This window comes from Bifidobacterium santillanense, from assembly GCF_018555385.1.
Lineage (GTDB): Bacteria > Actinomycetota > Actinomycetes > Actinomycetales > Bifidobacteriaceae > Bifidobacterium > Bifidobacterium santillanense.
The window spans coordinates 57,672-115,342 of sequence record NZ_JAFEJS010000009.1 but is presented as its reverse complement, the minus strand read 5'-3'; the positions used below and the strand labels follow the sequence as shown (position 1 = coordinate 115,342).

General features: G+C 67.0%; 43 protein-coding genes, 5 tRNA genes and 1 pseudogene (2 of these 49 cut by a window edge). 18 read left to right on the top strand and 31 right to left on the bottom strand.

Going from position 1 to position 57,671, the window contains the following annotated elements; genetic code table 11:
* Nucleotides 1-1,357, top strand: partial view of an AMP-dependent synthetase/ligase gene (locus JS528_RS08795; RefSeq protein ID WP_214358683.1) — the 3' portion only. It extends 704 nt beyond the left edge of the window; only the last 1,357 of its 2,061 coding nucleotides appear in the window; the start codon falls outside the window, past its left edge; the stop codon is at nucleotides 1,355-1,357.
* A gap of 114 nt (nucleotides 1,358-1,471) precedes the next feature.
* On the opposite strand, the gene JS528_RS08790 is transcribed toward JS528_RS08795, so the two are convergent.
* The 7 genes from JS528_RS08790 to JS528_RS08760 all read right to left on the bottom strand — a co-directional run bounded on the left by JS528_RS08790 (nucleotide 1,472) and on the right by JS528_RS08760 (nucleotide 4,749).
* A complete protein-coding gene (locus tag JS528_RS08790) occupies nucleotides 1,472-3,286 on the bottom strand; it encodes an AMP-dependent synthetase/ligase (protein ID WP_214358682.1) in 1,815 nt (604 codons plus the stop codon).
* A 53-nt stretch (nucleotides 3,287-3,339) separates the two neighbouring features.
* The gene (locus tag JS528_RS08785; RefSeq protein WP_240541424.1) at nucleotides 3,340-4,083 is read right to left on the bottom strand and encodes a M23 family metallopeptidase; all 744 of its coding nucleotides are present in this window, start codon (nucleotides 4,081-4,083) and stop codon (nucleotides 3,340-3,342) included.
* A gap of 147 nt (nucleotides 4,084-4,230) precedes the next feature.
* A tRNA-Gly gene (locus JS528_RS08780) sits at nucleotides 4,231-4,306 on the bottom strand.
* A 33-nt stretch (nucleotides 4,307-4,339) separates the two neighbouring features.
* Nucleotides 4,340-4,412 (bottom strand) — tRNA-Val (locus JS528_RS08775).
* A 48-nt stretch (nucleotides 4,413-4,460) separates the two neighbouring features.
* Nucleotides 4,461-4,532 (bottom strand) — tRNA-Val (locus tag JS528_RS08770).
* Nucleotides 4,533-4,576: 44 nt separating this feature from the next.
* Nucleotides 4,577-4,647 (bottom strand) — tRNA-Cys (locus JS528_RS08765).
* Nucleotides 4,648-4,676: 29 nt separating this feature from the next.
* Nucleotides 4,677-4,749, bottom strand: a tRNA-Gly gene (locus tag JS528_RS08760).
* Nucleotides 4,750-4,916: 167 nt separating this feature from the next.
* Here JS528_RS08760 and JS528_RS08755 point away from each other — a divergent pair.
* On the top strand, nucleotides 4,917-5,744 hold the full coding sequence (locus JS528_RS08755; RefSeq protein WP_240541423.1) for a PAC2 family protein: 828 nt from the start codon (nucleotides 4,917-4,919) through the stop codon (nucleotides 5,742-5,744).
* Nucleotide 5,745: 1 nt separating this feature from the next.
* Here JS528_RS08755 and JS528_RS08750 read toward each other — a convergent pair whose 3' ends face one another.
* Nucleotides 5,746-6,537: a fructosamine kinase family protein gene (locus tag JS528_RS08750; RefSeq protein WP_214358697.1), complete on the bottom strand. Its 792-nt coding sequence runs from the start codon at nucleotides 6,535-6,537 to the stop codon at nucleotides 5,746-5,748.
* A 205-nt stretch (nucleotides 6,538-6,742) separates the two neighbouring features.
* Here JS528_RS08750 and JS528_RS08745 point away from each other — a divergent pair, with 205 nt between their 5' ends.
* The gene (locus JS528_RS08745; RefSeq protein WP_214358681.1) at nucleotides 6,743-7,666 is read left to right on the top strand and encodes an undecaprenyl-diphosphate phosphatase; all 924 of its coding nucleotides are present in this window, start codon (nucleotides 6,743-6,745) and stop codon (nucleotides 7,664-7,666) included.
* A 132-nt stretch (nucleotides 7,667-7,798) separates the two neighbouring features.
* Here the strand turns inward: JS528_RS08745 and dnaJ are convergent, their stop codons facing one another.
* Nucleotides 7,799-8,950 (bottom strand): molecular chaperone DnaJ, encoded by a 1,152-nt coding sequence (gene dnaJ, locus JS528_RS08740; RefSeq protein WP_214358680.1) that lies wholly within the window; start codon nucleotides 8,948-8,950, stop codon nucleotides 7,799-7,801.
* A 177-nt stretch (nucleotides 8,951-9,127) separates the two neighbouring features.
* Nucleotides 9,128-10,213: pseudogene (gene hrcA, locus JS528_RS08735) on the bottom strand (heat-inducible transcriptional repressor HrcA); the annotation flags it as partial.
* 341 nt (nucleotides 10,214-10,554) lie between these two features.
* Between hrcA and tkt the strand changes: the two are divergent.
* The 3 genes from tkt to brnQ all read left to right on the top strand — a co-directional run bounded on the left by tkt (nucleotide 10,555) and on the right by brnQ (nucleotide 15,429).
* Entirely contained in the window at nucleotides 10,555-12,663 is a 2,109-nt protein-coding gene (gene tkt, locus JS528_RS08730) for a transketolase (protein WP_214358678.1), read from the top strand.
* Nucleotides 12,664-12,804: 141 nt separating this feature from the next.
* The gene (gene tal, locus JS528_RS08725) at nucleotides 12,805-13,908 is read left to right on the top strand and encodes a transaldolase (RefSeq protein ID WP_214358677.1); all 1,104 of its coding nucleotides are present in this window, start codon (nucleotides 12,805-12,807) and stop codon (nucleotides 13,906-13,908) included.
* A gap of 162 nt (nucleotides 13,909-14,070) precedes the next feature.
* The gene (brnQ, locus tag JS528_RS08720) at nucleotides 14,071-15,429 is read left to right on the top strand and encodes a branched-chain amino acid transport system II carrier protein (protein WP_214358676.1); all 1,359 of its coding nucleotides are present in this window, start codon (nucleotides 14,071-14,073) and stop codon (nucleotides 15,427-15,429) included.
* A gap of 17 nt (nucleotides 15,430-15,446) precedes the next feature.
* On the opposite strand, the gene JS528_RS08715 is transcribed toward brnQ, so the two are convergent.
* Nucleotides 15,447-16,205 (bottom strand): carboxymuconolactone decarboxylase family protein, encoded by a 759-nt coding sequence (locus JS528_RS08715; protein ID WP_214358675.1) that lies wholly within the window; start codon nucleotides 16,203-16,205, stop codon nucleotides 15,447-15,449.
* A 251-nt stretch (nucleotides 16,206-16,456) separates the two neighbouring features.
* Here JS528_RS08715 and JS528_RS08710 point away from each other — a divergent pair, with 251 nt between their 5' ends.
* Nucleotides 16,457-17,893, top strand: coding sequence for an MATE family efflux transporter (locus JS528_RS08710; RefSeq protein WP_214358674.1), 1,437 nt, complete (start codon nucleotides 16,457-16,459; stop codon nucleotides 17,891-17,893).
* 6 nt (nucleotides 17,894-17,899) lie between these two features.
* On the opposite strand, the gene JS528_RS08705 is transcribed toward JS528_RS08710, so the two are convergent.
* From JS528_RS08705 to uvrA, 13 genes are all read right to left on the bottom strand, one after another.
* Entirely contained in the window at nucleotides 17,900-19,555 is a 1,656-nt protein-coding gene (locus JS528_RS08705) for an aminotransferase class I/II-fold pyridoxal phosphate-dependent enzyme (protein ID WP_217626170.1), read from the bottom strand.
* Nucleotides 19,556-19,728: 173 nt separating this feature from the next.
* Complete coding sequence (locus tag JS528_RS08695) at nucleotides 19,729-20,136, bottom strand: GntR family transcriptional regulator (protein ID WP_240541422.1); 408 nt, start codon at nucleotides 20,134-20,136, stop codon at nucleotides 19,729-19,731.
* Nucleotides 20,133-21,191 (bottom strand): hypothetical protein, encoded by a 1,059-nt coding sequence (locus JS528_RS08690; protein ID WP_214358673.1) that lies wholly within the window; start codon nucleotides 21,189-21,191, stop codon nucleotides 20,133-20,135. The genes JS528_RS08695 and JS528_RS08690 overlap by 4 nt, the downstream gene beginning before the upstream one ends.
* A gap of 116 nt (nucleotides 21,192-21,307) precedes the next feature.
* A complete protein-coding gene (locus JS528_RS08685) occupies nucleotides 21,308-22,141 on the bottom strand; it encodes an HAD family hydrolase (RefSeq protein WP_214358672.1) in 834 nt (277 codons plus the stop codon).
* 70 nt (nucleotides 22,142-22,211) lie between these two features.
* A complete protein-coding gene (locus tag JS528_RS08680) occupies nucleotides 22,212-23,162 on the bottom strand; it encodes an L-lactate dehydrogenase (RefSeq protein ID WP_214358671.1) in 951 nt (316 codons plus the stop codon).
* 111 nt (nucleotides 23,163-23,273) lie between these two features.
* Complete coding sequence (gene secG / locus JS528_RS08675; RefSeq protein ID WP_214358670.1) at nucleotides 23,274-23,522, bottom strand: preprotein translocase subunit SecG; 249 nt, start codon at nucleotides 23,520-23,522, stop codon at nucleotides 23,274-23,276.
* A 95-nt stretch (nucleotides 23,523-23,617) separates the two neighbouring features.
* Nucleotides 23,618-24,412, bottom strand: coding sequence for a triose-phosphate isomerase (tpiA, locus tag JS528_RS08670; RefSeq protein ID WP_214358669.1), 795 nt, complete (start codon nucleotides 24,410-24,412; stop codon nucleotides 23,618-23,620).
* A 106-nt stretch (nucleotides 24,413-24,518) separates the two neighbouring features.
* On the bottom strand, nucleotides 24,519-25,724 hold the full coding sequence (locus JS528_RS08665) for a phosphoglycerate kinase (RefSeq protein WP_214358668.1): 1,206 nt from the start codon (nucleotides 25,722-25,724) through the stop codon (nucleotides 24,519-24,521).
* Between the two features lie 123 nt (nucleotides 25,725-25,847).
* Entirely contained in the window at nucleotides 25,848-26,795 is a 948-nt protein-coding gene (gene whiA / locus JS528_RS08660) for a DNA-binding protein WhiA (protein ID WP_214358667.1), read from the bottom strand.
* A 163-nt stretch (nucleotides 26,796-26,958) separates the two neighbouring features.
* A complete protein-coding gene (gene rapZ, locus JS528_RS08655) occupies nucleotides 26,959-27,882 on the bottom strand; it encodes an RNase adapter RapZ (protein WP_240541429.1) in 924 nt (307 codons plus the stop codon).
* Nucleotides 27,883-27,899: 17 nt separating this feature from the next.
* Nucleotides 27,900-28,871, bottom strand: a complete 972-nt coding sequence (locus JS528_RS08650; RefSeq protein ID WP_214358694.1) for a shikimate dehydrogenase family protein — start codon at nucleotides 28,869-28,871, stop codon at nucleotides 27,900-27,902.
* Nucleotides 28,872-28,936: 65 nt separating this feature from the next.
* Nucleotides 28,937-31,291, bottom strand: coding sequence for an excinuclease ABC subunit UvrC (gene uvrC, locus JS528_RS08645; protein WP_214358665.1), 2,355 nt, complete (start codon nucleotides 31,289-31,291; stop codon nucleotides 28,937-28,939).
* A gap of 148 nt (nucleotides 31,292-31,439) precedes the next feature.
* A complete protein-coding gene (uvrA, locus tag JS528_RS08640) occupies nucleotides 31,440-34,424 on the bottom strand; it encodes an excinuclease ABC subunit UvrA (protein ID WP_240541421.1) in 2,985 nt (994 codons plus the stop codon).
* Nucleotides 34,425-34,677: 253 nt separating this feature from the next.
* Here uvrA and JS528_RS08635 point away from each other — a divergent pair, with 253 nt between their 5' ends.
* The 5 genes from JS528_RS08635 (at nucleotide 34,678) to JS528_RS08615 (ending at nucleotide 40,030) form a co-directional block, all read left to right on the top strand.
* Nucleotides 34,678-35,310: an MptD family putative ECF transporter S component gene (locus JS528_RS08635; RefSeq protein ID WP_214358664.1), complete on the top strand. Its 633-nt coding sequence runs from the start codon at nucleotides 34,678-34,680 to the stop codon at nucleotides 35,308-35,310.
* Nucleotides 35,310-36,038 carry an energy-coupling factor transporter transmembrane component T gene (locus JS528_RS08630; protein WP_214358663.1) on the top strand — a complete coding sequence of 243 codons (729 nt, stop codon included), beginning with the start codon at nucleotides 35,310-35,312 and terminating at the stop codon, nucleotides 36,036-36,038. The genes JS528_RS08635 and JS528_RS08630 overlap by 1 nt, the downstream gene beginning before the upstream one ends.
* 3 nt (nucleotides 36,039-36,041) lie before the next feature.
* On the top strand, nucleotides 36,042-37,496 hold the full coding sequence (locus JS528_RS08625) for an ABC transporter ATP-binding protein (protein WP_214358662.1): 1,455 nt from the start codon (nucleotides 36,042-36,044) through the stop codon (nucleotides 37,494-37,496).
* A gap of 166 nt (nucleotides 37,497-37,662) precedes the next feature.
* Entirely contained in the window at nucleotides 37,663-38,715 is a 1,053-nt protein-coding gene (locus JS528_RS08620) for a hypothetical protein (protein WP_214358661.1), read from the top strand.
* A gap of 127 nt (nucleotides 38,716-38,842) precedes the next feature.
* Nucleotides 38,843-40,030: a pyridoxal phosphate-dependent aminotransferase gene (locus JS528_RS08615; protein ID WP_214358660.1), complete on the top strand. Its 1,188-nt coding sequence runs from the start codon at nucleotides 38,843-38,845 to the stop codon at nucleotides 40,028-40,030.
* A gap of 78 nt (nucleotides 40,031-40,108) precedes the next feature.
* On the opposite strand, the gene JS528_RS08610 is transcribed toward JS528_RS08615, so the two are convergent.
* Complete coding sequence (locus tag JS528_RS08610; RefSeq protein ID WP_214358659.1) at nucleotides 40,109-41,710, bottom strand: ABC-F family ATP-binding cassette domain-containing protein; 1,602 nt, start codon at nucleotides 41,708-41,710, stop codon at nucleotides 40,109-40,111.
* Nucleotides 41,711-41,885: 175 nt separating this feature from the next.
* Here JS528_RS08610 and JS528_RS08605 point away from each other — a divergent pair, with 175 nt between their 5' ends.
* Nucleotides 41,886-43,745 carry a bifunctional ADP-dependent NAD(P)H-hydrate dehydratase/NAD(P)H-hydrate epimerase gene (locus JS528_RS08605; protein ID WP_214358658.1) on the top strand — a complete coding sequence of 620 codons (1,860 nt, stop codon included), beginning with the start codon at nucleotides 41,886-41,888 and terminating at the stop codon, nucleotides 43,743-43,745.
* A 146-nt stretch (nucleotides 43,746-43,891) separates the two neighbouring features.
* On the top strand, nucleotides 43,892-44,521 hold the full coding sequence (locus JS528_RS08600) for an HAD family hydrolase (RefSeq protein WP_214358657.1): 630 nt from the start codon (nucleotides 43,892-43,894) through the stop codon (nucleotides 44,519-44,521).
* A 42-nt stretch (nucleotides 44,522-44,563) separates the two neighbouring features.
* Here JS528_RS08600 and JS528_RS08595 read toward each other — a convergent pair whose 3' ends face one another.
* A complete protein-coding gene (locus tag JS528_RS08595) occupies nucleotides 44,564-46,513 on the bottom strand; it encodes an ABC transporter ATP-binding protein (RefSeq protein ID WP_240541420.1) in 1,950 nt (649 codons plus the stop codon).
* Complete coding sequence (locus tag JS528_RS08590) at nucleotides 46,513-48,378, bottom strand: ABC transporter ATP-binding protein (RefSeq protein ID WP_214358656.1); 1,866 nt, start codon at nucleotides 48,376-48,378, stop codon at nucleotides 46,513-46,515. Before JS528_RS08590 ends, JS528_RS08595 begins: the two co-directional genes overlap by 1 nt.
* A gap of 196 nt (nucleotides 48,379-48,574) precedes the next feature.
* On the opposite strand from JS528_RS08590, the gene JS528_RS08585 reads away from it, so the two are divergent.
* On the top strand, nucleotides 48,575-49,498 hold the full coding sequence (locus JS528_RS08585; RefSeq protein ID WP_214358655.1) for a LysR family transcriptional regulator: 924 nt from the start codon (nucleotides 48,575-48,577) through the stop codon (nucleotides 49,496-49,498).
* Nucleotides 49,499-49,606: 108 nt separating this feature from the next.
* On the opposite strand, the gene JS528_RS08580 is transcribed toward JS528_RS08585, so the two are convergent.
* Together JS528_RS08580 and JS528_RS08575 are read right to left on the bottom strand one after the other, a co-directional pair.
* The gene (locus JS528_RS08580) at nucleotides 49,607-50,857 is read right to left on the bottom strand and encodes a DUF2974 domain-containing protein (protein ID WP_214358654.1); all 1,251 of its coding nucleotides are present in this window, start codon (nucleotides 50,855-50,857) and stop codon (nucleotides 49,607-49,609) included.
* Nucleotides 50,858-51,030: 173 nt separating this feature from the next.
* Nucleotides 51,031-51,219, bottom strand: coding sequence for a hypothetical protein (locus JS528_RS08575; protein WP_214358653.1), 189 nt, complete (start codon nucleotides 51,217-51,219; stop codon nucleotides 51,031-51,033).
* 199 nt (nucleotides 51,220-51,418) lie between these two features.
* Here JS528_RS08575 and JS528_RS08570 point away from each other — a divergent pair, with 199 nt between their 5' ends.
* The 3 genes from JS528_RS08570 (at nucleotide 51,419) to JS528_RS08560 (ending at nucleotide 54,520) form a co-directional block, all read left to right on the top strand.
* Nucleotides 51,419-52,237: a response regulator transcription factor gene (locus JS528_RS08570; RefSeq protein WP_214358652.1), complete on the top strand. Its 819-nt coding sequence runs from the start codon at nucleotides 51,419-51,421 to the stop codon at nucleotides 52,235-52,237.
* Nucleotides 52,238-52,299: 62 nt separating this feature from the next.
* Entirely contained in the window at nucleotides 52,300-53,610 is a 1,311-nt protein-coding gene (locus JS528_RS08565; RefSeq protein ID WP_214358651.1) for a sensor histidine kinase, read from the top strand.
* A 73-nt stretch (nucleotides 53,611-53,683) separates the two neighbouring features.
* Nucleotides 53,684-54,520 carry a PDDEXK family nuclease gene (locus JS528_RS08560; RefSeq protein ID WP_214358650.1) on the top strand — a complete coding sequence of 279 codons (837 nt, stop codon included), beginning with the start codon at nucleotides 53,684-53,686 and terminating at the stop codon, nucleotides 54,518-54,520.
* 294 nt (nucleotides 54,521-54,814) lie between these two features.
* Here the strand turns inward: JS528_RS08560 and JS528_RS08555 are convergent, their stop codons facing one another.
* Both JS528_RS08555 and JS528_RS08550 read right to left on the bottom strand, forming a co-directional pair.
* On the bottom strand, nucleotides 54,815-57,070 hold the full coding sequence (locus JS528_RS08555) for a YhgE/Pip domain-containing protein (RefSeq protein ID WP_214358649.1): 2,256 nt from the start codon (nucleotides 57,068-57,070) through the stop codon (nucleotides 54,815-54,817).
* Nucleotides 57,067-57,671 carry the 3' portion of a YhgE/Pip domain-containing protein gene (locus JS528_RS08550; RefSeq protein WP_214358648.1) on the bottom strand. The gene runs 1,972 nt beyond the window's last position, so only the last 605 of its 2,577 coding nucleotides appear in the window; its start codon lies off the right edge, out of view — the gene reads right to left on this strand; the stop codon is at nucleotides 57,067-57,069. The genes JS528_RS08555 and JS528_RS08550 overlap by 4 nt, the downstream gene beginning before the upstream one ends.

The following is a 57,671-nucleotide window of genomic DNA, read 5'->3' as shown; positions in this document are numbered from 1 at the left end:
CGCGTACGGCGATTCGGTGAGCGACGAGGAGCTCGACGCGCGCATCGCCTCCCTGCGCAAGACCGACATGTGCTCGATCATCTACACCTCCGGCTCCACCTCCGCCCCCAAGGGCGTCGAGATGACGCACGAGAACTACTGCACGGACGCGTTCAACCTGCGCGACTACATGCCGGGACTGCTCAAGGACGACAAGAACGGGTCGATCCTGCTGTTCCTGCCGCAGGCGCACACGTTCGCCCGCGCCATCAACTACATCTGCGTGGCCAGCAACATGCGCATCTACATCGCCACCGGCATCAAGACCCTGCTCGCCGATCTGCAGAAGGCCCGTCCGACCGTCATGATCGTGGTGCCGCGCGTGCTCGAGAAGGTGTACAACGCCGCCTCGCAGAAGGCCGGGCACGGCGCCAAGGGCATGCTGTTCGCGGCGGCCGTGACCTCCGCGCAGAAGTACATGAAGGAGGTGAGCTCCAACGGCAAGGCCGGCGTGCTCACCGCGATGCGCCGCTCCTCCTTCGACCCGATCGTCTACAAGTCCCTGCGTGAGGTGCTCGGCGGCCGCATGAGGTGGATCGTGGCCGGCGGCGCGCCGCTCGACCCGGAGCTGCTCGCCTTCTTCCGCGGCGCGAACGTGCCGGTGTACGAGGGCTACGGACTGACGGAGACGACCGCCCCGTGTGCGTTCAACCCGCTGGGCGTGCCGTTCCACGAGGGTTCGGTCGGCATCCCGTTCCCGAGCTTCAAGGTGCGCATCGCCGAGGATGACGAGATCCAGGTGGCCGGCCCGGTGGTGTTCCACCGCTACCACAAGAACGACGAGGCCACCGAGAACGCGTTCACCGAGGACGGATGGCACAGGACCGGCGATCTGGGTCGCCTCGACAACGACGGCTTCCTGTACATCACCGGACGCAAGAAGGACCTCATCATCACGGCCGGCGGCAAGAACGTGGCCCCCGGACCGATCGAGGAGGTCATCCAGCGGTGCGAGATCGTCTCGCAGGCGCTGGTCCTCGGCGACAAGCGCCCGTTCATCTCCGCGCTGATCACCCTCGACGAGGAGACGCTGCGCCCGTGGCTGGAGGCCAAGGGACTCGACCGGAACATGTCGTTGGAGGACGCGGCGCAGAACGCGGCCGTGCGCGCCGAGGTGCAGAAGTGGGTCGATCAGGCCAACGAGGGCGTCTCCCGGGCCGAGTCCGTGCGCAAGTTCATCATCCTGCCCGAGGAGTTCAGCCAGGAGAACGGCCTGATGACCGCGTCGATGAAGGTCATCCGTCCGAAGGTCATCAAGCGCTACGCCACGCTGCTCGCCACGCAGATGTACACGAAGAAGACCGCGCCGCGCCAGTGAGCCGACGCCACATACGTCGGGACGACGAAGGCCCTGCTCCGGATCGAATCGGAGCAGGGCCTTCGTCGCGGTAGTGCGCGACCTCCCCGGGCAGGAGGGCGGCCACGCGGCAAGTCACTTCTTGCCGGCGTAGATCACGTTGTCGATGAGGTCCCGGTACCGGGCGGTGATGGCCTCGCGACGCGCCTTCATCGAGGCGGTGACCAGTCCGTTGTCCTCGGTGAAGTCGTCGGGCACGATCTCGAACTTGCGGATCGACTCCGCGCGCGAGACGAGCTCATCGGCCTGATTGACGGCGCGTTCGACCTCCGCATGCACGATCGGGTTGCGCGCGGCCTCGGCGAGGGTCGCGCACGGGGAGGCTCCCTGCGACTCGAGCCACGTGTTCGTCTCGGCCAGATCGAGCGCGATGATCGCGGCGACGAACGGCTTGCGGTCGCCGACGACCACGCACTGGTTGACCACCGGCGAGGTCATCACCGACGCCTCGAGCTCGCCCGGCGAGACGTTCTTGCCGCCGGCCGTGATGATGAGGTCCTTCTTGCGGCCGGTCACGGTCACGAAGCCGTCGTCGTCAAGCGATCCCAGATCGCCGGTGTGCAGCCAGCCGTCCACGATCTGCGCCTTGGTGATCTCCGGATGATTGTGGTAGCCGACGCACACCGCAGGACTCTTGACGCACAGCTCGCCGTCCTCGGCGATGCCGACCGCCGTGCCCTGCATCGGCAGGCCGATGGTGCCGATCCGGTAGCCGACGGTCGGGTTGACCGCGGCGGGCGCGCAGGTCTCGGTCATGCCGTAGCCCTCGAGCAGCGGCAGGCCGATGCCGTTGAAGAAGTGCGCGATCGACCCGTCGAGCGGGGCGCCGCCGCACACCGCGTATTCGACGTGGCCGCCGAACACCTGCATGATCGACCTGTAGACGAGCCTCGAGTACAGCGCATGCCGCACGTTCAGCCAGAACGGGATCGGTCTGCCGGACTGCTGGGCAGCGCTCCATGCGCGCGCGGTCCCGGTCGCGCCCGCGAAGACGCGGCCCTTGAACCCGGCGCCGGCCTTCTGCGAGGCGGCGTTGTAGATCTTCTCGAAGATGCGCGGCACGGCGAGGATGAACGTCGGCTTGAACGCCGCGAAATCGGACAGGATCGTCCTGAGGTTCCCAGACAGGCCCAGCGTGACGTTGCCGGCGAAGCAGAAGAACTGCATATAGCGGGCGAACACGTGCGCGAGCGGCAGGAACAGCCACAGACGCGCGTACTCCGGCATCGCGATGTCCGGCATGGAGCGCACGCCGGAGTACGTGATGAACAGGAAGTTGCCGTGGCTCAGCTCGATGCCCTTCGGCGTGCCGGTGGAGCCGGACGTGTACACGATGGTGGCGAGGTCGTCGCCGCGCACCGCCCGCTCGCGTTCGCGGAACTCGGCGTCGGTGACGGTCCTGCCGTATTCCTCGATGGTGTCGAGCGCGCCGAAGTCGATGACGTACACGTCGCCCAGCTCGGGGCACCGGGCGCGCACGGACTCGATCTTGTCGCGCTGCATGTCGTTCTCCGCGAACGCCATCCGCACGTTCGAATCGTTGAAGATCGTGCTCACCTGGGTGGCCGAGTTCGTCTCGTACACCGGCACGGTGAGCGCGCCGATGGACATGATCGCCATGTCGAGCGCGGTCCACTCCCAGCGGGTCTTGGAGATCACCGAGACCGCGTCACCGGGCATGATGCCGCGGGCGATCAGGCCCTTGGCCAATGCGATGACCTTGTCGCGGAACTCGGTGGCGGTGAACGACCTCCACTCGCCGGTCTGCGGATCCTTGTACTCGACGAGGGACTTGTCCGGCGTGCGCGCGACGCGGTCGTCGAGGATGGAAAACAGGTTGCCGTCGGTATCGATCGGCTGCTCCAGCGGCCGCAGGTACTCCTTGATCATATGTTCCCCCTGAATGACGTATCCATACGCTGTACGCGATCGATTGTAGCCACTCACTCCACCGGCTTGAGTCCGATGCGGCGTTTGGCGGCCATCGCCTCCGGGTCGAGGTAGTCGCGTCTGCCGCGACGCACGCCCCAGTGGACGCAGTCGCCGAAGCAGTGGTCGGAGCCGGTCGACACCACGCCGAACGGGTCGTTCCGTCGCACCTCGGTACCGACCGGCAGATCGGTGACGGCCGGTTCGAACGTGAGGACCAGATCGTCGTCGGTGCGGATGCTGACCACCCGCTTGCCCGCCACCGAGCCCGCGAAGGCGATGACGCCGTCGGCCGGGGCGATCAGCTCGTCGCCCTCCCCCGCCAGCAGATCGACGCCGCGATGACCGGCGAGCCATGGTTCGTCGGGACCGTCGAACGGGTCGTCCACGACGGGCGCGTCCACCGGCCAAGACAGCGCCGCCCGGCACGCGCCGGTTCCCGTCGGCGCATCGTCCGAGGCCGCGCCAGACGTCGGCGACGCCAACGCGACGTCCCCGGCGGGGATCATCACCGTCATCACGCCCATCGCGCCCGTGGCCGCCAGCATCGCCGCCATCATGCGGATCCGTCCGTCCTCGCCGTTCGATCCCCGCCGCCGTCCGCCGCTGTGCGACCGTCCCGGCCCGCCCGATGCGCGCGGGACGTGCGGTTTGGACGACCGGTCGGACCGGGCCCGTCCGTCGTCCCCATTGTCGCCGTTGCTTCCGCCGCGCAGACGCGTCATGCATCTGCGGCGCAGTTCGTCGAGCAATCCCATATTCGGCTCCTTCGCCTGTGTCGTGGATGGTTTCGTGGTCCACGATGCATGGGAGCGGATGTCCGGATCCAGTCGATCGGGGTGATGTGGATGGAGCCCCCGAGAATCTTCACAAAACGAAAAACCCCGCTCGAAGCGGGGTTTCGGTGGAGCGGACAACGGGACTCGAACCCGCGGTCTCAACCTTGGCAAGGTTGCGCTTTACCAACTAAGCTATGTCCGCAAAGGATTCCCGCCGTGAGAAGCGGGATTCCAGTGGGCGATGTAGGAATCGAACCTACGACCCCTTCGGTGTGAACGAAGTGCGCTAGCCGCTGCGCCAATCGCCCGAAATCAATCGGTATTCAGTTATATCCGCCGGATTGCTCCGACTTGCGTGGGCGATACAAGATTCGAACTTGTGACCCCTTCCGTGTCAGGGAAGTGCGCTACCACTGCGCCAACCGCCCGGGCCTGCATTTTTCATTCGACCGGCTTTCGCCGACCGTCCGAGAGGTGGGTACGAGAGTCGAACTCGTCTATACGGCTTTGCAGGCCGCTGCCTAACCGCTTGGCTAACCCACCGTAAGGTTCGTCAACTCTTCGGACCTTAGAGCGGACAACGGGACTCGAACCCGCGGTCTCAACCTTGGCAAGGTTGCGCTTTACCAACTAAGCTATGTCCGCGTGTGTTTCTCAGCGGTTGTTCCCGCCGAAGCACGAGTAACTACTATAACGACATTCTCGCATTACGCAAATACGGCGTGTCGCGCTTGCGCGCCGCGGGAACGCCCATGGCGAAAACCGCATGAAACCGCGCCTTGCGGCCTCCATCACCAGTTACTGTAAGGGGTATGAGCGAAGAACGAGATGAACGTCAGTGCGTGATGATTGCGGCTTTCGAGGGGTGGAACGACGCCTGCCAGGCCGCGACGAACGTGATCCGCCATCTGGTGGACCGGTATGACGCCCGCGAGATCAGGCACATCAGCTGCGACGGCTACTACGACTACCAGGTGTCGCGGCCGATGCTGTGCCGTGCGCTCGGCACGCCCCGTATCATCTGGCCGCAGACCACGTTCTACGAGATCGCCCTCTCCCCCACCCGTCGCGTCTACGCGCAGATCGCCCCCGAGCCCAACTACCGGTGGCGCGAATACTGCCGGCAGAGCCTGCACATCGCCGACGAGTTCGACGTGGACCGCATCGTCACGCTCGGCTCGATGTTCGCGAACTGCCCGCACACCCGGCCGCTGCCCGTGGACGTCTCGCACGATCTGGAATGCGAGGATCCGTCCGAGGGATACACGGGGCCGGTGGGCATCCCCACCGTGCTCGACGACATGGCGCGAGAGCAGTCGTTCGACACCACCTCGATGTGGGCGTCAATCCCCCAGTACACCGGCAACGACGACTGCCCGAAGGCCACGCTGGCCCTGCTGAGGCGTCTCGGCGAGGAACTGGACTTCGATTTCGACGCCGGGGATCTGGAGGCGAGCGCCTCCGCATGGGAGGCCAAGGCGTCGATGATGCTGCGCTGCAGCGATCAGCTCGCCGACTACGTGCATCATCTGGAGCGAGACTGGGACGCCGCCGAGGAGGCGCGCCGGGCCACGCAGGGCGACCCGGAGCAGGCCGAACGCCTCGTGCGCGAGGCCGAGGACTTCCTCAAGAACCTGTGACTCAGCCCAGCAGAGAACGGCACATGGAGCGGTATTCGCTCACGTAGCCGCCGCCGAAGAAGACGCAGTGGCCGGCGATCGGGTACAGGCGCCACAGCGTCATGCGCTCCTCCCAGCCGGTCTTGAGCGGATGCACGGACTGGTAGCCGTCGAGGATGTCGCGCAGGTAGGTCATGCCGAACAGGCCGAGCATGGCGAGATCCTCCTCGCGGTGGCCGCCGTGGGCCGCCGGGTCGATGAGCACGGCCTCGCTGTAGCCGCGATCGGCGGTCCACATCACGTTGCCGCTCCACAGGTCGCCGTGCACGCGCGCGGGCTTGTCGGAGGCGGCGCGTCCCAGCAGATCGGGCAGGGCGTCGATGACGCGCTGCGTGAGCTCCATGTCGTGCCTGTCGAGCTCGCCGCGGCGCATGCCGAGTTCGACCATCGGCAGCAGGCGCCCCTCGGCGAAGTAGGTGGCGGGATCGTCCCACGTGCCGGTGTCCATCGGCACCGGGTCCTGCAGCGGACCGAAGTAGCAGGTGCCGTCGTAGCCGGCGGGCGCGGAGCCGAAGTGCGGCGCCCCGGCGTCGTGCATGCGGGCCAGGGCGGCGCCGAAGTCGTGGGCCGCCTTGACGGTGGGCATCGCGGAGTGGACGCGTTCGATGTCGAGATGGTCGTCCCCCCATCCGATCACCTGCACGACGCGGGGACCGCCCTGGGGCATGGCCTCGCCGAGCCATTGGAGGCCGCGGCCCTCGCATTCGAAGAATCCCTTCGGGGCGAACGCCCTGCTCTTGCGGTACTTGTCCATCATCGACTCCTTGTCTGCCGTGCCGTTCGCCGCGTCATCCGACGCGTTCCGCGCCGGCGTCGCGATCGTTGGCCTCATTGTGTGCATTGTGCAAGACATCCGTCCGCATACCCCCTTCACGAGCGTCGTCTTAGCCCCCACTGAGTACAGTGGACACGGCAATTGACGAAATTCCGTTCCATGAATCACAGAGGGAAGAGGGGTTATGAATTTCTTCCAGGCGATCTTCCTCGGTCTCGTGCAGGCGCTGACCGAGTATCTGCCGGTGTCCTCGAGCGCGCATATCCGCATCATCGGCGACCTCATGATCGGCTCCGATCCGGGAGCCGCATTCACCGCCATCATCCAGATCGGCACCGAGTTGGCCGTGATCCTGTACTACCGTCACGACATCATCCGCATCCTCGGCGCATGGTTCGGCTCGCTCTTCGGCAAGGAGGGCAAGGATTGGAAGTCACGTCTCGGGGCGAAGAACCCCGACACGCAGATGGGCTGGTTCATCATCATCGGCACGATGCCGATCCTCATCGCGGGTCTGCTGTTCAAGGACATGATCGAGACCACGCTGCGCAACCTGTGGATCACCGTCACCGTGCTCGCCGTATTCGGCGTGCTGCTGTGGATCTTCGACGCCCGCTCCAAGCAGGTCAAGACGATGAATCAGATGACGGCCAAGGACGCGCTCATCTTCGGCGTCGGCCAGATGCTCGCCCTGATTCCGGGCGTCTCCCGCTCCGGCGGCACGATCACCTTCGGCCGCGCGATGGGCTACACCCGTGAGGCCGCCGTGCGCACGAGCTTCCTGATGGCCATCCCGGCCGTGTTCGGCGCCGGCATCCTCGAGGCCGTCTCCGCGATCAAGGACGTGAGCGCGTGCTCCGCCACCAAGGCCGCCGACGCGTGTGCGGCCATCGGCGGCGCGGCCTGGCCGGGCTGGGGTCCGACGATCGCCGCCACGATCGTGGCGTTCCTCGTCGGATACATCGTGATCATCGGCTTCCTGAAGTTCGTGAGCATGTTCTCCTACAAGGCGTTCGCGATCTACCGCATCGGTCTGGCCGTCGTGGTGGCGATCCTGCTGCTGACCGGCGTCCTGCCGGCGATCGACCCGTCCGTGGCCGGCGCGTGACGAGCTGAGGGCATGAGCCGGCAAGCGAGACCGGCATGATACGCAACATATATGGCTAGGGCCGCACCCCGTTCCATGCGGGATGCGGCCCTAGCCGTCATTGCGGACGATCGCGGATCGTATGGCGGTACGTCAGCTCAGCGCGTCCTTCAATTTGCTGAAGAAGCCCTTCTTGCCGCCAGCGGCGCCGGAGGCGGGACGGGAGCTCTGCGCCACGTGAGTCGCACCCTCGTCGTGAGAGGCGGCGAAGCGCTCGATGAGGGCGCGCTCGTCGTCGGAGAGCTTGGTGGGGATCTCGACGGCGATGTGGGCGACGAGGTCGCCACGCTCGCCCTGCTCGCGCATGCGCGCGACGCCGAGGCCCTTGAGGGTGACGGTGTCCTCCGGCTGGCATCCGGCGGGCACGGAGACGGTCTGCATGCCATCGAAGGTCTCGATCTCGAGATCGTGGCCGAGCACGGCCCAGCTCATCGGCACGCGCACCCAGCAGTGCAGGTCGTCGCCGTCGCGGGTGAACTGCTCGTTCGGCTTGATGCGGATGTCGACGTACAGGTCGCCGGCCGCGCCGCCGCCCTCGCCGACCTCGCCCTGGTTGGCCAGACGGATGCGGGATTCGTCACGGATGCCGGCGGGCACCTTGACGCCCACGTTGCGCGTCACGCGCACGCGGCCGTGGCCCATGCAGGAGGGGCAGGGCTTGGAGATGATGTCGCCGTGGCCCTCGCAGCGCTCGCACGGCGCGGAGGTCATCATCTGGCCGAGCATCGTGCGCACGACCTTCTGGCGGAAGCCGCTGCCGTGGCAGTCGGGGCAGGTCGTCGGCTTGGCGCCGTCGGCCGAACCGGTGCCGGAGCAGTCGGGGCACAGGCCGAACGTGGTGATGCGCACCTGCTCGGTGCCGCCGAACACGGCGGTCCTGAGGTCGATGCTCATGCTCGCCAGGGCGTCGCGGCCGGGCTGGGTGCGCGGGGTCGGCCCCTGGGAGCCGCCGCCGAACGCGCCGCCGAAGAACGTGCTGAACACGTCGCCCATGTCGCCGAAGCCGCCCTGCCCGAAGCCGGCGGAGGCGTTGGGGTCGTTCGGATCGACGCCGGAATCGTACATGCGGCGCTTGTCGGGGTCGCGCAGCACCTCGTAGGCGTTGTTGACCTCCTTGAACTTGTCCTCGAACTCGGGTCCGGCGATATCGGGATGGTACTTGCGGCTCATCTTGCGATAGGCCTTCTTGATTTCCTCTTCGCTCGCGGTGCGTTCGACTCCCAGCACCTCGTAGTAATCTGCCACGGTTCGTTCGGTCCTTTATTCTGGTTGGTTGCTAGCGGGTTATTGTGTCACAAGGCTCGGTCAGGCGGGGCGGACGCCGGCGGACGGACGATCGTCGCCCGGCGCGCACGGTCCGCGCACCTCGCGGTCCGACGACGCACCGGACGCCTCCACATCGGCACCGTCGTCGCCGTCCGCGTCGGCGGGCTCCCCTCCGCCGAGGAAGGCGGTCAGGTACCGTGCGACGGCGCGCACGGCGGAGATGGTCGCCGCGTAGTCCATGTGGGTCGGGCCGATGGACCCGACGAACGCCACAGGATCGCCGGCCGCGTTGCGCACGGGGGCGGACGCGACGTCCGGGGCGCCCGGTTCGGCGTGGCCGTATCCGCTGGAGACGACGGCGGCGTGCATCAGGCCGGGCGTATGCGTCTCCGATCCGATCGCGACGCCGACGCCGTCGCCGCGCGGGCTCTCCTCGCTCAGCGCGCTCATCAGCTTCATCAGGACGACCTGCTCCTCGAGCGCGTCGAACAGCGGCGCGAGGTCGGCCACCGTGCGCTGGTGCGCAAGGCGGGATGCGCCGGACATGTACAGTTCGTTGGCCCGCTCGTCGTCGGACATCGACGTGAACGCGCGTGCCAGAGATTCGGCGAGGGGCGCAAGCTCGCGGAAGCGCATGTCCGCGGCCAGGGCGCGCACCCTGTGCGCGGCGGCGGACAGCGACGAACCGGCGCATCCGGCGTTGATGGCGTCGGTGAAGTCGTTCAGATCGCGGGTCGCAGGCATTTCGGCCACGGACAGCGTGTGCTGGGCGACGCGCCCGGTGTCGGTGATGACGACGGCGAGCAACGTGGACATCGCCACGGGGACGAGCTCGACGTGGCGCAGCGTGGCGCGCGACAGCGACGGCGCGGCGACGACGGCCACCTGACCGGTGATCTGCGCGAGCAGACGGGCGGCGCGCTGCAGCGTGTCCTGCAGGCTCGCCGAACCGGACAGGAAGCTGTCGATGCCCCGGCGCTGCGCCCGCGACAGCGGCACGACGGTGGCAAGCCGGTCCACGAAATAGCGGTACCCCTTCTCGGTCGGCACGCGCCCGGCCGAGGTGTGCGGCTGGATGAGGTAGCCCTCGTCCTCGAGCGCGGCCATGTCGTTGCGCACGGTGGCGGAGCTCACCCCCAGATCGTGCTGCTTGGTCAGCGCCCCGGATCCGACCGGCTCCTGCGAGCGGATGTAGTCCTCGACGACGGCGCGCAGGACCAGCATGCGCCTCGACTGAGGCATGCGCACCTCCTTGATCTTCGTCCGGCGGGCGGCCGACCCGCATCCACCGGACAGTTCACCAACAATTCATGCCAGTCGCACCATGACGGCGACACGCCGCCGAAATGGCCGATTCACACATGATCATTGTATTAGCACTCCCATATGTCGACTGCTAAAGCGTTCGTCCGCAGCGTAGAGACACATACTGTGAACGCTAACAGAACAGAAGTTACCAAAACACGCCAAAATCACACCACTACGTCGCGAAAGGACGGTAGCATGGGTATCGCAATGTGAGGGCGTCTTGCGCTCGGCACAAGCCGGATACGCGGCCCGACCAATTGGAAGGAAAGTAATCCATGACCGAATTCAAGGAGACCGAGCTGGACGAGCGCGCCATCAAGATGGCCAAGGTCCTGTCGGCCGACGCGGTTGAGAACGCTGGAAGCGGCCACCCCGGTTCCCCCGTCTCCCTGGCGCCCATCGCCTACACCCTGTACCAGCACTTCATCAAGCATGATCCGAACGATCCCAACTGGGAGGGCCGCGATCGCTTCATCCTTTCGGGCGGTCACGCTTCCCTCACCCAGTACGTTCAGCTGTACTTCTCCGGCTATGGCCTGACCCTGGACGACCTCAAGCACTTCCGCGGCGGCGCGGACACCCGTACCCCGGGCCACCCGGAGTACGGCCTGACCCCGGGCATCGAGATGACCACCGGCCCGCTGGGCCAGGGCTTCGCCTCCGCCATCGGCTTCGCCTACGGCGAGCGTTTCCAGCGCGGACTGCTCGATCCGGAGACCCCGAAGGAAGACTCCCCGTTCTACCACAAGATCTGGGCCATCTGCGGCGAGGGCGACATCGAGGAGGGCATCTCCGGTGAGGCCGCCTCCCTGGCCGCCAACCAGAAGCTCGGCAACATCACCGTGATCTTCGACGCCAACCGCATCCAGATCGAGGGCGACACCAACCTGGTGCTGGCCGAGGACGTGCTCAAGCGCTTCCAGGCCTACGGCTGGTACACCGACGAGTTCAGCTTCATCCAGCCCGACGGCTCCTACAAGGAGGACGTCGAGGGTCTGGCCGACGTCATCGCCAAGGCCGAGGCCGCCGCCCCGGACCAGCCGAAGCTGATCAAGGTCGACACCCTCATCGCCTGGCCGACCCCGGGCAAGACCAACGATCCGTCCTCCCACGGCTCCAAGCTGGGCGCCGAGGCCGTCGCCGGCCTCAAGAAGGTCCTCGGCTACGATCCGGAGGAGAACTTCCACGTCGACGAGGAGGCCCTCGCCCACGCCCGCAAGGTTGCCGAGCGCGGTCTCGAGGCCCACAAGGAGTGGGACGAGAAGTTCGACGCCTGGCGCAAGGCCAACCCGGACAAGGCCGCCCTGTACGACCGTCTGAAGGCCGGCGAGCTGCCGGAGGGCTTCGACAAGGCCATCGACGATCTCGAGGCCACCTTCGAGGTCGGCAAGAGCGTCGCCACCCGTGGCGCCTCGGGCTCCGTCCTCAACGCCATCGCGGCCGTCATGCCGGAACTGTGGGGCGGCTCCGCCGACCTCGGCGGCTCCAACAAGACCGACCTCAAGGGCGCCGCCACCTTCGCTCCGGCGGAGTGCGCCACCAAGCAGTGGCCGGTGTGCAACGAGTTCGGCCGTCAGCTGCACTTCGGCGTGCGCGAGTTCACCATGGGCTGCATCACCAACGGCATCCTGCTGGGCTCCCACACCCGTCCGTTCGGCGGCACCTTCTTCATGTTCTCCGACTACGAGCGCTCCGCCGTCCGTCTGGCCGCCCTCATGGAGATCCCGAACCTGTACATCTGGTCCCACGACTCCGTCGCCGTCGGCGAGGATGGCCCGACCCACCAGCCGATCGAGCACCTGGCCTCCTTCCGCGCCATCCCGCAGCTCGAGGTCATCCGCCCGGCCGACGCCTTCGAGACCGCCGAGGCCTACCGCTACTTCTTCGAGAAGAAGAACACGCTGCCGGGCGCCATGGTCCTGTCCCGTCAGGGCATCCCGGTGCTCGCCGAGACCGCCGCCAAGGCCAAGGACGGTGTCCGCAAGGGCGCCTACGTCCTGGTCGACACCGAGGGCACCCCGGACGTCATCATCATGGCCACCGGTTCCGAGGTCCAGTGGGCCGTCGCCGCCGCCAAGACCCTGGCCGGCGAGGGCATCAAGGCCCGCGTCGTGTCCGTGCCGTCCGTCGAGTGGTTCGAGGAGCAGGACGCCGAGTACAAGGAGGCCGTGCTTCCGGCCGCCGTCAAGGCCCGCGTCTCCGTCGAGGCCGGCGTGGCGATGCCGTGGTACAAGTACCTCGGCTCCTACGGCAAGCCCGTCTCCATCGAGCAGTTCGGCCTGCAGGGCAACGGCGCTCAGAACATGATCGATCTGGGCATCACCGCCGAGCACGTGGTGGAGGCCGCCAAGGCGTCCATCGCCGAGGTCGAAGCCGCCAAGTGATTCGCCGACGGGTTCCGTGCGCCATGCAGCATCGCATGACGGGCGGGATCCGTCCACTCCGTGCGGCGGACGCCGTATCGTGTCCGCCGCACGGCACCCACCCCAAGTTTTGATCCAATAAGGTATCAAGGAGAAAAATCAATGACTGAAGCAACTCAGCGTACGTCCGACAACGGCGTTTCCATCTGGCTGGACGACCTGTCCCGCTCCCGCATCGAGTCCGGCTCCCTGCAGGACCTCATCGCCAACAAGAACGTGGTCGGCGTCACCACCAACCCGTCCATCTTCCAGAAGGCCCTGAGCCAGGTCGGCCCGTACGACGCGCAGCTCAAGGAGCTGGGCAAGGTCGACGTCGAGACCGCCGTGCGCGAGCTCACCACCACCGACGTGCGCAACGCCACCGACATCTTCCGCGAGATCGCCGAGAAGACCGACTTCGTCGACGGCCGCGTGTCCATCGAGGTCGACCCGCGTCTGGCCCACGAGACCGAGGCCACCGAGAAGCAGGCCGTCGAGCTGTGGGAGAAGGTCAACCGCCCGAACGCGATGATCAAGATCCCGGCGACCCTCGAGGGTCTGCCGGCCATCACCGCCACCCTGGCCAAGGGCATCTCCGTCAACGTCACCCTGATCTTCTCGCTCGAGCGCTACGAGCAGGTCATCGACGCATACATCGAGGGCATCGCCCAGGCCGCCGCCAACGGCCACGACCTCAAGCACATCGGCTCCGTCGCCTCCTTCTTCGTCTCCCGCGTGGACACCGCGGTCGACAAGCTGCTGGAAGCCAACGGCTCCGACGAGGCCAAGGCCCTCGAGGGCAAGGCCGCCGTCGCCAACGCTCGCCTCGCCTACGAGCTCTTCGAGAAGAAGTTCGCCGAGGATCCGCGCTGGGCCGATCTGGCCGCCAAGGGCGCCAAGGTCCAGCGTCCGCTGTGGGCCTCCACCGGCACCAAGAACCCGGCCTACTCCGACTGCAAGTACGTCGACGAGCTCGTCGCCAAGCACATCGTCAACACGATGCCGGAGAAGACCCTGAACGCTCTGGCCGACCACGGCAACGGCGCTCCGTCCATCGAGGGCACCTACGAGGAGTCCCACGCCATCATCAACAAGCTGGCCGAGCTGGGCATCAACCTCAAGGACGTCACCGACAAGCTCGAGGCCGACGGCGTCGCCGCCTTCATCAAGTCCTGGGATTCGGTCCTGGCCGACGTTCAGTCCGGCATCGACCGCGTCAACGGCTGAGATGATCGCCTCGGACGTCCCACGGGCGTCCATATATCGGCTGCATAGCTGAAACCACAAGGCTCCCGACCGCAAGGCCGGGGGCCTTCGTGTTTATGGTGGGTGGTTGACGGCGTTCCGTCAGGAGCGCATCCGCCGAGGAGAGAGGAAGAGGAACCCTTCATGACACGACCGACGACACTGACCGCACGCCAACGTCTGGTGATGACGTTCACGTTCTTCTCGATGTTCTTCGGGGCGGGCAATCTGATCTTCCCGCCGTTCGTCGGCGCGCAGGCCGGTTCGGCGGCCGTGCCGGCGGCGGTCGGCTTCATCGTCTCCGCGGTCGGACTGCCGATCCTCGGCGTGCTCGCGGTCACGTTCTCCGGCGGTTTCGACGCGCTCGCGCGACGGGTCTCCCCCGGTTTCTCGCTGTTGCTGGGACTGGCGATCATCCTGACCATCGGACCGTGCTTCGCCATCCCGCGCACGGCGACGACATCGTTCGAGATGATGGTCGCGCCGTTCGTCACGGGCGGATCGGGCCCGCACTGGATCGCCCAGCTCGTCTACTCGCTGGTGTTCTTCGCGTTGTCGTTCCTGTTCGCCCAGCACCCGGAGAAGCTCTCCAAGGTGCTCGGCCGCTTCATGGGACCGCTGCTGCTCGTCCTCATCGCCGTGCTGTTCGTCGCCTGCCTCGTGCACGGCGTCGGCACGGCGGCCGAACCGATGGGAGACTATTCGTCGAACCAACTGGCACGCGGCTTCCTCGACGGCTACCAGACGATGGATCTGCTGGCCGCACTGTATTTCGGCATCGTGATCTCGGCGAACATCCGCGCCCAGCAGGTCGACGACGAGCGCCGGGTGCAGCTCGAGACCGCATACGCGGGACTCGGCACCGGGGCGCTGCTCGTCCTCATCTACGGCGCACTGAGCTATGTGGGCGTGGTCTCCGGCGCGATCAGGTCGATCGCCCCCTCCTCGGATACGGGCGCGACGGTCCTGACCAACCTCACCTCGTCGGTGTTCGGCACGGCCGGCACCGCGTTCCTCGGCGCCGTGTTCGTCATCGCGTGCCTGAACGTGTGCACCGGACTGATCTGCACGTGCGCGACGTACTTCCACGAGAAGTTTCCGACCGTCGGCGGACGCATGGTGAGCTACCGCGCCTGGCAGGTGCTGTTCACCGTGTTCAGCTTCGTCGTGTCGAACGCCGGACTGAGCCTGATCATCAAGGTGTCGGTGCCGGTGCTCTCCGCGCTCTACCCGATCGCGATCGTGCTGGTGCTGCTCGCGCTCACGCACCGCGCGATCGGTTCGCGTCTGCCGCGCGTGTACTTCTGGACCGTGCTGCTGGTGGGCGCCGTGGCGTTCGCCGGCTGCATCTCCTCGCTCGTCGCCGTGTTCGGCGGCTCGTTGCCGTGGCTGGACGCCGCGCTGGCGTTGCTGCCGCTGCAGGAGCAGCAGCTCGGCTGGATCGTGCCGGCCGCACTCGGCATCGTCTGCGGCGTCGTCGATTCGCTGGTGCGACGCCGCTGACGATCGGGGCCGCCGCGTCACTTGGCCGACGCGGCGGCCTCGTTGATGCAGCGGATCGCGTTGAGCGTGCGCGGGTAGCCGATGTAGGGCATCGATTGGGAGACGACGGCGATGAGGAACGCCTTCTCGTTGCCGACGCCGATGTTGGCCTTCGCGTGGGCGACGAGCTGCGGCTCGCATCCGCCCTGCGCCGCGAGGAAGCACAGCGTGATCATCTCGCGGTGTCGGGTGTCGAGGCCGCCGCGCGTGTAGTAGTCGCCGAAGCAGTTGTCGGCGAGCCACTTGTTGATGTGGCGGGTCTCCTCCGGACCGGATTGCGCGAAGCCGCGCATGCCCTCGCCGAAGATCTCGATCTGCGAGCGTTCCCCTGCCTCGGCGCGCGTCTCGGGCGTGGTGGTGGACTGTCCCTCGAGCGGGAGCGTCACGCCGCGTGCGACGAGCGTCTCGTTGACGATGTTGAGGAACGGCAGGACGCGTCCGAAGCCGAGATAGGCGACGGCCTGGTAGACGATCTCCTTGACCTGGACGGGGCTCACTCCCCCATCGAGCGCGACCGGCAGCATCGTCTCGAACGCGTCCGTGCCCTGGCAGCCGAGGAGCGTGGCGAGGATGGCCATCGAACGGGTGGCGTCGTCGAGGTCGGGATGGTTCGCCCCGGGTTCGTTGACGACCTCGTCGTAGGCGAATCGCGTGAACAGGTCGATGAACTCCGGATCGCACTGGCCGAGCGTGGGCTTGTTGTCGGCGAACAGGTTGCCCTTCTTACTGCCGAACATGATGTCTTCCTTCCGTTGGTTCCGTTGTCTGGCGCGGTTCCAACATATGGTCTTCGAGCGCTCGAGGTCAAATGCCCGTTCCGCTCCCGTGGATATGTCCGGCGGGTATGCCGGTACGCGGCGCATGCGTCTCGCGTGTCGTTGTCCTCACTGTCGCGGTTACAATGCCCACGGCCCATCACGAGACGGCCGGACGCAACGCCGGTACCGTATTCGGGGGAACGACGACGGAGGGAGACGGAGAGGAGATCATGGACAGCGAACTGTTCGAACGGGCGCCGATACCGAAGGCGTATTTCAGTCTTGCGATGCCGGTGGTGCTGAGCATGCTGGTCACGCTCGTGTACAACATGGTGGACACGTACTTCATCGCGCATACCGGGGACACGAGCATGGTGGCGGGCGTCTCGCTGACCGCGCCGGTGTTCACGGTGATGATCGCGCTGGGCGACATCTTCGGTCTGGGCGGCAGCTCGGTCATCTCGCGGCTGTTCGGCCAGCACCGGTTCGCCGACGGCCGACGGCTGAGCGTGTTCTGCTTCTATGCGGCGATCCTGACCGGCATACTGATCGTGGTGCTGGGACTGGTCTTCCGCGATCCGATGCTCACGCTGCTCGGCGCGACATCGGACACGTGGGTGCCGGCGAGCGAGTTCTACACGCTGATCATCATCGGCTCGCCGTTCATCATCGTGTCGATGACGCCGACGAACATGCTCAGGACCGAGGGTCACGCGGTGCAGTCGATGATCGGCTCGATCGCGGGCACCGTGATCAACGTGATCCTGAACCCGATGTTCATCCACGTGTTCGGCTGGGGCGCGGCCGGTTCCGCCGGCGCGACCGTCATCGCGAACATCCTGACCGACGCGTATTTCGTGTGGTTCCTGCTCAGGCGCAGCCCGAACCTGTCCATCGACCCACGGCTCATGTTCCGCGGGAACGACGCGAACGGGACCGTTGCGGCCGATGCCGGAACCGGACCGGACGACGGAGCCGACGCCGACGCGAACCGCACGAGCGCCGGCCGGATCGACATCACCGGCCGCGAGATCCGCGACATCCTGGTCATCGGCATCCCCTCGGCCATCACGAACCTCACGCAGAGCGTGGGACTCGTGATGATGAACCTGTTCCTGCTGCCCTACGGCACCGACGCGGTGGCGGCGATGGGCATCGCCCTGAAGGTGGTGATGATCGCGGTGCTCGTGTTCGTCGGGTTCGCGTTCGGCGCGCAGCCGCTCATCGGATACAACTACGGCGCGCGCAACATGGCGAGACTGGCCGGGGTGATGCGCTTCGCCTACACGTTCCTATGCTCGTTCGCGCTGGTCATGACGGTGATCCTGAGCCTATTCGACCGTCAGCTCATGCGCTTCTTCATCGCCGACGAGACGATCATCGCGATGGGTGCGGGCATGCTGCGCGTGCAGCTGCTGAGTCTGGTGTGCGTGGCGATCGTCATGGTCACGACGTGCACGTTCCAGTCGACCGGCAAGGCGCTGGGCGCGTTCCTGCTGTCGATCGGACGCCAGGGCGTGATCCTTGCGTTGACGTTGTTCGTCGGATCGCGTGTGGCCGGGTACAACGGCGTGATCGCGGCCCAGGCGATCGCCGATCTGCTGACGGCGGTCCTGGCGGTCGCGCTGTTCCGGGGGATGCTGCCGGAGCTGCGGCGCGGCCGCTAGCCCATCTCAGTTCTGCCAGTAGTAGCTGAAGAAGTCGCCGATCTTGGCGGTCGCGTCCTTGAGGACCTCGATGCGCGGCAGGTAGACGATGCGGAAGTGGTCGGGCTCGCCCCAGTTGAAGCCGCCGCCGCGCGTGATGAGGATGCGCTCGTCGTGCAGCAGGTCGAGCGCGAACTGCTCGTCGTCGTGGATGTTGAACCGCTTGACGTCGATCTTCGGGAAGATGTAGAACGCGGCCTTCGGCTTGACGGCGGACAGGCCGGGAATCGCGTTGATGGCGTTGTAGATGTACTCGCGCTGCTCGTAGAGGCGGCCGCCGGGCACGATGTAGTCGTTGACGCTCTGGTGGCCGCCGAGCGCGGTCTGCACGATCGACTGGGCGGGTACGTTCGAGCAGATGCGCATGTTGGCGAGCATGTTGATGCCCTCGATGTAGTCCCTGGCGATGCGCTTGTTGCCGGACAGGACCATCCAGCCGACGCGGTAGCCGGCGATCATGTGCGACTTGGACAGGCCGGAGAACGTGACGCAGAACAGGTCGGGGGCGAGCGAGGCGATGGACGTGTGCTTGAGGCCGTCCATGACGAGACGGTCGTAGATCTCGTCGGAGAAGATCATGAGCTGGTGCTCGCGCGCGATCTCGACGATCTCCTGCAGCACCTCCTTGGGGTAGAGGGCGCCGGTCGGGTTGTTCGGGTTGATGAGCACGATGGCGACCGTGCGGTCGGTGATCTTGGAGCGGATGTCATCGAGATCCGGATACCATTCGGACTGCTCGTCGCACACGTAGTGGACGGCGGTGCCGCCGGCGAGGTTCACGCAGGCGGTCCACAGCGGGTAGTCGGGACTCGGGATGAGCACCTCGTCGCCGTCGTCGAGCAGCGCGGACATGCACAGGTTGATGAGCTCGCTCACGCCGTTGCCGGTGTAGATGTCGTCGATGGTGACGTTGGGCAGGTTCTTGAGCTGCGCGTACTGCATGATGGCCTTGCGCGCGGAGAACAGGCCCTTGGACGGCGAATAGCCCTCGGTCTCGGTCAGCTGGTGGGCCATGTCATAGACGACCTCGTCCGGCGTGCGGAAGCCGAACGGCGCCGGATTGCCGATGTTGAGCTTCAGAATATGGGTGCCGTCGGCCTCCATGCGGGCCGCCTCGTCGACGACCGGACCTCGCACGTCGTAGAGCACGTTGTCGAGCTTGTGCGACTTGCCGAAGGAGCGGCGGCGCGGCGAAGGAGCGTCGGCCGCGGACGCGTCCGACGGCGCGGCCTGGGCGGCGGGACGCTCGGCGTGGGTGGGCTCGGGGAACGGTTCGACGATCGGGTCGTTCTCGGCGCTGTCCTCGGAGCCCGCGGCGTTCGGGACCGTGGCGGCGTCCGTCGAATCCGTCGCGTCCGTCGGGTCGCCGGACCGGGACGGAACCGGATCGCCGGCGCCTCCCCTGACGTCGCCCCTCAGCCAGTTCGCGTCCACCTTGAGCTCGCCGGCGAGGAAGTCGAGCACGTCCTCGCGCGGCATGGTCTTGCCCGCCACGTACTGGCTGATGTGGCTCTTGCCCATCTTGACCCCCCGGCGTTCGGCCGCATGGACGAGATCGATCTGCTTCATACCCCTGTCGATCATCGCGTTGCGCAGGCGATCGGCGAACACCGTAGTGGTCATGGCTTCCTCCAAACCAAAAGTTCAATTTCGCGCCGACGTGACGACATCGACGTTGAACATTGGTTCAAAACCTAGCCCCGGTTCAAGACAAGTTCAATTTCGCCGCGCCGTCCATCTCACATCGTGAATTGAACTTTTGCCGCTCCGATCCGCCCGTGCGTACCGGTCGCCGATCACCTCCACTGCGCGCGCAACGCGCTGATCGCGTCGTCGAGGGAGACTCCGCGACGTTTCGCCTCGGCGGCGTAGACGCGCACGGCGTCGAGCAGCTCCTGCGGCACCGAATCAACGCTCCTGACGCGCGCGGCGCGCCCCAGCCCGGTGTCGATGACGCCCTGTTCGGCGAGTTCGGCGTACGCCTTGGCCACGGTGCCGGGCGCGACACGCAGATCGCCGGCCAGCTGACGCACGGACGGCAACCGGTCGCCGGCCGTGAGCGCCCCGATGCGGACGAGCCCCTCTATCTGGGATCGGATCTGTTCGCGGACCGGCATCGGGGACGACTCGCGGATGACGATGCGCAGGTCGCCGCCGTTCGGACCTGTGCCGTGAGCCGGACCTATGCCGGCGGTCGTGTTCATCGATCGTCTCCCGCGACGCGGATGAGCCATAGACGTCGGACCGAACCCAGCATCAGGATCAGATAGACGGCGGCGACGACGAGCAACACCACACCGGCGCCGACCTGCAGTTTGCCGAGCGTGGGGTATACGTCGTCAGCGTACACGGACGACAGCGTACCGTCATGGGTACCGAGGCGCCATGTGGCCGCGCCCGCGACTTCCAGCACCGCCGAGGCGTACGCGAGCATCGCCCCCACGGACAGGAAGGTCGCGAACCGGGTGAGTTCGACGCGCCACAGCCGGTCGGCCCGTGCGTGGCGCGGATCGGGGTCGCCGGGGACGTGCGCGACGCGCCACAGCGCCGCGCACGTCGAGCCGACCAGCAGCAGGGTGACGCCGATCAGCGGGATGGCGTAGTACGAGCCGGGATACGGGCCGGACGACGCGGACGTGCCGTCGCCGTGGTCGAGGGCGATGCTGGTCATGAGACCCATGTCGTCGGCGCTGGCGGTCGCCATCGTGAAGCACAGGTACACGATGAGCAGCGCGGCGACGAGCAGCGGCTGCGCCAGCACGTACCGTCGCGCGTAGGTCCACGGTTCGCGTGTCCTGAGCGAGGCGACGCGCACGTCGTCATCGGAGGGCGTCGGGAGCGAGGACGTCCCGGGGAACGGCATCGCGAGGGTCAGCAGACATGCGATCGTCGCCAGTCCGGGCGTGAGCGCCGCCGGCAGATACCGGTATTCGGGGAGGTACCCGTTGATTCCGAGTCCGGCGGCCAGCACGACGGCACCGACCGCGACACCGATGACCACACGTTTGCGGGCGGCCGACACGACGGCGGGAGTCACGGCGGGAACGGACGAGGCGATGCCCGGGGCCGATCGGGTGGGAGGCACCCGACGATCCATTCCCGGTTCCCGGTTCATGCGCCGCAGCGAGGCGACGAGCAGCACCACCACCGTCACGGCCAGCGCCAAGGCCAGGATCCAGACGATCAGCATCACCGTCATGACATAGAAGAACGACGACATCTTCCCCACCTCCATCGTGAGGACGGACACGGTCGGCATCTTATCCACTTCATCGGAGGTCGGCAGTCGACTGTGTCACTGTATTGATACAGTTTAAGTGTATCAATACAGTGACACAGTCGCAACGTCGGCCGCAGCGTCGTCGCGGACCTCGGTCACAGCAGATGCGCCTCGATCCACTGGGCGACGCCGTCCTCGTCGTTGGCGGGGCAGACCTCGTCGGCGATGGCGAGGACCTTCGGATTGGCGTTGGCGACGGCCACGCCGAGTCCAGAGGCGATCATCATGTCGATGTCGATGAGGTCGTCGCCGAAGCTCACGGTCTCGGCGAGTGGCACCCCCATGCGGTCGCACAGGGTCTTCAGGGCGTGGCGCTTGTTGGCGAGCGGGTTCATGAGCATCCACATCACGCCCTCGGAGATCGCCACATCGAAGTCCGGTGGGACGAGCCTCTCGAGGCGCTCCCACTGCTCGCCGAGCTCGGGGAAGACGATGAGCTTGTCGGCCACGCCCTCGGGCACGTCGGTGAAGTCGGTGAGCCTCCAGGTCTGGGTCTTCCAGTAGACGCTCACGTCGAAGTTCGTGTAGCGCACGTCGTCCATGACGATGCCGACCTTGAGGTCGGGCATCGCGTCGAGGAACATCCGGCACACCTCGCATGCGCGCGACGACGGGAAGCCGATCTTCTCCAGGTGCCCGTCGGCCGGCATCACGCCCGAGGTGAGCATGCCGTAGTCGGATCTCGCCGGGTCGAAGTCGATCAGCGCTCCGTTGAGGTAGATGTAGGCGTCCACCGGCAGCTTCTCCGCGTAGGCGTACCCGGTGCTCACGGGTCGCGCGGTCGCGACGGCGAAGCGGTATCCGGCGTCGTGCATGCGGTTGACCGCCTCCACGGAACGATCGGTGATGTAGCGTCCCTCGAACGTGGGGGCGCCGTGCAGGAGCGTGCCGTCGAGGTCGGCGACGATGAGGCGGGGCTGTGTGGTCATGATCGGCTTTCGTTTCGGCGGTCGTTTGGATGCGCACGGAGTCCGCGCGAGGCGCGTGGACGTCGGGACGTCAGATGAGCCCCTCGCAGTAGGAGCGGACGAGCTCGGCGGAGTGGTGGAGCTTGGCGTGCTCCTCGTCGGTCAGGTCGAGTTCGACGATCTCGTTGGCGCCGTTGGCGCGCAGCTCGGTGGGGACGCCGAGGAAGACGTCGTGCTCACCGTATTCGCCGTCGAGCAGCGTGGAGACGGGCACGATGCGGCGCTCGTCCCACAGGATCGTCTGCACGATGCCGGCCACGGTGGAGGCGATGCCGAAATTGGTGCCGCCCTTGGCCGCGACGATCTCGTTGCCGCGCATACGGGTCTTCTCCTCGATCTCGGCGGTGGAGACGGAGGCGAAACGGTCCTGGTTGTCGGCGAGGAAGCGCGCGAACGGCTTGCCGCCGAGGGAGACGGTGGACCATGCGGCGAACTGGGAGTCGCCGTGCTCGCCCATGACGAAGCCGCCCACGTTGCGCGGGTCGAGGCCGGTCTCCTCGCCGATGATGGTCTTGAGGCGCGAGGTGTCGAGCGCGGTGCCGGTGCCGAGGACCTGCGTGCGCGGCAGACCGGAGCGCTTCCACGCGTACCAGGCCATGACGTCGACCGGATTGGAGACCATGACGATCACGCCGTCGAAACCGGAGGCCATGACATGGTCGACGACGTCGCCGACGAGACCCACAGTGAAGCCGAGTTCGGCCAGACGCGTGGAGTTGGCCGGCGGCTTGCGGCCGACGGTGATGACGACGATGTCCGCATCGGAGCAGTCGGCGTAGTCGCCGGTACGCACCTTGACGTGGCGATCCTGGAATTCGCTGCCGTCGTCGAGATCGTGGCTCTCCCCCACCGCCTTGGCGGCGAAGTGGTCGATGAGCACGAGCTCGTTGCACAGGCCGTGCGTGACGATGGCGAACGCGGCGGTGGCGCCGACCTGACCGGTGCCGACGATGACGACCTTGTTGCGGTTCATGGTGACCATGGTGTCTGTTGTCTCCTTACAAACGAATGCGACCCATGGCCGAAACGGTCATGGGTCCGCGCATATGGATCTCCCCGTGCATGTGCGATCGAGGGTGTGGATCGCCGGAAATCAGATGAGGTTGAACTTGGTCATCAGGCCGAGGGCGATGATGATGGCCACCCAGATCAGGGCGATGATGACGGTCCAGCGGTTCAGGTTCTTCTCGGCAACGCCGGAGGTGCCCGCGTTCTGGGTCAGGCCACCGCCGAACATGTCGGACAGGCCGCCGCCCTTGCCCTTGTGCATGAGGATGAGCAGGGTCAGCAGGCAGCTGAGCACGACGACGATGATTTCGAGGGTGATTTTGACAGCGGTCAAGGTGGATTACCTCCGGGTTCTACTAATGCTGCGCCCAAGCATAGCGCAACGTGTTGAAAAACGCGTGACGAGGGGACGGGACGACGGCCGTGCGGTCAGCGCACGGTGCGCAGGGTGAGTCGGCAGATGCGGGCCAGCTCGTCCGCGTCGAGCGAGGCTCCGCCGATGAGGAAGCCGTCCACGTCGGGCTCCTCGATGAGTTCGACCGCGTTCTTCGAGGTGACGGAACCGCCGTAGAGGATGCGCACGGCGTCGGCGACGTCGGCGCCGAACGTCGCCTTCATGTCGGCGCGGATGGCCTGGGCGGCGTCCTGCGCGGATTCGGGGGTGGCGACCATGCCGGTGCCGATGGCCCAGACGGGCTCGTAGGCGATGATGAGCTTGGCGGCCTCCTCCTCGTTGAGATCGCGGGTGACGTCATGGACCTGACCGACGGCGAAATCGAGCTCGATGCCCTGACGACGCTCCTCGAAGCTCTCGCCGACGCACAGGATCGGCTGCATGCCGGCGGCGAGCACGGCCCGCACCTGATCGACGATGTTGGCGTCGTCCTCGGGATGGTACTTGCGGCGCTCGGAATGGCCGATGATGACGTACGAACAGCCGAGGTGGGCGATCATGTCGGCGGAGATGTCGCCGGTGAACGCGCCCTGATTGGTGACGGATACGGACTGCGCGCCGTAGTTGATCTTGAGCTTGTCCGCCTCGACGAGCACCTGCACGCTGCGCAGCGAGGTGAAGGACGGGAACAGGGCGACCTCGACCCTGCGGAAGTCGAAATGGGCGTCACGCAGCAGCCACGCGAGCTTCTGCACGAAATACGTGGCCTCGAGATGGTCGAAGTTCATCTTCCAGTTGCCGGCCACCAGCGGGATGCGCTTGGACGCCATCGGGGATCCTCCTCCTTGGATGATTCGCGAACACATGGAACGGGGCTCCCCTCGCAGAGGGAAGCCCCGTAACCGTATACCGAGTATACCGACGGGTATCCGTCTACTACTCGAGCACCTTCAGACCCGGGAGCTCCTTGCCCTCGAGGAACTCGAGGGAGGCGCCGCCGCCGGTGGAGATGTGCGAGAAGCCGTCCTCCGGGAAGCCGAGGTTACGCACCGCGGAGGCGGAGTCACCGCCGCCGACGATGGTGAAGGCGCCCGCGGCGGTCGCGTCGACGAGGCCCTGGGCCACGGCCTTGGTGCCGGCCGCGAACTCCGGGATCTCGAACACACCCATCGGGCCGTTCCACACGACGGTCTTGGAGTCCACGATCTTGTCGTGGAACAGCTTCTGGGACTCCGGGCCGATGTCGAGGCCCATCTTGTCGGCCGGGATGGCGTCGGCGGCCACGACCTCCGGGGCGACCGGGGTATCGCCGGCCGGGAAGCCGGGGTTCACGACGATGTCGGTCGGCAGCACGAGCTCGACGCCGTTCTTCTCGGCGGTCTCGATGTAGCCCTTGACCTTGTCGAGCTGGTCCTCCTCGAGCAGGGAGGTGCCGACCTCGTAGCCCTTGGCCTTGAGGAAGGTGAAGACCATGCCGCCACCGATGACGAGACGGTTGGCCTTGTCGAGCAGGTTCTCGATGACGCCGAGCTTGTCGGAGACCTTGGAGCCGCCGAGCACGACGGTGAACGGACGCTCCGGGTTCTCGGTGGCCTTGGACAGGGCCTTGACCTCCTTCTCGACCAGCAGGCCCGCGGCGGCCGGCAGATCGGCGGCCACGTCGTAGTTGGAGCCCTGGGCGCGGTGGACGACACCGAAGCCGTCGGAGACGAAGACGTCGCCGAGGGCGGCGATCTTCTTGGCGTACGGTGCGCGCACGGCCGGATCCTTGCTGGTCTCCTCCGGGTTGAAGCGCACGTTCTGCAGCAGGACGACGTCGCCGTCGTTCATCGCGGCGACCTTGGCCTGGGCATCCTCGCCGTAGGTGTCGGCGGCCAGCGGGACCTCGACGCCGAGCAGCTCGCCGAGACGCTTGGCGACCGGGGCCAGGGACAGCTCCGGGACGACCTTGCCCTTCGGACGGCCGAGGTGGGCCATCAGGATGACCTTCGCGCCTTCCTCGCGCAGGGCCTTGATCGTCGGCAGGGCGGCCTTGATGCGACCGTCATCGGTGATCGTGGTGCCGTCCAGCGGGACGTTGAAATCGGCGCGCACCAGAACGCGCTTGCCCTTGAGATCTCCAAGATCCTTGAGTGTCTTCATGTGTATCCTTTCTGAACCGCTCGCGCGGGAAAGTGGCGAGTTCTTGCCACTTCGCATAATACAACAGGCCCGCCGTTCACGGCGGGCCTGACACATGTTTTTTGATAAACGTTCGGTCAATTCTCAGGAACGCGATTTGGCGGTCTTCTCCGCGAGCTGCAGCAGTCGACGGATACGGCCGGCGATGGCGTCCTTGGAGATCGGCGGCTCGGCGATGCGGCCGAGCTCCTCGAGGCTGGCGTCGCCGTGCTCGAGACGGAGCTGGCCCGCGGCGCGCAGGTTGTCCGGCACGTCGACGCCGGCCTCCTCGAACAGTTCGAACGCCTTGCGCACCTTCTCGCACGCCTCGGCGGCGGCCTTGGCGGAGCGGCGCATGTTGGCGTCGTCGAAGTTGGCCAGACGGTTGGCCTTGGAACGGGTCTCGCCGTCGGTGCGCTTGCCGGTCCACTCGCGGGCGGAACGCAGCGCGCCCATCGAGTTGAGCATGCGCTCGATCGAATCGGGGTCGGTGAGCGTGACGCGGTACGACTTGCTCAGCTGGCGGGGCTTGGCGGTGATGCCGAGACGGCGCGCCAGTCCGGCCAGGGCCATCGCCGCCTCGTTGCACGGGCAGATGATCTCCATGTACGGGTTCTTGCCCAGATCGGACAGGATGCCCTTGGCCATGAACGCGCCGCGCCATGCCGCGCGCACCTGGGCGATCTTGCCCTGCACGATCTTGACCGGCAGACCGCGCACGGCCTTGTTGCGGTCGATCAGTCCGGTGGCGACGGCGAGGTTCACGGCGCCGCGCTCGACCTTGACGACATGGTACTGGTGGGTGCCCTTCGGGGTGGTGCGGCTCGAGGTGATGAGCTTGGCCTCGAGGTTGTACAGGTCCTCGATGTTCTTCTGCAGCCACTGCGCGGCGATAAGCGAATCGAACGTGGCGAGCATGACGATCTGCTTCTGGGCATTGTTCATGAAGCCGCCGGCGAAGCGGATCATGGCGGTCACCTGCGCCTTGCGCGCGTCCGCCTTCTCATCCTCAAGCGCCGCCAGCTCGTTTTTCACGTCATCCAGAAGAGCCAAGAGCCAACCTCCTAAGTCTCGTCCCTCTCAATGGTCTCGGGCCCGGCCTTGGGGAATGACACCCGCCGTCCGCCGAATTTCTGTGATACCGACCATCTTGGACAAGAGTCTTACCTTTTTCACGTTTTCGTCCGGCACATCTCGAGATGTGGTCAGACCCCCGTCAGCGCCTACGTTGCAGCTCGCGCGCGGAAACGGTGACGTCAAGCCCATGTGAACGCAAACGCCGGGCCAGCTCCTCGCTCATCGCCACCGATCGGTGCTGTCCGCCGGTGCATCCGACGGCGATGGTCACGAAGTGCTTGTCCTCCTTCGCGTATCCCTCGATGGCGGTGAGCAGCGCCTTCTCGTAGGCGTCGAGGAACTCCGTGGCGCCCTTGCTGCCGAGCACGTAGTCGGAGACCGGCTTGTCGCGGCCGGTGAGCTCCCTGAGGCTCGGCACCCAGAACGGGTTGGGCAGGAACCGCACGTCGGCCACGAAGTCGGCGTCGGTGGGGGTGCCGTACTTGAAGCCGAAGCTGAAGATGTGCACGGCCACGGTGGAGGGCCCCTTGCCGACCATCGCCTCGTACAGCTTGGTCGACAGCTGGTGGATGGACAGCACCGAGGTGTCGATCACCATGTCCGCCCGCTCCTTGAGGTTGGCGAGCAGGGCGCGCTCCTCGTTGATGCCGTCGATCAGGCGGTTGCCGTGCTGCAGCGGATGCGGGCGGCGCACCGACTCGTAGCGCTTGACGAGCACGTCGTCGCGGGCGTCGAGGAACAGGATGCGGGTCTTGACGCCGAGATCGTCGAGATGGCTGAGCACCTCGTTCAGGTCGTCGAAGTAGGAGCGCGAACGCACGTCGATGACGGCGGCGAGCTTGTGCACGCCGTCGCCGCCGCGCGCGTTGGTCATCATGTCGACGAGCGGCACAAGCAGCTTGGGGGGCAGGTTGTCGACCACGTACCAGCCCATGTCCTCGAGGCAGTCCGCGGCGTGCGAACGGCCCGCGCCGGACATGCCGGTGATGAGCAGCACCTCGAAGTCGTCCGCCGGCGCCGGCTTGTTCTCCTCGCCCGGATCGGCTTGGTTGATCATCGTCATCAATCGCTGGTTCCTCATCACAACGCCTCCTCGAGGGCACGCCTCATCGCCATCTCCAGCTGGTCGTCGTCCGTGGTGACGTCCTGCAGTCTCCTATCGGCGTCCGACGGCGGATCGTCGTCCCAGATGCCCGTCATGAGCAGGACCTGGACCACCGCCTGATAAAGGAGCATCTCCTCGCCGCCGATCGCCCGGCCTCCGCGTTCACGCCAGGCGCGCATGAGCCTCGTGGGACGGGGATCGTACACCACGTCGAGCAGCAGCCCGCCGAACGACGCCGACGACGCCTCGAGCACGGAGGCGAGTCCATCGGCCGCATGGCCCGGAATGGTGTTGATGACGTAGGTGGCCTCGCCGGCCGCGGCGATCACGGCCGCATCGTCCGACAGGACGATCTCGTCGTACGGGCGACGGCTCTCCCCCATGAACAGCCCCGCCGCGGAGTCGAGTCCGAGATCCCTGCCCGTATGGCGCGCCGCGATGGTGATGCGGCCGATCTCCGGCATCATCATGCAGGCGGCCGCGGCCGAGGTCGCGGTGTTGCCGTTGCCGATGATCAGCGCGCGGCCGTTCCCCCCGCCGCCGTGGTGCACGCCGAACTCGCGGTTGGCGTGGTCGAAGGCGAGCTGGATGCCGACCACGTCGGTGTTGTAGAGCCTGATGCCGGGTCTGCCGTTGGGCCATGCCGGATCGTCGTGGGTCGCCTCGGACCAGTCGAACACCGCCGTGTTGGCGATCCCCAGCTCCCTGGCCCACACGTTGCGGGGCGTGCCGTACGGCTGGATGGTCTTCTTGAGCGGCATCGTCAGGCTCAGGCCGCGCCATGTGGGGTCGAGCCCCTTGAGGAAGGCGTCGAGATCGTCCTCGCCCACCTCGTGCTTGTCATAGGCCCAGTCGTCCAGTCCCAGCGCCCGGTACGCCGCGTTGTGCAGCACCGGCGACAGCGAGTGCGCGATGGGCTTGCCCAGCACCGCGCATCGGTTGGCTATCGTCATCCATGCCTCCTTGGGGTTCACTGTCTTCCAATCCTACTCGCGCCGGACCTGCGGGAGCGTCATCGGCGGGCGTCCCCGGCCAGGGCATCGTGGATGGCCTGCGCCTTGGCGTGCCCGATGCCCCTGACCGTCTCGAGCTCCTCGACGCTGGCCTCGCGCATCGCCCGCACCGAGCCGAAGCGTGCGAGCAGCCGCTTCTGGTAGGTCTCGCCGACGCCGGGGATGTCGTCGAGCGCGCTGCGCAGGGCCCCCTTGCGCCGGGCCTGCCGGTGATAGGTGATGGCGAACCGGTGGGACTCGTCGCGCACGCGCTGCAGCAGGTACATGCCCTCGGACTGGCGTTTGAGGATGATCGGGTACTCGTCGTCCGGAACCCACACCTCCTCGAGCCGCTTGGCCAAGCCGCACACGGCCACGTCGTCGACGCCGCAGTCGGCGAGCGCCCTGGCAGCGGCCAGGACCTGCGGGCGGCCGCCGTCGACCACGACGAGGTTCGGCTTGTAGGCGAAGCGATGCCGGTCCGTGTTCTGCTGGACGACGCCCTCCGCGCCCGTTCCCGCCCCGGTGGATCCGGCGGCTCCGGCATCGGCCGTCTTCCCGCTTCCCGCCACGACGCCGGCGGCCTTCGCCCGATGCTCGGCGTCGATGCTCTCGCCGGAGTCGCCGGCGATGTTGCCGTGGCGGAAGCGGCGGGTGAGGGTCTCGTACAGGGCGGACAGGTCGTCGAGGACGCCACGGCCGTCCCCGCCCCGGATGGCGAAGCGCCGGTATTCGGACTTCTTGGCGACGGCATCCTCGAACACGACCATCGAGGCGACCTGGAACGCGCCGCCGACGGTGTTCGAGATGTCGTAGCATTCGATGCGCAGCGGCGCCTCGTCGAGTCCGAGGGCGGCGGCCACGTCGTTCATGGCCTTCGTACGCGCGCCCATGTCGGAGATGCGGCTCAGCTTGCTGCGCTGCAGCGCCTGACGCGCGTTCTCGTCGGCGCGCTCCATGAGCTGCTTCTTGTCGCCGCGCGAGGCGACGCGGATCGTGACCGCTCCCCCGCGCAGTCCGGTGAGCCATCCCTCGAGCTCCTCGCGTCGGGACGGCTCGATCGGCACGATGACCTCCCGCGGCACGGGTGCGATCGGCGCCATCAGGTCGGCGCGGCCGGTGACCTCCTGGCGCGCGTTGCGTTCGCGTGTGGCCTTCGCGCGCGCGGCCGCGTCCACGGCGGTGACGCTCTGCGTGGAGCCGATGGCCTCGCGTCGCTCCGTGATGCCGTGCTCCGACGCGTCCTCGGCGGATGCCCGAGGACCGGAGGACAGGCGTGACATGTCCCGTCCGCCGGTCAGTTCGGAGTACACCTGCACGATGAGGTCGGCCATGAGGTCGGCGTCGCCGATGTCCTCGACGCGTTCGACGCTCCAGTTGCGTTCGCCGCGGATCGAGCCGGAACGCACGTGGAACGCGTGCACGGACGCCTCGAGTTCATCGGTGGCGAAGCCGAACACGTCGGTGTCCACCTCCTGTCCGAGGACGACCGCGTTCTGCTCGACGACGGTGGAGAGCATGGCGATCTCGTCGCGCAGCCGCGCGGCCCTCTCGAATTCGAGGTCCGCGGCGGCCGCCTTCATCTCGCGGGTGAGTCCCGCGATGTACGACCTGCCGAGGCGGCCGGTCATGACGCCGACGAGCCGCTCGCACATGCGCCGGTGCTCCTCGGGCGTGACGCGGCCCACGCAGGGCGCCGAGCATTTGCCGATCGACGCGAGCAGGCATGGACGTCCGGTCAGTTCGGCCTTGCGGTACACGTTCGTCGTGCAGGTGCGCACGGGGAAGGCGCGCAGCAGCCCGTCGAGCCCGTGCCTCAGGTCCCACACTTTCGCGTAGGGGCCGAAGTAGCGCGCGTCGCGGCGGTTGCGGCTTCGCGTCACCCACACGCGCGGCACCTTTTCTCCCGCGGACACCGCCAGATACGGATAGGTCTTGTCATCGCGGAACTGCACGTTGAACCGCGGGTCGAACTCCTTGATCCACATGTATTCGAGCGTCAGCGACTCGAGTTCGGTCCCCACAACGGTCCATTCGAGGCTGCGGGCCGTGAGCACCATCGTCTGCGTGCGCGGATGCAGCAGGTACAGCGGCTGGAAGTAGTTCGTGAGCCGGTTGCGCAGGTTCTTCGCCTTACCCACGTAGATGACGCGCCCCTCGCCGTCGCGCCACTTGTAGACGCCTGGCCTGGCCGGGATGTCCGAGGTCCTCGGCCGGAACAGGTCGCGCGAGTCCCCCAGCAGCGGCGCCCCGTTCCTGTTGACCTTGGCGCCCGCCTCTCCGTTGGAGGACGCAACTCCCCCGCTCTCGCCGCGCAACGCGTCGGCCGTCCGAAGCCACACCTCGGGCGAATGTCGTTCGATGTCGTTCGTCATACACCACCTACACAACGCAACCTGACACTGCAACGGAGTGGTGGGATGCGGGCCGCGATGCACGACCGTAGGCTTGGCCGAACGGCCTTGAGTGTGTCGTGCATCGCGGGCCGCATCCCACCACGGCCACCGCGCAAACCGGGATCCGTCACAGCATGTCCTTGAGGAACCTGCCCGTCCACGAGTCGGGGCACGCCGCGACCTGCTCCGGCGTGCCCTGCGTGACGACCGTACCTCCGCCGTCGCCGCCCTCGGGACCGAGGTCGATGATCCAGTCGGCGGACTTGACCACGTCGAGGTTGTGCTCGATGACGATCACCGTGTTGCCCTTGTCGACGAGCCCCTGCAGCACCTTGAGCAGCTTGCTGACGTCCTCGAAGTGCAGACCGGTGGTCGGCTCGTCGAGGATGTACACGGTCCTGCCGTCGGAGCGGCGCTGGAGTTCGGTGGCGAGCTTGACGCGCTGCGATTCGCCTCCGGAGAGGGTGGGCGCGGGCTGGCCGAGGCGGATGTACCCGAGCCCCACGTCCACGAGGGTCTTGAGGTACCGGGAGATGCCGGTGTACGCCTTGAAGAAGTCGGCGGCCTCCTCGATCGGCATGTCGAGGATGTCGGAGACGGTCTTGCCGTTGTACTTCACCTCGAGGGTCTCGCGGTTGTAGCGTTTGCCGTGGCAGGTCTCGCATTCGACGTACACGTCGGGCAGGAAGTTCATCTCGATCTTGAGCGTGCCGTCGCCGTGGCACGCCTCGCATCGGCCGCCCTTGACGTTGAACGAGAAGCGGCCCGGACCGTAGCCGCGCACCTGCGCCTCGGGCGTCTTGGCGAACAGCGTGCGGATCTTGTCCCACACGCCGGTGTAGGTGGCGGGGTTGGATCGCGGGGTGCGTCCGATCGGGTTCTGATCGACGTGGATGACCTTGCGCACCTGGTCGAGTCCCTCGACGCGGCGGTGCTTGCCCGGCACGATGCGCGCGCCGTTGAGCTGGTCGGCGAGGACCGGGTAGAGGATCGAGTTGACGAGCGAGGATTTTCCGGAGCCGGAGACGCCGGTGACGACGGTGAACACGCCGAGCGGGAAGTCCACGTCGATGTTCTTCAGGTTGTTCTCCCTGGCGCCGACGACCCTCAGACGCTCGGTCCTCCTCACCTTGCGCCGGTGCTCGGGCACGGCGATCTCGCGCCGGTGGGCGATGTAGTCGCCGGTGATCGAGCGTTTCGCCTCGACCAGATGAGCGGCGGGACCGGAGTAGACGACCTCGCCGCCGTGCTCGCCGGCGCCGGGGCCGATGTCGACGAGCCAGTCGGCGCCGCGGATCGTGTCCTCGTCGTGTTCGACGACGATGAGCGTGTTGCCGAGGTCGCGCAGATGGTGGAGCGTCTCGATGAGCCGGGTGTTGTCACGCTGGTGCAGGCCGATGGACGGCTCGTCGAGCACGTACATGACGCCGACGAGGCCGGAGCCGATCTGCGTGGCGAGACGGATGCGCTGGGCCTCGCCGCCGGAGAGGGTCGCGGCGGCGCGCGAGAGGGTGAGGTAGTCGAGGCCGACGTCGTTGAGGAACCCGAGGCGCGCCCTGATCTCCTTGAGCACCTCGCCGGCGATCTTCGCGGCAGAGCCCTCGAGCCTCAGGCCGTTGACCCATGCCAGCTCGCGCGCGACCGGCATGTCGGTGACGTCGAAGATGGATTTGCCGTCGACGGTCACGGCGAGCACCTCGGGCTTGAGCCTGCGGCCCTTGCACACCTGGCAGGGCACCTCGCGCATGTACGACTCGTAGTACTCCTTCATCGACTGGGAGTCGGTCTCCTCGTGGCGGCGCATGAGCGTGCGCACGACGCCTTCGAATCCGGTGGAGTACTCACGCAGACGCCCCCACCGGTTGCGGTAGGAGACGTCGACATTGAAGTCGTGACCGTAGAGGATGTCGTGGCGCACGTCCGCGGGCAGGTCCTTCCACGGGGTGCGCATCGAGAAGCCCATCTCCCTGGCGAGGCCCTCGAGGATGTGCCCGTAGTACGAGGCGGTCATCTTCGTGCCGCTCCACGGCTCGATGACGCCCTCGGCGAGTGACTTGTCCGGATCGGAGATGACCAGCTCGGGGTCGATCTCGAGCTTGAAGCCGAGGCCGGTGCAGGCGGGGCATGCGCCGTAGGGGGCGTTGAAGGAGAAGGTGCGCGGCTCGATCTCGTCGAGTTCGAGCGTGTGCCCGTTGGGGCAGCTGCGGTGTTCGGAGAACGGGCGGCGGCGCGAGGGCGACCCCTCCTCCTCGTCGACGAAGTCGATGACGATGGAGCCGTTCGCGAGCCTCAGCGCGGTCTCGACCGAGTCGGTCAGGCGCTGACGCATGCCGTCCTTGACGACGAGCCGGTCGACGACCACCTCGATGGTGTGCTTCCGCTGCTTGGCGAGCGTGATGTCGTCGGACAGCTGGCGCATCTCGCCGTCGACGAGCGCGCGGGCGTAGCCGTCGGAGCGCAGCAGCTCGAGCATGTCGACGAACTCTCCCTTGCGCCCCCTGACGACGGGCGCGAGGATCTGGAAGCGCGTGCGCTCGGGGTACGCCATGAGCGCGTCGACGATCTGCTGCGGGGTCTGCGAGGCGACCGGCTCGCCGCATTCGGGGCAGTGGGGCACGCCGGTGCGCGCGAACAGGAGCCTCAGATAGTCGTAGATCTCGGTGATGGTGCCCACCGTCGAGCGCGGGTTGCGATTGGTGGTCTTCTGATCGATGGAGACGGCCGGGCTCAGCCCCTCGATGAAGTCGACGTCGGGCTTGTCCATCTGCCCGAGGAACTGGCGCGCGTAGGCGGACAGCGACTCGACGTAGCGGCGCTGGCCCTCGGCGAACAGGGTGTCGAACGCGAGCGACGACTTGCCCGAGCCGGACAGGCCGGTGAACACGACCATGCGGTTGCGAGGGATGGTGAGATCCACGTTCTTGAGGTTGTGCTCCCGGGCGCCCTGGATCGTGATCTTCAGGTCGTTGGGGATGTGCGAGATGTCAGCGACCAGGGAACCGTTCCGCTCCACGAGCGGCGCCTTCGCGATCTCGCGGGACAGGAACGAGTCGCCGTCCGGCATCAGTCCGTCGGTCCGCCCGTTGCCGCCGTTCGCCTTGTCTTCCACCATCCGTTCTCCTTCGTTCGTCATCCGCCGGGCCCGCGTCCGGACCCGCCTGCTGCGAGGAACCATCGACAACACATCAATCCGATTCAGGATACCTCAATCCGCCCGATCATTCGAACAGGTGTTCGAGCGTGTCCCTCCGAGTTTTTCCCCGAGGACTATTGCCTTTCGCGCGCGCCGCCGATACATTGAAGACGATCATCAATGCAAAGCCGTCGCGCATACGAGACGCCCACGAGAAACGGAACGACCGCACGTGACCTCCCAGCCCTCCCCCGTCAGCACCGTCGAGACCACGACGAACCGCCTGTCGACCGCCGACCTCATCACCGTCGGCGTGTTCGCCGCCCTGTATTTCGTGATGGTGTGCGTCGCCACCCTGGTGAGCACGCTGTTCACCGGCGGCTTCGGCTCCATCTTCCTGCCGGCGATCGCCGCCCTCATCTCCGGTCCGGTGTTCATGCTGCTCGCCGCCCGTCTGGGCAAGTTCGGCGGCATCACGGTGATGGGTCTGGTGATCGGACTGTTCCTGTTCGTCTCCGGCCACTTCGCGCTCTCGTTCGTCGCGAGTCTCGTCTTCCCGCTCGCCGCCGACCTCATCGCCCGCGCCGGCCGCTACCGCGGTAGGACGTCGCTGCTCGTCTCCTACGTCGTCTTCTCGTACGGTCTGACCGGTCCGATCCTGCCGCTGTGGTTCATGAAGGACGCCTACGTGGCGAGCCTCGAGGCCCGAGGCAAGGACGCGGCGTACATCGAGGGCGTGTTCGCGCACATCAACGCCGGCACGTTCGTCGTCTCGATGGCCGCGATCCTCGTGTGCGCGCTCCTCGGCGGATGGTTCGGCCAACGCCTGATGAGGAAGCACTTCGCCAAGGCCGGCATCGCCTGATGCGCACGGCGGCGACCGCTCCAACCTCCCGCCGCGACGGGCGTTCGCTCGACCCCCGCGCGAAGCTGTATCTGCTGCTCCTCGCGAACCTCATGCTGTTCTTCCATGTGGGGCTCGCGACGCAGGCGACGATGATCGCCCTGTTCCTCGCGCCGATGCTCGTCGCGGGGCGCGTGCGCATGGCGGCTCGCTTCGCCGTGCTGTACGCGGCGATGACGGCGTTGGGACTGCTCGACCCGGACGCGTTGGGCGTGCCGCAGCTGCACGTGGTCTCGGCGCTGGCGGTCGGCGCGTCGATGATGCTGCCATGCTTCGCGACAGGCGCGTACGCGTTCACGACCACGTCGGCGAGCGCGTTCGTGTGCGCGATGCGCCGCATGCGGGTGCCGGAGGCGGTGGTGGTGCCGTGCGTGGTGATCATCCGCTTCTTCCCCACGATTCTCGAGGACTACCGCCGCATCCGCGAGGCGATGGCGCTGCGCGGCATCGCGACGGGCGCGTTCGCGTGGGTGCGTCATCCGGCGCGGTCGCTCGAATACGTGGTGGTGCCGCTGCTGATGAACGCGACGAACGTGGCGCAGGATCTGTCGGTCGCCGCGCTGACGAAGGGTCTGGGACGCGACGGCGTGCACACGTCGCGCACGACGATCCGCATGCGCGCGGCCGACTGGCTGGCGATGGCGGCATGCACGCTGCCGCTCGCCCTGGACGCCGCGGGGGTGATCTGAGTCATGGATGCGGTCGATGCGAGGAACGTCTCGTTCCGCTATGGACAGGCCGACGACGCCCCGGCGCTGGAGAGCGTCTCGCTGGGCGTGGCCCCCGGCGAGTGCGTGGTGCTGTGCGGGGCGAGCGGATGCGGCAAGACGACGTTCACCCGGGTGGTCAACGGCCTGGCCCCGTCCTTCTTCCGCGGCACGCTCTCCGGCGACGTCCTGACGTGCGGGCTCGACGCGGCGCGCGTGCCGATCGACCGGCTGACGCCGCTGGTGGGCAGCGTGTTCCAGAATCCGAAGACGCAGTACTTCAACGCGAACACGACGGATGAGCTGGCGTTCCCGTGCGAGAACATGGGGATGGACGCGGCGGAGATCAACCGTCGCGTGGCGGATGCGGCCGGGCGTTTCGGCGTGACGGATCTGCTGGATCGGGGCATCTTCCGCCTGTCGGGCGGGCAGAAGCAGCGGGTCGCGATGGCCGCGGCGGTCGTGCTGGGGCCTCGCCTGGTCGTACTCGACGAGCCCACCGGCAATCTGGATGCGCAGGCGATCGACGCCATGCGCGATCTGGTAGTGCGGATGAAGGCGGACGGAGTGAGCGTGCTGGTCGCCGAGCATCGTCTGGCATGGCTCAACGGCGTCGCGGACCGGTATGCGGTGTTCGACGCAGGGCGCATCGTGCGCGAGTATCCGGCGGACGAGTTCCTCGCCCTCTCCCCCGACCATGTGGCGGCGATGGGGTTGCGGACGCTGGATCCGGAACCATGCCGCCGCGCCGTCGCCCGGCTCGCGGCCGTCCCGGCCGAGGGGGACGGGCCGGACGGGAGGACCGCGCTGCTGCGCACCCGGGATCTGGTCGTCGGTCACGGACGCGGCCGGCGACGCGCGTTCAGCCGGACCGTTCCGGACCTGTCGCTGGCCCGGGGCGAGATCGTCGGTCTGATGGGACGCAACGGAACCGGCAAGACGACGCTGGTGCGCACGCTGACGGGGCTGGCCGGGCCGCTGTCGGGACGCATCGAGCTGGATGGCCGTACGGCGCGTCCCCGAGATCTGATGCGCGCCGGGTTCATGGTCATGCAGGATGTGAACTACCAGCTGTTCTCCGATTCGGTGCGCGAGGAGCTCATGATCGGATCGGACGCCGACGATGCGGACGCGTGCGCGCGTTGCGACCGTGTGCTCGCCGATCTGGATCTGCCCCGTCTCGCGGACCGTCACCCGATGAGTCTGTCGGGCGGGCAGAAGCAGCGCGTGGCGATCGGCTCGGCGCTGATGTGCGGCAAGGATCTGATCGTCCTCGACGAGCCGACCAGCGGTCTGGACCGCTTCCACATGGAGCAGGTCGGCCGTCTGCTGCGCCGTCTCGCGCAGCGCGGCCGCGCGGTGCTGGTCGTCACGCACGACGAGGAGCTGGCCGCCGGATGGTGCGACCGCGTCATCGATCTGGAGGCGGCGCGGGGCTGAGACGGTCCGGTTATGCACACGGGGCGACGGTTATGCACATGTGCCGTCGCCCGATTTGCCGTGCGGGCGGCGGACGTGCGAAGGTGGGAGCGCGTCCGGTCGACGGGGACGGGACGCGGCGGTCGACGAGGACCGTGCCGACGACAACGGAAGGCGGGAACCGACGATGGTTTCTGGAAACATCATGCTCATGCGCCGTGCGGAGGGCGGGGACGCCGATCGCGACGACGCCGAGGGCCGCGCGAACATCGGCCAGTGGACGGACCTGTTCACGCGCGACATCGACCACCAGTACGTATCCGAACGGCAGGTCGCCCGCGCGGCCGGTCTGGTCGCGGCGATAGGGCGCGAGGCGTCGGGCCGCGGCTTCGCCGTCGCGGCACCGTCGGCCCGGCTGTTCGCCAAGGCGCGGAAGGACAAGTGGGCGTGGCCGCACATCATCGTCTCCACGCAGGACGGGCAGCTGCTGTCGTTCCATCTGTCGGAGTGCTCGCGTTCCGGCACTGAGCCGAAGACGCGCACGCTGGCGGACCGGCGGTCCCCCGACGGCACCCCGACGTGGCAGATGCAGCGGTCGACGTGCTTCGAACCGACCGGCGTGATGTCGATCAAGGTGGATTCGGACATCACCCACTACCGGGTGAAGACCAGCCGCGATTCGGACAGCACCACGGTCGAGACGCGGCTGCCGAATCTGTTCGACGCGCTCGTCGAGGAGATCGTCAGATGCGGCGACGTGCGCCGCAGCATCGCCGACCGGCGGCGGCGCGAACGGGATTCCCGGACACGCTGCCATACCGAGCGGATGTACGCGGCCCTGTGCGACGAGGTGTCGATGCACGAGCGAGCGCAACGGCAGCGCGATTATCTCGATCAGGTCGAGGCGGGGCTGGGAGGCGGCGCGGGCGACGATGCGGTGCGACAGGCCATCTCGATGATGCGCACGCACATCGACGGCAGGGATCCGCTGGTCCGTGGCGGCTCGGATTGGACGAACCAGCCCGAGCCGACCGAGGACGAGGCGTTCGAATACGCGCGGCTGACGGGGCGCGCGACGCCGACGGGCGCATGCGCCGCACATCGGGCCGCCGCCCCGACCGGACGCCACGCCGACGCCGGTCCCGGTTCCGGACCGTCGGCGACGAGCCCCGCGCGCGGACGGCATCGGCCGACGGCCGCCGGCGCCGGCGCGGGGCGCACGGGCGGCTTCTTCGACTGAGACGTGAGACGGGTGTCCGGGGCGCGATCCCACGCCCCGGACACTCGTGTCGCGGTGCGGGACCGGGACGCGCGACGCAACATGACGCTGGTATATCTCTCGTGTACGCAACATGAAAGGAGCGTTCATGCCACAGGTTTCCCAACGCGCCGCCGAGGCGCTGTATCCCAGCGTCCGCGAGATGTTCGAACTCGCCGCCGGCGTGAGCGGCGCGGTCTCGTTCGCGATCGGCGAACCCGGTTTCGACACGCCCCAGCCGGTCATCGACGCGGCGTACCGGGCGGCGAGCCTCGGCGACACGCACTACACGCCGAACCGAGGCGCGGCGAATCTGCGCGAGGCGTGGTGCGAGCGGCGCAACGCGGCCGACGGCACCGACTACGACCCGGAGACGGACGTCATCGTCACCGCCGGCGGCATGGAGGCCGTGTATCTGGCGCTGCTCGCCACGCTCGATCCGGGCGACGACATCCTCATCCCGGATCCCGGCTACGCGAACTACTTCGGTCAGGTGCGGCTGGTCGGCGCGAACGTCGTGCCGGTGCCGCTCGACGAGGCCCACGGCTTCCGCATGCAGGCGGCGGACGTCGAGGCGGCGATCACGCCCCGGACGCGCGCGATCCTGCTCAACTCCCCTTCGAACCCGACCGGCGCGATCATCGACCCGGAGCAGCTGGATCTGATCGCCGACGTGTGCGAACGGCACGACCTGTGGGCGATCAGCGACGAGGTGTACCGTTCGTTCGTCTACGACGACAAGCTGGAGTGCCTGTCGATCGCCGCGGTGCCGGGCATGCGCCGGCGCACGGTGGTGGTGGACAGCTTCTCGAAGACATTCGCGATGACCGGCTGGCGCATCGGCGCCGCGTTCGGACCGAGGACGATCATCGACCGGATGATGGTGATGCAGGAGGACGTCGTCTCCTGCGTGCCCGGGTTCCTGCAGACCGGCGCGGTCGAGGCGCTGGAGGGCGCGAACGAGGTGCTGGACGACATGAAGGCCGCCTACCGGGCGAACCGCGACATGGTGGTCGAGGCGGTCTCGCATATGCCGCTGGTGTCGTGCGCGACGCCGGACGGCGCGTTCTACGTCCTGCTCAACGTGAAGGCGACGGGAATGTCCGATCACGACTTCGCGGTCGATCTCCTGAACAGGGCCAGAGTGGTGGTGACGCCCGCCTCCGGGTTCGGCGGGCGCGGCGCCGGATACGTGCGTCTGAGCTACGTCGGCACCCCCGAGGCCACGCGCGAGGGCCTCGATCGCCTCGCACGCTATCTGGAGGATCTCGTCGATCGCGACGATGCCGTGGAATAACGTGTGCAGAGACCGCCGTTCGAGGCCGAAGACGTACGAAGGTACGTCGAGTGCCGAGAAAAGGCAGCATACGCTCCGTTATTCCTCGGCGACGAGCTCGAGGTAGGAGTCGTTCCACAGATCCTCGTCGCCGTCGGGCATGAGGAGGACCCTCTCCGGGTTCAGGGCCTCGACGGCGCCCTCGTCGTGGGTGACGAGGACGATCGCGCCCTCGTACTTGGCGATGGCCTTGAGGATCTCCTCGCGGGAGGCCGGGTCGAGGTTGTTGGTGGGCTCGTCGAGGAGCAGCACGTTGGCGCGCGAGGTGACGAGCGTGGCGAGGGCGAGCCTGGTCTTCTCGCCTCCGGAGAGCACGCGCGCGGGCTTGAGCGCGTCGTCGCCGGAGAACAGGAACGAGCCGAGGATGGATCGGGCCTGCGTATCGTTGAGGTCGGGGGCGACGTGCGTGAGGTTCTCGAGCACGGTGGCGTCGAGGTCGAGCGTGTCGTGCTCCTGCGCGAAGTAGCCGATCTTGCATCCGTGGCCATAGTCGACCGAGCCGGTGTCGGGCTGTTCGATATGCGCGAGGATGCGCAGCGTGGTGGTCTTGCCGGCGCCGTTGTAGCCGAGGATGACGACGCGCGAGCCCTTGTCGATGGCGAGGTTGACGCCGGCGAACACGATGTTCGAGCCGTACGCCTTGGAGATGTCCTTGGCCATGATCGGCGTGCGGCCGCAGGGCGCGGGCTCCGGGAAGCGGATGTCGGCGACCTTCTCGGCCTTCTGCGCCTCGGACGTGTTCTCGAGCAGCTTCTCGGCGCGGCGCATCATGTTCTGCGCGGCGACGGCCTTCGTGGCCTTCGCGTGCAGGCGGATGCCCTGCTTCATGAGGCGCTCGGCCTTCTTCTCGGCGACCTCGCGCTCGCGACGGCGGCGCTCCTCGTCGACGACGCGCTGGTGCAGGTACGCCTTCCAGCCGAGCGAGTACATGTCGATCTGGCCCAGCTGGGCGTCGAGGTGCCACACCTTGTTGACGACCTCGTCGAGCAGTTCGGTCGAGTGGGAGATGACGAGGAAGCCGCCCTCGTACTTCTTGAGGTACGAGCGCAGCCACTCGATCGAATCGGCGTCGAGGTGGTTGGTGGGCTCGTCGAGGATGAGCGTGTCCGCGTTGGAGAAGAGGATGCGCGCCAGCTCGATGCGTCGGCGCTGGCCGCCGGAGAGGGTGCCGAGCTTCTGCTCCATGACGTCCTGCGGGAGCCCCAGCGAGGCGGCCATCGTGATCGCCTCGGACTGCGCGGCGTAGCCGCCGGCCTTGTCGAAGTCCTGCATGGCCTTGTCGTAGCGGTTCATGGCCTTGGTCATGACGTCCGGGTCCGGATCGGTCATCTCCTTCTCGGCCTTGCGCATGCGGGCGATGATCGTGGCGATGTCGCGCGCGCTCATCATGCGGTCGAGCGCCGACTGCTCCGGGTCGGCGGCGTGCGTATCCTGCGGCAGATAGCCGAGCTTGCCGGAGACGCGCACCTTGCCCGCGGTGGGCAGCATGTCGCCGGTGATCACGCGCGTCAGGGTCGTCTTGCCGGCGCCGTTGCGGCCGACCAGACCGATCTTGTCGCCCTTGGCGACGTGGAAGTCGGTGGGATGCAGCAGCGTGCGCGCTCCGATCTGAATCTCCAGACCCTGTGCATCGATCGCCATACCCCACCTGCCGCTTTCTTGTTCGTCGGTCCGTCGTTTTGCCGATTGCCCACTATAACGTGAGGCGCGAAAAACCTTCCGCCGCCCGCGTGCGGTGCCGCACGGACGCCCGGCGCGGACTAGACTGGTGCCAGTACACGGGCCAACCGCCCGTATGTCAGCCAAGGAGGCCGTCATGGACACCCGGAACGATTCGGAACGCCGCGAGACCCTGCTGCACGCCGCCTACGAGGCGGCCGACGTGCGCGGGATGGAGAGGCCGCTGCTCGAGGACGGCGTGCCGCTGATGCGCATGGCCGCCAACGCGGCGGCGCATGTGGCGGCGCGCATGCTCGACGACGCCGGCGTCGACATCGAGGACGCGGCCGTGACGTTGCTCGCCGGGGCGGGTGACAACGGCGGCGACGGCCTGTTCGCCGCGGCGGCGCTGGCCGACGAGGGCGCTCGGGTCACCGTCGTGGCGACCGGCCGCGCGCTGCACGACGCGGGGTTCGCCGCCCTCGTGCAGGCCGGCGGCAAGGTGCTGGTGCTGGATCCGGCGGCCGAGATCCCGGGCTGCGCGTCCGGTTTCACGCCGGGCGAGGCCGGCGAGCGCCTCGAGGCGGCCGTCCGGCTGGCCCGGCGCTCCCATCTGGTCATCGACGCGATGACCGGCATCGGCCTGACCGGCGATCTTCGCGGCATCCCGGCGGCGATCGCCGCGTCGCTGGGGTTGCCGGCGACGCCGGATCGCGGCGAGGGGGCCTGTCCGCTGCCCGATCGTCCGGCGCTGCCGAACCGCGCCACGGACGCCGACGCGGATCTGCCGCTGGTGCTCGCGGTGGATACGCCGTCCGGCGTGGGCGTGGACGACGGCGCGCTGACCGGCGCGTACATCCCGGCCGACGAGACGGTGATGTTCGGCGCGATGAAGCCGTGCGCCGTCCTGCCGCCGGCGACGTTCGCGTGCGGCCGCATCACGCTGGTCGACTTCGGGTTCGATCTGGACGACGTCGAGCCGTCGGTCGAGGCGATGTCGCGCGATCTCGCGGCGGAGGCGGTGCGGCTGCCGCGCGTGACGGACGCGAAGTACTCGCGCGGCGTGGTGGGGCTGGTCACCGGTTCGGCCCGCTATCCGGGCGCCGCGGTGCTCACGGCCCGCGCGGCCGCGCGCACGAACGTGGGGATGGTGCGCTACCTCGGTCCCGAGCGTGCGCAGGACATGGTGCTCGCCGCGCTGCCCGAGGCGGTCATCGGCAAGGGTCACGTGCAGTCGTGGGCGGTCGGCTCGGGCGTGCCGGACAACGACGCCGACCCGGAGCTCAAGGACATCCAGCGCCAGACGATCGCGGCGCTGCTCGCCCACTACTCGGCCGATGAGGAGGGTTCGCGCGTGATGCCGCCGGTCGTCGTCGACGCGGGTGCGATCGATCTGCTGCCGGACCGTGTGCCGCCGCAGGTCGTGATCACGCCGCACGCGGGCGAGCTGGCCCGTCTGCTGAGTGTGACGCGCGCGCAGGTCGAGACCGAACCGCTGCGCTACGCGTCCGAGGCGCATGAACGCACCGGCGCGACCGTGCTGCTCAAGGGCGCGGCCACGATCGTCGTGGGCGCCGGCGAGCATCCGATGGTCGCCGGCGCGGCCCCGGCGTGGCTGGCCACGGCCGGAGCGGGCGACGTGCTCGCCGGCATTGCGGGCGCGCTGCTCGCGCAGATGGACGACGATCTGGACGGCGCGTACGGCGGCCCGAACGGGAACGACGCGGCCGGCGACGCCGACGGCACCGCCACGGATGGGGCGGGCGACACGGCCGAGGGCGGCGACGCCCCGCTCGCCTACGATGCGGCGCTCGTCGCCGACACGGCCGCCGCCGCTGCCTATCTGCACGGCATGGCGGCCGGCATTGCCGCCGAGTCGGAGCAGTACGGCTGGCAACCGCCGGAGCTGTTCGGCATGACCACGCAGCCGCGCCGCTTCGACACGCTGGGCCACCCGATCATCGCCTCGGACGTGATCGCCGCGATTCCCGACGCGGTCGCCGACCTCATCGGCTGAACGTCCGGCGGGTCGGTCCGGTCCGGTCCGACTCGAATCTTGTCGAACCCCGTCCACGGAACCCGTGTTCCACCGGACGGGGTTCCGTCGTATCCGTACACTGGTCGGTGGAATCCCGTCACTTTCCCGACCCGAAGGAGCTTCCCATGGCCGAATCCCCCATCACCGACGTGATCTTCGACTTCTGCGGCGTGCTGCTGGACTGGAACACGCGCGCCTGTCTGGAGGGCAGGTTCCCGGACGACGTCGTGGACGCGATCTGCGCGGACGATGACCCGCACGGCTTCTTCCGCTACGAGGACCGCATGGATGCGGGCGAGGACTTCGACGACATCTACCCGGACGTCGTGCGTGAGCAGGGCGAGGACATCGCCGCCATCTTCCGCTACTACATCGAGCACTACGCCGACGCGCTGCCGCGCACGCTGCCCGGCATGGTCGAGCTGCTCGAGGATCTCAAGGCCCACGGCTACGGCGTGTGGGGCCTGACGAACTGGTCGCACGAGACGTTCCATCTCGCCTTCGAGAAGTTCCCGCGCCTCGAGGAGCTGCTGGGCGGCACGATCGTCTCCGGCATCGAGAAGCTGCACAAGCCCAACGCCGACATCTACGAGCTCGCGCTCTCCCGCTTCGGCCTGACGGCCGGAAACTGCGTGTTCTTCGACGACACCGCGAAGAACGTCGTCGGCGCGGACGAGGTCGGCATCCACGGCGTGCTCTTCGAGAACGCCCTTCAGGCCCGCGAGGCCCTGACCGGCCTCGGCGTGCGGCTCTGATCTCCGTTCTCTCCGCGCGAATTCCTTGCGCAAAACATGTTGTCAGCGCAAATCTTTCGCGCGTAGTTCCGCTCCCTCATTCGCGGCTCGGCCCGTGTACAGCGTGTAGTAGCGGCCGCGCTGGGCGATGAGCTCGTCGTGGGTGCCGCGTTCGATGATGCGGCCGGCCTCGATCACCATGATGCAGTCGGCGTTGCGAATGGTCGAAAGCCTGTGCGCGATGACGAACGTGGTGCGTCCGCGCATGAGCTCGTCCATGCCGTGCTGGACCAGCGATTCGGTGCGGGTGTCGATCGAGGAGGTCGCCTCGTCGAGGATCAGCGCGGGCGGATCGGCGACGGCGGCGCGCGCGATGGCGAGCAGCTGCCGCTGGCCCTGGCTGAGGGCCGCGCCGTCGGACGCGAGCTGCGTGTCGTAGCCGTCGGGCAGCTTCTCGATGAACGAGTCGGCGTTGGCGAGGCGGGCCGCGGCCCTCACCTCCTCGTCAGTGGCGTCGAGGCGGCCGAACCGGATGTTGTCCATGATCGAGCCGGAAAACAGGTGCGTGTCCTGCAGCACCATGCCGAGCGACCGACGCAGGTCGCCCTTCCTGATGTCGCGGATGTCGATGCCGTCATAGGTGATCGAACCGGAGTCGATGTCGTAGAAGCGGGTGATGAGGTTCGTGATCGTCGTCTTTCCGGCGCCGGTCGAGCCGACCAGCGCGATCTTCTGACCCGGCTTGGCGAACATCGTCATGTCGTGCAGTACGGTCTTGCCCTTGACGTAGCCGAAGTCCACGTGGTCGAGGCGGATGTCGCCGCGCATCGGCGTGATATGGCCGGTCGACGGGTCCTTCCATCCCCAGGAGTCGGTGCGCTCCCCCGTCTCGGTCAGCGAGCCGTCGGCACCGCGCGTGACGTTGACGAGCGCGACCTTGCCGTCGTCGCCCTCCGGCCGCTGATCGAGCAGGCCGAACACGCGCTCGGCGCCGGCCAGGGCCATGACGATGGCGTTGAGCTGCTGGGAGACCTGCGAGATCGGCATCGTGAAGCTCTTGACGAACGTCAGGAAGCTCACGAGCGCGCCGAGCGTCAGTCCCGTCGCGCCGGTCATGGCGAGCGTGCCGCCGACCAGCGCGCACACGACGTATCCGATGTAGCCGAGCTGGTTGTTGATCGGCCCAAGGTACCCGGCGAACTTGTTGGCCTTGTTGGAGGCGTCGTAGAGGCGGTCGTTGACCTTGCGGAAGTCGCGCTTGGCGGCCTCCTCGTGCGTGAAGGTCTTGACGACCTTCTGTCCGCTCATCATCTCCTCGACGAAGCCGTTGAGCTCGCCGACCGACTGCTGCTGGCGGGAGAAGTGCGCGCCCGAGCGGCCGGTCAGCACCTTGGTGAGGAACACCATGACGGCGGCGATGACGAGCATCACGCCGGTCAGCGGCACGCTCAGGTAGATCATCGAGACGAGCACCATGACGATCTGCAGCACCGAGGTGAGGATCTGCGGGATGGACTGCGAGACCATCTGGCGCAGCGTGTCGATGTCGTTGGTGTACAGGCTCATCACGTCGCCGCGCGAGTTGGTGTCGAAATAGCTCAGGGGGAGCCGCTGCATGTGTCCGAACATGCGGTTGCGCAGGCGGCGCATGAACCCCTGGGTCACGAACGCCATGAGCACGGACTGCACCGCCGAGGCGAGGACGCCGACCGCGTACAGACCGGCCAGACCCATGATGGCCGCGAGCAGCGGCCCGAAGTCGCGCTCCCCCGGCGCCGCATGCACGAGCGGCATGATGTAGTCGTCGATGAGCCGCTGGATGAACAGGTTGCCGCGCACGTTGGCGAGCACGGTGACGATGATGCACGCCATGATGAGGGCGTACTGCACGCCGTACCTGGCGAACAGGTCGCCCATGAGGCGGCGGAACGTGCGCCACGGATGGCCCATTTTCAGGTACTCCTTGGCGGCGGCCGCGTTCCTGGCCGAATTGCCGCGTCCCGGTCCCGGCATCAGTCCACCTCCGTTTCGTTCGTCTCCGATGCGGCGTCCGCCGCGTTCTCGTCGAAGTCGCCGCCGCCGCGCGTCTGCAGCTCGACGATGCTCGCGTAGATCTCGTCGCTGCCCACCAGTTCGGCGTGCGTGCCGACGCCGTGGACACGCCCGTCGTCCATGACGACGATCATGTCGGCGTCGCGCACGCTGGAGACGCGCTGGGCGATGATGATCCTGGTGACGTCGGGCATCTCGTCGGCGAAGGCGCGGCGGATGCGCGCGTCGGTGGCGGTGTCGACCGCGGACGTCGAGTCGTCGAGGATCAGGACCTTCGGCTGCTTGAGCAGGGCGCGGGCGATGCACAGGCGCTGCCGCTGGCCGCCGGAGAGGTTCTGCCCGCCCTGCTCGACGACGGAATCGTAGCCATCGGGCAGCCGGTCGATGAACTCGTCGGCGCAGGCGATGCGGCAGGCGCGGCGCATGTCGTCGATCGTGGCGTCGGGGTCGCCCCATTTCAGGTTCGAGGCGATGGTGCCGGAGAACAGCACGTTCTTCTGCAGGACGACGGCGACCTGATCACGCAGGACGTCGAGGTCGTAGTCGCGCACGTCGACGCCGCCGACCATGACCGATCCGCCGGTCACGTCGTACAGTCGCGGGATGAGGTTGACGAGCGTGGTCTTGGATGAGCCGGTGCCGCCGATCACGCCGACGACCGCGCCGGCGGGGATGTGCAGGTCGATGTCGTCGAGCGCGCGCTCGCGGCGACGGGACCCGTTGAGCTTCGCGGCCATCATGGCGCGGCGTTTGGCGGTGGGGTCGTTTTCGGACAGACGCACCTCGGGGTAGGAGAAGTCGACGTCGTTGAAGTCGATGGAGCCGTCCCTGACGCTCATGACGGGATGGTCGGCGACGGGCATGTCGGCCTGTTCGGTCAGTACCTCGGCGACGCGGCGGGCGGAGGCGGACGACATCGTGATCATCACGATCGTCATCGACAGCATCACGAGGCTCATCAGGATGTTCATGCAGTACATGAGCAGGGACGTCAGGTCGCCGGTCGTCAGGTCCCCGGCGACAATGAGGTTCGCGCCGAACCAGCTGATGAGCAGCATCGACGCCCAGACGGTGAGCTGGATGACCGGATTGACGGAGGCGAGCGTGAGCTCGGCCTTCATGAAGATGTCGTAGATGCGCTTGGAGATCGAGCGGAACAGCTCGTTCTGCATGTCGCCGCGATCGAACGCCTTGACCGCGCGGATGGCGGTGATGTTCTCCTCGGTGTTCTCGTTGAGCACGTCGTATTCGGGGAAGGCGCGGCGGAAGAAGCGCGCGGCGACGTTCATGAGGATGGCGAGGACGACGCCGAGGAAGATCACGGCGCCGAGGTAGATGAGGGCCATGCGCCCGGAGACGACGAACGCCATGCACATCGCGACGACCAGCGAGCTGAACGCGCGCGGCACCATCCTCAGGATCATCATGAACGCGTTCTGGATGTTCATGACATCCGTGGTCAGGCGCGTCACGAGACTCGGAGTGGAGAACCGGTCGATGTTGGTGAACGAGAAGGTCTGGATGTTGTCATACTGGTCCTGCCTGAGGTTGCGGGCGAAGCCGGCCGACGCCTTCGAGCCGAAGACTGAGCCGAGGCAGCCGACCGCGAGGCCGCACAGGACCACGGCGAGCATGGTCAGGGACGTGCGCGTGATGACGGCCATGTCCCCCTGCTCGACGCCGGCGTCGATGAGCGTGGCCATGAGCAGCGGCACGATCATCTCGCACACGACCTCGCCGATCATCACGATCGGCGTCATGACCGCGTCCCGTTTGAACTCCCCGATGTGCCGCATCAGCACCCTGACGGTCTCCACTGGCGCCATCCTTTCCCGTCTCGCGCATCGTTCCCGGACGCCAACAGGTTAGCAGCCGTCCGGCTTCCCCGCGCCGCATGGTCCAGCCGCCCGGGGCGCGTCGCATCCTCCTCGGACACGGACCGTCTCGAATGGCGTCCGCGGACATGGAAGGCATGGCTATAAGTCAATCCTCCGACCAGTCCCACTGGTATAACCGGTACTTATGACGCTTCTGCAACTCAAATACATCGTCAAGATCGTCGAATGCGGGTCGATGAACGAGGCCTCGCACGAGCTCTACGTCTCGCAGCCCGCCCTGAGCTCCTCGGTCAAGGAGCTCGAGAAGGAGCTCGGCATCGAGATCTTCACCCGTTCCTCGCAGGGCATCGCCCTGACGGTCGACGGCGCGGAGTTCCTCACCTACGCGCGCCAGGTCCTCGACCAGGCGTCGCTGCTCGAAGAGCGCTACAAGAACGCCAAGCCGCGCAAGCAACTGTGCACCGTCTCCACGCAGCACTACATGTTCGCGGTCGAGGCGTTCGTCGAGATGATCAACTCGATCAAGTCCGACGAGTACGAGTTCACGATCCGCGAGACGCGTACGCGCGACATCATCGACTCGGTCGCCAACATGCGCTCCGACGTCGGCATCATCTACCTGTCCGACTTCAACAAGGACGTCATCGGCAAGCTCCTGCGCGAGAAGCACCTCGAGTTCCACGCGCTGTTCCGCGCGCCGCTGCACGTGTTCCTGGCGCGCACGAACCCGCTCGCCACGAAGAAGGTCGTCACGATGAAGGACTTGAAGCCCTTCCCGTTCATCCAGTACGAGCAGGGCGAGGACGGCTCCTTCTACTTCGCCGAGGAGGCGGTCTGGCCGGACTACTCCCCCAAGCAGATCAACGTGACCGACCGCGCCACGATCCTCAACTTCATCATCGGCCTCAACGGCTACACGGTGTGCACCGGCATCGACAACGGCGACCTCAACAACGAGAAGATCTGCACGGTCCCGCTCGACTCCGACGAGACGATGCTCGTCGGCTGGATCACCAACGAGCGCGCCAAGCTCTCCGCCGCCGCCGAGAACTACCTCGACAAGCTCAAATCCGTCGTCGCCGACCACGGCTACAAGCTCATCGACTGAGCACCCGCAGGCATATCGGTCCGGCTCACACGGAGCGCCGCTCCGTCGTCGGATTCCCGATCCGACGACATTCTCAAGGCTCCCTTCGGGGAGCCTTTCGCATATCCGCTACCTTCCCGCCGGAATCACCGCCGCCACCGACGTCGCGGCCGTCGCGGCGAAACCCTTGAGGACGTCGAACATCACGGCGCGATCCTCCGGGTCGATGCCGCGCGCCGCCGCGAGCATGACCGGCAGCGCCTGCGTCCAGTGCGAGGAGAGTTCGCCGAACGTGGCGTGGGCGCCGTCCGGAGCCACGGCCCGACCGCCGGCTTCGAGCACGGCGAACAGTCCCTCGATGAAGAGCCGGCGGTGTTCGTCGTCGTAGCGGGCCATCCAGTCGTTGAGCGTACGGGCCGCGTACCGGGCGCCCGCGTTGAGTCCGTCGGCGAGTACGAACGTACCGTGCTCGACCTGCCAGTGCAGGGCGAAGTGCTGCATGATGCCGACGCCGTCGCTCCCGACCACCGTGTAGCCGTCGGCGGCGTCCTCGCGCGATTCGAACAGCATGCCGATGATCGACGCCTCCGGCACCGACTTGTGGACCCTAGACGCGATGTCCTCGTATCCGGGCGTCGCGAAGAACGCCTCGTCGAAGCCCGGGCCGTCGTGCGAGTAGACGGCCGCGATGCGCTCGCGCACGTCGGCGGGCGCGCAGGCGGCGGCGTAGACCGCGAGGTTACCTCCCTTGGAATGGCCTCCGACCATGATCGGCCCGTCCCATCGTGAGGCAACGTCGGTCAGATACCGCACGGCGGACTCCTGCGAGGCGACCGGACGCCGGAACGCCATCGCGAAGTCCTCCTTCCAGCCGACGATCGAACTGTCGGTGCCGCGGAAGGCGACGTACAGCGTGCGAGACCCCGGGTCGCAGGCTCCCGACGTTCCGATATCGCCCAGATCGAACGAGCATGCGGCGAACTGCTTGACGGCGTCCACGTCGATCACGTCCGCATACGCGCCGACGCGCAGGGCGCGCCATCGCGGGCTTTCGGCCATCGCGCGCAGCAGGTCGACGTTGAGCTGCGGCGACCACACGCGTCCGAACATCGCGTCGTAGCACTCCGCGCGCAGCAGGTCGCGCAGCGGCACGGTAGGCAGACCCGATTCCCCATCGTCCGCGGTTCCGCCACCATCAGCCTCCCCATCGGCGTCGGAGCCGTCCCCCATCTCGGTGGCGACGGCCGGCCGGTATCGCGGCACGTTGTCCGGCATGCGCGCGTACGCCAATTGGGACAGCGCGAGACTGTCCGTCTCGTTGAACGGTGACGCGTCGAACGTGTCGAACCGCACACGGATGTCATCGGTGATGTTCCCCATGACGGCCTCCCTGACCGAGGATGCGAATCACCTCCATCGTACCTTTCCGCGGACGAAGCCGGTCATCGCGCAAGGCACGCAGGACGCGGGACGAATCATCCTTCGTGCCGTCCGACGGCGGTACGGCATCCCTGCGAACCACACCGATGACGGTTGCCGTCCCGACCGAATCGTCAGAACGGGAAGTACCTGCCCCGGTCCATCTTGCGTGATACCTCGCGCATCTCGCGCGCGTATTCGCGGTCGGCCTCGTCGCCGTGCGACAGTCTGTCCGCCTTGTCGTCGAGATGATGCTGCACTCCGAACACGGCGCACAGCGCCACCACCGCGACGAATCCCACAACCACCGCAATCGCAAGCATGTCGGCTTCCTTCCCCTTGCCTTCCCCGAATCGGCTCGGCTCTCCCCTCAGGAGGAACCGCACGTCACATTGCCATTCTAGGCTCGCACGATGCAATCCGGTGTAATGGAATCATGACGGCCGTTTCCGTCTCCCATGCCTAAGGTGTGTACTCGGTGTCGAGGGAAACCGCAATCCGACGGCCCGGAGGAGGAAAGGGATGACCCAGCGATACACCGACTTCCGCGATCGTACGGACGGATCGAGTGATGCATGCGGACGGGAGAGCTCGCACGCGGCTGACGGGACCGCGCCAGCCCGCCCTATCGCACTGGCGATCGTCGACAACGACGTGCTGGCTCTGTCCGCGCTGGCCGACTACCTGAGAACCGTGCTGCCGAACGTCGACGTGCTGTGGTCCGTGGAGTCGGCGGCCGCGGCGCTGCGACGTCTTCGTTCCGGCCGGTCCGATGCGATTCCCGATGTGATGCTTATCGACATGTCGATGCCGGGCATGGACGGCCCCGCACTCATCAGGACGATCCGCGAGCGCGACGGACGCATGACGCTGCTGGCGATGACCTCGTTCCCGCTGGATATGTATGCGCGGGCCGCCGCCGAGGCCGGTGCACAGGGCATCGTCGCCAAACGCGATCCGCGGGGCATAGCCGCCGCAATCCGCCGCATCCGTGCCGCACGGGGCATCGGTCCGCGTGCCAGTGCCGGCGCCGATACCGGCCGCTCCCCCACCACATCCTCCACCGTCTCCGTGACCTTCGGCTCCCCCAAGGCCGCGTTCGAACGTCTCGCGGCGAGTGGCCCGCAAGGTTTGGAGCGGCTCACCGACATCGAGAACACGATCATCGGCATGTGCCGCCGCGGCATGACCTCGACCGAGATCGGCGCCGAACTCGGCATGGCCGCGCCGACGGTGGACACGCATCTCAAACGCGCCTGTGCGAAGGCCGGCGCACGCAACCGGGTGCAGCTGGTGGCGATGTGGGTCGAGGCCAACGGGATGGGAAGGCGCACGGCATGATACGGAACCTGTCACGGTCGCTTCACGGCAATCGCTGGATGTGGGCGTTCGTCGCATGCCTCATGGTCCTGCAGACGGCGCTCTTCGCGGGCGACGACGGACGGCTGTACATCACCGACCAGATCGTGTTCGCGATCATGCTGCTGCTGTCGCCGCTGATTCCCGTCAGGCCGCGCGTGGCGTGCACCCTCATCATCCTGACGTTTTCACTGGCGCAGTTCGACGCCTATTTCAGCGGGTTCGACGCGATCGTCACGGTGATGGCGGCGTTCACGATCGTCGCCGCGCGATCGTCGCCGTGGTATTCACTGGCGTTGTTCTTCGTCATCGCCGCCGCGAACGTCGTCGTCGCCTGGCAGCTCATCCATGTGTACTGGCTCAATGCGGATGAAGTCGTCTCCCGGTTCGCGCAGATGATACTGCTCTTCGCGGTGCTCATGCTCATCGGATTCGCGATCAGACTCGCCTTCGCCCGTGCCGATGCCGATCGACGCGACGCGGAGCTGGCCCGCGAGCGCGATCATGCGGCACAGCTGCGCCGCGACGCCTTGTTGGCGAGCCATCTGCACGATGGTCTCACCAACGATCTGTCGTACGTGACGACGGTGGCGCACACCGAGCTGGCATCGACCTCCAACGAGCATCTGCGCGAGGTGTGGCGCAACGTCATCGCACAGACGGATGACGCGTTCGCCAAAGCCCACGAGGTCATCGACATCCTGCGCGCCGACGGCGGGGAGGACGATGCGGAGACGGCCGCGGGCGGAACGGGCGCGATCGGCGGCGGCCACACACCCGGCGACGATCACCGAGACGGCCATCGCTTTTCCGAGAAGCTGCACGACGCCGTGGCGGACGGACAGCGGTTGCTGTCGACGCTCGGCTATCACGGGTCGGCCATCGTCACGGACGATGCATCGAAGCTGGATGGCGTCTCCATTCCGCCCGACACGGTCGATGAGACGTTACGGCTCATCACCGAACTGTTCGCGAACATCCGCCGGCACTGCGATCCCTCGGAGGACTACGCCATCCTCATCGGCCTCGAGCCGGAACCTCGGAGCCGCCCTCATACGACCGCGGACCGCAACATAGCCGACGGCGTCCGCACTGCCGCCGGCATCGGCGGCGACACAGGCGATGCCGCAGGCAGCGGACACGGAACGCCGGCGACTCGATATCATGCACTCGTCATCACGCAGATGAACACGATGGACCGATCCGCCGACCACCACACGCCCGGAGAATCCGGCAAAGGCCTCGCCCTGCACCATGAAGCCCTCGCCCTGCTCGGCGGGACCCTGACCACCTCGACCGAGGATGGCATCTGGATTCTGCACGCGACGCTTCCCATACGCGCGGAAGAACCATGAACCGGCGGGAGGGTTTCATCCACATCGCCCGCTCATGTTGCGCATCGACGCACGCCATCACTAGCTTGGGCACATGGATACCACACGCAGCACATTCTTTACCTTGGAACAGGCGACGGCGCTTGCACAGCGGACCCACATCGAGTGCCGGAGCATCGCCATGCGGACCGCCCAATCACTATGCTTCAGCCACACCACGGCCTTGAGGCTTCACGGCATGGCGGCATCGATGGATACCCGTCCCGGATTCGACGCGGACCGGTTGCACGTCTGCGTCACGGCGCCCGGAAAACTCTCACGACTACGCGGTGTCCGATTCCATCTCTGGTCGAAGGATACGGCACCCATCCTGCTCGACGATCTGGTGGAATGCATGCCCGCCGAGGACGCCATCTGCCAGATGGCGGCGTACACCGATCTGCCCAGTCTGGTCATCGCGATGGATTGGCTGACCTGCCGCAATCCGGATCTACGGGTGATGTCCCATGCCGAGTTGGAGGGACATGTGCGGAGTCTCGGACGATTCCCCGGCGTCAGATTGTGTCGACAGGCGCTCTCCTACAGTCGCGAGGGCACCGACTCCCCTCAGGAATCCCTGCTTCGGTTGGCCGCCGAGCAATATGGAATTCCCAAGCTGACGGTGAACATGCCGATCATGGACCACGAACTCGGCAAGGAGTACATCGTGGACATGGCGCTGCCGGAATACGGCATCATCATCGAATACGACGGCAGACACCACTACACGATGGACCGGTGGGAGACCGATCTGAACAAAAGAAACCGCCTGACCGCCCTAGGCATGACCACTTTCGTCGCAACCAGAACGACTACGGCGACCGACGATAATCTGCACGCCTTCCTGGCCATGATCGCACGCGAAATCGGCCGCCGACGTGGCGCGAGATAGGTTCTCGCGTCATTTCGTAGGCACTTTTTGCGTTTCCTAGGCAGGTACCGGTATCGGGCAGTCTCGAACCTCTTGGAATTATGGGGGTTGCGGGCCGCGGAATGCTTGAGTGCTTGGGGGCAGCTGCCTAGGAAATACAAAAAGTGCCTAAGAAGTGCGCGCCGGACACACGGACTCCGATTTCGGAATCTCCACGTCACCATGTCGGTGCCGTAACGCCCCCTGGACGGCAGCCACCCGACCGGCATCCGGTCGGGATCCGGCCGAGGCCCGGGCCGGCCCCGACCGATTCGCTCAGTTCAGGGCGAGCGTGCCGGAGAGTATCCGGTTGCTCCTCGCCATGAGACGGCTCACCGGCGCGTACAGCGTGAATCCGATGAGCAGGGCGACGACGAGGTACACGCCCATGCGCCCCATCTGCTCCCAGTAGACGTCGCCGTAGAAGCCGCCGACCGTCTCCCGCAGCGCGGTGATCGCGTGCGAGAACGGCAGGTACGGGTAGAGCTGACGGAACCCGTCGGGGAGCATCTCGACGGGGAAGGTGCCGCCGATGCCGGCGATCTGCGAGACCATGAGCAGCGCGCACACCGCCTTGCCGATGTTGGCGAACACGGCCGCCAGCGTGTAGATGAACGTCGAACACACGATCGACGACCACCACAGGCACAGCATGAACAGGAACGGGTCGACCGTCTGCGCACGCAGGTAGAGCAGATCGCCGAGCCCCAGCACGGTGGTCTGCGCCAGCGAGAACGCGACGAAGGTCAGCCCGCGCCCCAGATACAGCTGCCAGGCCTTGGGACGGTCCAGCATGGCGGCGATGTTCTCCGACACGTTCGTCTTGAGGATGATCCCGAGGAACATGGAGCCCACCCAGATGGCCAGCAGCGTATAGAACGGGGTCATCGACGAGCCGTTGTTCGCGATCGGGTACACGGCGACGCGCTTCATCGACACCGGCGTGGACAGGGCCAGGGCGATGGTGTCCGTGGGCTGCGAGAACAGCGTGCGCACCGTGTCGACGCCTCCGGAGGCCATGGCCTCGTCGATCCTGTCGGCGGCGGAGGAGAGCTTCCGTGACTGTTCGAGCAGCGTGTCATGCGCCTTGCCGATGTTGGACGTCACCTCGCGGATGCCGGCCGACGCGCCGGAACCGGAGGATGAGCCACCGACACTCGTCGTCACGTCGGCGAGCGCGGCCACGGCTTCGTCGAGAAGCGCCTTCGCGTCCGTGCCGGTCCGCTTGGTCGAATCGGCGATGCCGGTGATGGAGGTGACGACGTTGGTCTGATACGAGCGTTTCAGATCGCGGATCGATTGCGCGCCGGCCTTGGCCTGCGCGGCGATGTCCCTGCCCGTGCCGGCGATCGATTGTCCCTTGTCTTCGGCCTTGTCCGCGGCGGCGTCGATCATCGCGTCGGCGTCGGCGAGCCGTTTGAGGGTGCGGTCCACGTCGGCGATGGCGCGGTCCATCGCCGCCTGCGCGGGTGCCGTGTCCAGCGAGCCCCTGATGGAGACCAACGTGCCGCGATACTGCGTCAGGGCGTCGATCATCGGCCGGATGCGGTTCGTGGAGATCGCCCGCAGGGAGGCCGCGGTGTCCGCGGCGCCGTCGGCGGGTTTGTCCAGGGCGCTCTCCGCGTTCTCGCCGACGGCGTCGAAGGCGTCCGCGGCGGCGTCGAGTCCGTCGGACATGCCCGCGTTGGCCTTGTCGGCCGCGGCGGACGCTTTTCCGAGCTTGCCGGCGATGTCTTTCGTCGAGGTGGCGCGGGTGCCGAGCGAATCCTTCGCCTCGCCCATCGACTTGGCGGAGGCGGCGAGCATCGAGGCCGCCGAGTCGGCGAGCGCCGCATAGTTCGAGGCGAGGTCGGCCGCGTCCGAGAGGTCGGATGCCTCCCGCCGCAGATTGGCGCTCAATGCGGTGATGGACCGTAAGCTGTGATCCGTGTCGAGATAGGACATCACGGAGTCGAGCGTGCCGGCCGCGGCCTTCGCGACGGAGGCGGTGAGGGTGTCGCCGATTTGTTGGCGCACGGTGGAGGCGCCCTGATTGGTGACGGTGGAGCCGATGGGGTTCTTCTTGGGATTGGAGTAGTAGACGAGGTTCGCCTTCCGCACCTTCAACGTCTTCGATGATCCCGCGGTCGTGTCGTCGGACGCCCCGCCGGCGTCGAGCAGCGAGAACAGGTCCGCGCTGAAGTCCTTCGGGATGACGATGGCCGCGTAGTATTCGCCGGATTTGACGCCCTCCCTGGCCTTGGATTCGCTTACGAACGTCCAGTCGAGGCTGTCGTTCGCCCGCAGGGCGTTGGCGACCTGGTCGCCGACGTTGACCGTCGCCGGCAGCATGTCGCCCCGGTACCCCTTGTCCGAGTTGACGACCGCGACCTTCATGCCGCCGGTGCTGTCGTAGGGGTTCCAGTTGGCGTAGATGTTGAACCATGCGTAGAACGACGGCATGAGCACCAGTCCGATGGCGATGATGAGCGCGATCACGCTGCCGCGGATGCGCCGGATGTCGTTGCGGAGGATGGTCCATACGTTCCTCATCGTCCGGTCTCCTTTCCTTCGGTCGTTTCGACGGTCGTCGCCGTCGCCGCGGACGTGCCGGCGGACGCCCCGCCGAGCACCGCCGTGACCGCGGTCATGGCCGACCGCAGCAGCCCCTCGGCCCCGATCTCGGTGTCGCGCGCCTGGCGAGGCAGGTTATGGTGGATGTATTCGATGGCGATCAGCGCGATGTCCACCACGACGATCAGCGCCAGCCATGCCGCGAGGAATCCGATGCCCGGTCCGACGATCATCATGATCGCGAGGAAGATGACGGGCACGAGCCAGATGAGGTGGAATCCGAATCGGATCAGACGCGGGTACAGCCGTTCGAACCGCTCGGCCCGGCGGCGCACGCCCGCTCCCCAGTCGGGGTCGGCGAGCAGCTTGCGCACGGTGACCATGACGTTGCGTTCGGAACCGACTACCTCGAGCCGTCGGACGTTGATGAGGTCGGTGTCGGCCAGTTCGCGGTTGAACAGGTCGTTGAGGTTGGCGAGCGCGGGACGGCACAGCATGGCCGCCGTCAGGAACACGACGGCGAAGACCGCGGTCTGCGTAAGCCGCATCCAGAAGTCCATGCCGTGGAAGCCGCCGATCG

Bases quoted from the DNA above. Each gene is read 5' to 3' on its own strand.
- JS528_RS08565 (WP_214358651.1), top strand. From the start codon at position 52,300: ATGGTCCTGCAGACGGCGCTCTTCGCGGGCGACGACGGACGGCTGTAC.
- JS528_RS08585 (WP_214358655.1), top strand. From the start codon at position 48,575: ATGACGCTTCTGCAACTCAAATACATCGTCAAGATCGTCGAATGCGGG.
- JS528_RS08570 (WP_214358652.1), top strand. From the start codon at position 51,419: ATGACCCAGCGATACACCGACTTCCGCGATCGTACGGACGGATCGAGT.
- JS528_RS08595 (WP_240541420.1), bottom strand. From the start codon at position 46,513: ATGCCGGGACCGGGACGCGGCAATTCGGCCAGGAACGCGGCCGCCGCC.
- uvrC (WP_214358665.1), bottom strand. From the start codon at position 31,291: ATGACGAACGACATCGAACGACATTCGCCCGAGGTGTGGCTTCGGACG.
- JS528_RS08695 (WP_240541422.1), bottom strand. From the start codon at position 20,136: ATGAACACGACCGCCGGCATAGGTCCGGCTCACGGCACAGGTCCGAAC.
- rapZ (WP_240541429.1), bottom strand. From the start codon at position 27,882: ATGACGATGATCAACCAAGCCGATCCGGGCGAGGAGAACAAGCCGGCG.
- JS528_RS08710 (WP_214358674.1), top strand. From the start codon at position 16,457: ATGGACAGCGAACTGTTCGAACGGGCGCCGATACCGAAGGCGTATTTC.
- JS528_RS08600 (WP_214358657.1), top strand. From the start codon at position 43,892: ATGGCCGAATCCCCCATCACCGACGTGATCTTCGACTTCTGCGGCGTG.
- JS528_RS08605 (WP_214358658.1), top strand. From the start codon at position 41,886: ATGGACACCCGGAACGATTCGGAACGCCGCGAGACCCTGCTGCACGCC.
- uvrA (WP_240541421.1), bottom strand. From the start codon at position 34,424: ATGGTGGAAGACAAGGCGAACGGCGGCAACGGGCGGACCGACGGACTG.
- tpiA (WP_214358669.1), bottom strand. From the start codon at position 24,412: ATGGCGTCCAAGCGCATCCCGCTGGTGGCCGGCAACTGGAAGATGAAC.
- JS528_RS08715 (WP_214358675.1), bottom strand. From the start codon at position 16,205: ATGTTCGGCAGTAAGAAGGGCAACCTGTTCGCCGACAACAAGCCCACG.
- JS528_RS08685 (WP_214358672.1), bottom strand. From the start codon at position 22,141: ATGACCACACAGCCCCGCCTCATCGTCGCCGACCTCGACGGCACGCTC.
- JS528_RS08755 (WP_240541423.1), top strand. From the start codon at position 4,917: ATGAGCGAAGAACGAGATGAACGTCAGTGCGTGATGATTGCGGCTTTC.
- JS528_RS08705 (WP_217626170.1), bottom strand. From the start codon at position 19,555: ATGACCACTACGGTGTTCGCCGATCGCCTGCGCAACGCGATGATCGAC.
- JS528_RS08750 (WP_214358697.1), bottom strand. From the start codon at position 6,537: ATGGACAAGTACCGCAAGAGCAGGGCGTTCGCCCCGAAGGGATTCTTC.
- JS528_RS08665 (WP_214358668.1), bottom strand. From the start codon at position 25,724: ATGAAGACACTCAAGGATCTTGGAGATCTCAAGGGCAAGCGCGTTCTG.
- JS528_RS08785 (WP_240541424.1), bottom strand. From the start codon at position 4,083: ATGGGATTGCTCGACGAACTGCGCCGCAGATGCATGACGCGTCTGCGC.
- JS528_RS08745 (WP_214358681.1), top strand. From the start codon at position 6,743: ATGAATTTCTTCCAGGCGATCTTCCTCGGTCTCGTGCAGGCGCTGACC.
- JS528_RS08560 (WP_214358650.1), top strand. From the start codon at position 53,684: ATGGATACCACACGCAGCACATTCTTTACCTTGGAACAGGCGACGGCG.
- JS528_RS08680 (WP_214358671.1), bottom strand. From the start codon at position 23,162: ATGGTCACCATGAACCGCAACAAGGTCGTCATCGTCGGCACCGGTCAG.
- JS528_RS08610 (WP_214358659.1), bottom strand. From the start codon at position 41,710: ATGGCGATCGATGCACAGGGTCTGGAGATTCAGATCGGAGCGCGCACG.
- JS528_RS08575 (WP_214358653.1), bottom strand. From the start codon at position 51,219: ATGCTTGCGATTGCGGTGGTTGTGGGATTCGTCGCGGTGGTGGCGCTG.
- JS528_RS08620 (WP_214358661.1), top strand. From the start codon at position 37,663: ATGGTTTCTGGAAACATCATGCTCATGCGCCGTGCGGAGGGCGGGGAC.
- JS528_RS08630 (WP_214358663.1), top strand. From the start codon at position 35,310: ATGCGCACGGCGGCGACCGCTCCAACCTCCCGCCGCGACGGGCGTTCG.
- tal (WP_214358677.1), top strand. From the start codon at position 12,805: ATGACTGAAGCAACTCAGCGTACGTCCGACAACGGCGTTTCCATCTGG.
- JS528_RS08590 (WP_214358656.1), bottom strand. From the start codon at position 48,378: ATGGCGCCAGTGGAGACCGTCAGGGTGCTGATGCGGCACATCGGGGAG.
- JS528_RS08625 (WP_214358662.1), top strand. From the start codon at position 36,042: ATGGATGCGGTCGATGCGAGGAACGTCTCGTTCCGCTATGGACAGGCC.
- brnQ (WP_214358676.1), top strand. From the start codon at position 14,071: ATGACACGACCGACGACACTGACCGCACGCCAACGTCTGGTGATGACG.
- JS528_RS08690 (WP_214358673.1), bottom strand. From the start codon at position 21,191: ATGCCGACCGTGTCCGTCCTCACGATGGAGGTGGGGAAGATGTCGTCG.
- JS528_RS08615 (WP_214358660.1), top strand. From the start codon at position 38,843: ATGCCACAGGTTTCCCAACGCGCCGCCGAGGCGCTGTATCCCAGCGTC.
- JS528_RS08580 (WP_214358654.1), bottom strand. From the start codon at position 50,857: ATGGGGAACATCACCGATGACATCCGTGTGCGGTTCGACACGTTCGAC.
- tkt (WP_214358678.1), top strand. From the start codon at position 10,555: ATGACCGAATTCAAGGAGACCGAGCTGGACGAGCGCGCCATCAAGATG.
- JS528_RS08555 (WP_214358649.1), bottom strand. From the start codon at position 57,070: ATGAGGAACGTATGGACCATCCTCCGCAACGACATCCGGCGCATCCGC.
- JS528_RS08790 (WP_214358682.1), bottom strand. From the start codon at position 3,286: ATGATCAAGGAGTACCTGCGGCCGCTGGAGCAGCCGATCGATACCGAC.